Source organism: Methylobacterium sp. Leaf88 (genome assembly GCF_001422795.1).
Classification (GTDB): domain Bacteria; phylum Pseudomonadota; class Alphaproteobacteria; order Rhizobiales; family Beijerinckiaceae; genus Methylobacterium.
This window is the reverse complement of sequence record NZ_LMMK01000001.1, coordinates 117,545-175,215: the sequence shown is the minus strand read 5'-3', so window position 1 is coordinate 175,215 and position 57,671 is coordinate 117,545. Positions and strand designations below refer to the sequence as shown.

Annotated in this window: 43 protein-coding genes (1 of these 43 cut by a window edge); 16 read left to right on the top strand and 27 right to left on the bottom strand. The window is 72.1% G+C overall.

The genetic code is table 11. The features are described from left to right. Positions 1–164 carry the 3' end of a DUF2336 domain-containing protein gene (locus ASF20_RS00660; RefSeq protein WP_056269750.1) on the top strand. The gene continues 805 nt to the left of window position 1, outside the view, so 164 of the gene's 969 nt are visible here — the last part of the coding sequence; its start codon lies beyond the left edge, outside the window; the stop codon is at positions 162–164. 13 nt (positions 165–177) lie between these two features. After that, on the top strand, positions 178–915 hold the full coding sequence (locus ASF20_RS00655; protein ID WP_056269748.1) for a hypothetical protein: 738 nt from the start codon (positions 178–180) through the stop codon (positions 913–915). Positions 916–975: 60 nt separating this feature from the next. Here the strand turns inward: ASF20_RS00655 and ASF20_RS00650 are convergent, their stop codons facing one another. From ASF20_RS00650 to ASF20_RS00630, 5 genes are all read right to left on the bottom strand, one after another. Continuing rightward, positions 976–2,280 (bottom strand): DUF4167 domain-containing protein, encoded by a 1,305-nt coding sequence (locus ASF20_RS00650; RefSeq protein WP_056269745.1) that lies wholly within the window; start codon positions 2,278–2,280, stop codon positions 976–978. 473 nt (positions 2,281–2,753) lie between these two features. Further along, positions 2,754–3,620, bottom strand: a complete 867-nt coding sequence (gene prmC / locus ASF20_RS00645) for a peptide chain release factor N(5)-glutamine methyltransferase (RefSeq protein WP_056269742.1) — start codon at positions 3,618–3,620, stop codon at positions 2,754–2,756. A 23-nt stretch (positions 3,621–3,643) separates the two neighbouring features. Next, positions 3,644–4,729, bottom strand: a complete 1,086-nt coding sequence (prfA, locus tag ASF20_RS00640) for a peptide chain release factor 1 (RefSeq protein WP_056217096.1) — start codon at positions 4,727–4,729, stop codon at positions 3,644–3,646. Between the two features lie 99 nt (positions 4,730–4,828). Beyond that, a complete protein-coding gene (ptsP, locus tag ASF20_RS00635) occupies positions 4,829–7,093 on the bottom strand; it encodes a phosphoenolpyruvate--protein phosphotransferase (RefSeq protein WP_056269740.1) in 2,265 nt (754 codons plus the stop codon). 66 nt (positions 7,094–7,159) lie between these two features. Continuing rightward, positions 7,160–8,395 carry an aspartate kinase gene (locus ASF20_RS00630; RefSeq protein ID WP_056269738.1) on the bottom strand — a complete coding sequence of 412 codons (1,236 nt, stop codon included), beginning with the start codon at positions 8,393–8,395 and terminating at the stop codon, positions 7,160–7,162. A 221-nt stretch (positions 8,396–8,616) separates the two neighbouring features. On the opposite strand from ASF20_RS00630, the gene ubiG reads away from it, so the two are divergent. The 3 genes from ubiG (at position 8,617) to ASF20_RS00615 (ending at position 11,056) form a co-directional block, all read left to right on the top strand. After that, positions 8,617–9,399, top strand: a complete 783-nt coding sequence (ubiG, locus tag ASF20_RS00625) for a bifunctional 2-polyprenyl-6-hydroxyphenol methylase/3-demethylubiquinol 3-O-methyltransferase UbiG (RefSeq protein ID WP_056269735.1) — start codon at positions 8,617–8,619, stop codon at positions 9,397–9,399. A 50-nt stretch (positions 9,400–9,449) separates the two neighbouring features. After that, a complete protein-coding gene (locus ASF20_RS00620) occupies positions 9,450–10,010 on the top strand; it encodes a YbhB/YbcL family Raf kinase inhibitor-like protein (protein ID WP_056269733.1) in 561 nt (186 codons plus the stop codon). 71 nt (positions 10,011–10,081) lie between these two features. Further along, positions 10,082–11,056, top strand: coding sequence for an NADPH:quinone oxidoreductase family protein (locus tag ASF20_RS00615; RefSeq protein WP_056269728.1), 975 nt, complete (start codon positions 10,082–10,084; stop codon positions 11,054–11,056). A gap of 85 nt (positions 11,057–11,141) precedes the next feature. On the opposite strand, the gene ASF20_RS00610 is transcribed toward ASF20_RS00615, so the two are convergent. The 3 genes from ASF20_RS00610 to ASF20_RS00600 all read right to left on the bottom strand — a co-directional run bounded on the left by ASF20_RS00610 (position 11,142) and on the right by ASF20_RS00600 (position 13,775). Continuing rightward, the gene (locus ASF20_RS00610) at positions 11,142–12,155 is read right to left on the bottom strand and encodes an adenosine kinase (RefSeq protein WP_056269726.1); all 1,014 of its coding nucleotides are present in this window, start codon (positions 12,153–12,155) and stop codon (positions 11,142–11,144) included. 290 nt (positions 12,156–12,445) lie between these two features. Beyond that, positions 12,446–12,772 carry a hypothetical protein gene (locus tag ASF20_RS00605; RefSeq protein ID WP_056269723.1) on the bottom strand — a complete coding sequence of 109 codons (327 nt, stop codon included), beginning with the start codon at positions 12,770–12,772 and terminating at the stop codon, positions 12,446–12,448. Between the two features lie 76 nt (positions 12,773–12,848). Next, positions 12,849–13,775 carry a protein-methionine-sulfoxide reductase heme-binding subunit MsrQ gene (locus ASF20_RS00600; RefSeq protein WP_056269719.1) on the bottom strand — a complete coding sequence of 309 codons (927 nt, stop codon included), beginning with the start codon at positions 13,773–13,775 and terminating at the stop codon, positions 12,849–12,851. A gap of 247 nt (positions 13,776–14,022) precedes the next feature. Between ASF20_RS00600 and ligA the strand changes: the two genes are divergently transcribed. Together ligA and ASF20_RS00590 are read left to right on the top strand one after the other, a co-directional pair. Beyond that, the gene (gene ligA, locus ASF20_RS00595) at positions 14,023–16,482 is read left to right on the top strand and encodes an NAD-dependent DNA ligase LigA (protein ID WP_056269716.1); all 2,460 of its coding nucleotides are present in this window, start codon (positions 14,023–14,025) and stop codon (positions 16,480–16,482) included. Positions 16,483–16,572: 90 nt separating this feature from the next. Beyond that, complete coding sequence (locus ASF20_RS00590) at positions 16,573–17,448, top strand: 3'-5' exonuclease (protein WP_056269713.1); 876 nt, start codon at positions 16,573–16,575, stop codon at positions 17,446–17,448. Positions 17,449–17,510: 62 nt separating this feature from the next. Here ASF20_RS00590 and ASF20_RS00585 read toward each other — a convergent pair whose 3' ends face one another. Beyond that, the gene (locus ASF20_RS00585; protein WP_056269709.1) at positions 17,511–19,715 is read right to left on the bottom strand and encodes a 3-hydroxyacyl-CoA dehydrogenase NAD-binding domain-containing protein; all 2,205 of its coding nucleotides are present in this window, start codon (positions 19,713–19,715) and stop codon (positions 17,511–17,513) included. A gap of 119 nt (positions 19,716–19,834) precedes the next feature. On the opposite strand from ASF20_RS00585, the gene ASF20_RS00580 reads away from it, so the two are divergent. Beyond that, on the top strand, positions 19,835–20,635 hold the full coding sequence (locus ASF20_RS00580) for an EAL domain-containing protein (protein WP_056217457.1): 801 nt from the start codon (positions 19,835–19,837) through the stop codon (positions 20,633–20,635). A gap of 30 nt (positions 20,636–20,665) precedes the next feature. Here the strand turns inward: ASF20_RS00580 and ASF20_RS00575 are convergent, their stop codons facing one another. The 3 genes from ASF20_RS00575 to ASF20_RS00565 form a co-directional block, all read right to left on the bottom strand. Beyond that, a complete protein-coding gene (locus tag ASF20_RS00575; protein WP_056217132.1) occupies positions 20,666–21,166 on the bottom strand; it encodes a hypothetical protein in 501 nt (166 codons plus the stop codon). Between the two features lie 101 nt (positions 21,167–21,267). Beyond that, positions 21,268–22,476 carry an acetyl-CoA C-acetyltransferase gene (locus tag ASF20_RS00570; protein ID WP_056269705.1) on the bottom strand — a complete coding sequence of 403 codons (1,209 nt, stop codon included), beginning with the start codon at positions 22,474–22,476 and terminating at the stop codon, positions 21,268–21,270. Positions 22,477–22,681: 205 nt separating this feature from the next. Further along, positions 22,682–24,469, bottom strand: coding sequence for an acyl-CoA dehydrogenase C-terminal domain-containing protein (locus ASF20_RS00565; RefSeq protein WP_056269702.1), 1,788 nt, complete (start codon positions 24,467–24,469; stop codon positions 22,682–22,684). 284 nt (positions 24,470–24,753) lie between these two features. On the opposite strand from ASF20_RS00565, the gene ASF20_RS00560 reads away from it, so the two are divergent. Beyond that, the gene (locus ASF20_RS00560) at positions 24,754–28,104 is read left to right on the top strand and encodes a tetratricopeptide repeat protein (RefSeq protein WP_056269983.1); all 3,351 of its coding nucleotides are present in this window, start codon (positions 24,754–24,756) and stop codon (positions 28,102–28,104) included. Between the two features lie 162 nt (positions 28,105–28,266). Then, complete coding sequence (locus tag ASF20_RS00555; protein ID WP_056217143.1) at positions 28,267–28,704, top strand: DUF3429 domain-containing protein; 438 nt, start codon at positions 28,267–28,269, stop codon at positions 28,702–28,704. A gap of 130 nt (positions 28,705–28,834) precedes the next feature. Here the strand turns inward: ASF20_RS00555 and pdeM are convergent, their stop codons facing one another. Genes pdeM through ASF20_RS00540 form a run of 3 tightly spaced genes read right to left on the bottom strand, consistent with a single transcriptional unit; the run spans position 28,835 to position 33,082 of the window. Further along, on the bottom strand, positions 28,835–29,548 hold the full coding sequence (gene pdeM, locus ASF20_RS00550) for a ligase-associated DNA damage response endonuclease PdeM (protein WP_056217147.1): 714 nt from the start codon (positions 29,546–29,548) through the stop codon (positions 28,835–28,837). 43 nt (positions 29,549–29,591) lie between these two features. Continuing rightward, a complete protein-coding gene (locus tag ASF20_RS00545) occupies positions 29,592–32,123 on the bottom strand; it encodes a ligase-associated DNA damage response DEXH box helicase (protein WP_056269981.1) in 2,532 nt (843 codons plus the stop codon). Further along, complete coding sequence (locus tag ASF20_RS00540) at positions 32,120–33,082, bottom strand: alpha/beta hydrolase (protein ID WP_056269978.1); 963 nt, start codon at positions 33,080–33,082, stop codon at positions 32,120–32,122. The genes ASF20_RS00545 and ASF20_RS00540 overlap by 4 nt, the downstream gene beginning before the upstream one ends. Before the next feature lie 344 nt (positions 33,083–33,426). Between ASF20_RS00540 and ASF20_RS00530 the strand changes: the two genes are divergently transcribed. After that, positions 33,427–33,774, top strand: a complete 348-nt coding sequence (locus ASF20_RS00530) for a DUF6460 domain-containing protein (protein ID WP_056217156.1) — start codon at positions 33,427–33,429, stop codon at positions 33,772–33,774. Between the two features lie 71 nt (positions 33,775–33,845). Here the strand turns inward: ASF20_RS00530 and ASF20_RS00525 are convergent, their stop codons facing one another. The 6 genes from ASF20_RS00525 to ASF20_RS00500 all read right to left on the bottom strand — a co-directional run bounded on the left by ASF20_RS00525 (position 33,846) and on the right by ASF20_RS00500 (position 40,076). Then, positions 33,846–34,511, bottom strand: coding sequence for a L,D-transpeptidase (locus ASF20_RS00525; RefSeq protein WP_056217160.1), 666 nt, complete (start codon positions 34,509–34,511; stop codon positions 33,846–33,848). A 191-nt stretch (positions 34,512–34,702) separates the two neighbouring features. Next, positions 34,703–35,566, bottom strand: coding sequence for a carboxylating nicotinate-nucleotide diphosphorylase (gene nadC, locus ASF20_RS00520; RefSeq protein ID WP_056269696.1), 864 nt, complete (start codon positions 35,564–35,566; stop codon positions 34,703–34,705). Positions 35,567–35,634: 68 nt separating this feature from the next. Then, on the bottom strand, positions 35,635–37,179 hold the full coding sequence (locus tag ASF20_RS00515) for an L-aspartate oxidase (protein ID WP_056269693.1): 1,545 nt from the start codon (positions 37,177–37,179) through the stop codon (positions 35,635–35,637). Further along, on the bottom strand, positions 37,176–38,201 hold the full coding sequence (gene nadA / locus ASF20_RS00510) for a quinolinate synthase NadA (protein WP_056269690.1): 1,026 nt from the start codon (positions 38,199–38,201) through the stop codon (positions 37,176–37,178). The genes ASF20_RS00515 and nadA overlap by 4 nt, the downstream gene beginning before the upstream one ends. 154 nt (positions 38,202–38,355) lie before the next feature. Next, positions 38,356–39,354 carry a hypothetical protein gene (locus tag ASF20_RS00505; protein ID WP_056269687.1) on the bottom strand — a complete coding sequence of 333 codons (999 nt, stop codon included), beginning with the start codon at positions 39,352–39,354 and terminating at the stop codon, positions 38,356–38,358. Positions 39,355–39,512: 158 nt separating this feature from the next. Then, complete coding sequence (locus ASF20_RS00500) at positions 39,513–40,076, bottom strand: sugar O-acetyltransferase (RefSeq protein ID WP_056269684.1); 564 nt, start codon at positions 40,074–40,076, stop codon at positions 39,513–39,515. A 151-nt stretch (positions 40,077–40,227) separates the two neighbouring features. On the opposite strand from ASF20_RS00500, the gene thiE reads away from it, so the two are divergent. The 3 genes from thiE (at position 40,228) to ASF20_RS00485 (ending at position 42,490) form a co-directional block, all read left to right on the top strand. After that, positions 40,228–40,938 (top strand): thiamine phosphate synthase, encoded by a 711-nt coding sequence (thiE, locus tag ASF20_RS00495; RefSeq protein ID WP_056269680.1) that lies wholly within the window; start codon positions 40,228–40,230, stop codon positions 40,936–40,938. A gap of 29 nt (positions 40,939–40,967) precedes the next feature. Further along, on the top strand, positions 40,968–41,774 hold the full coding sequence (thiD, locus tag ASF20_RS00490; RefSeq protein WP_056217182.1) for a bifunctional hydroxymethylpyrimidine kinase/phosphomethylpyrimidine kinase: 807 nt from the start codon (positions 40,968–40,970) through the stop codon (positions 41,772–41,774). 86 nt (positions 41,775–41,860) lie between these two features. Next, the gene (locus tag ASF20_RS00485; protein WP_056217184.1) at positions 41,861–42,490 is read left to right on the top strand and encodes an XRE family transcriptional regulator; all 630 of its coding nucleotides are present in this window, start codon (positions 41,861–41,863) and stop codon (positions 42,488–42,490) included. Between the two features lie 28 nt (positions 42,491–42,518). Here the strand turns inward: ASF20_RS00485 and ASF20_RS00480 are convergent, their stop codons facing one another. The 5 genes from ASF20_RS00480 to ASF20_RS00460 form a co-directional block, all read right to left on the bottom strand. Then, positions 42,519–43,106, bottom strand: a complete 588-nt coding sequence (locus ASF20_RS00480) for an ABC-type transport auxiliary lipoprotein family protein (protein WP_244476276.1) — start codon at positions 43,104–43,106, stop codon at positions 42,519–42,521. 109 nt (positions 43,107–43,215) lie between these two features. Next, positions 43,216–44,298 (bottom strand): MlaD family protein, encoded by a 1,083-nt coding sequence (locus ASF20_RS00475; RefSeq protein WP_056217193.1) that lies wholly within the window; start codon positions 44,296–44,298, stop codon positions 43,216–43,218. A gap of 68 nt (positions 44,299–44,366) precedes the next feature. After that, complete coding sequence (locus tag ASF20_RS00470; protein ID WP_347379762.1) at positions 44,367–45,089, bottom strand: ABC transporter ATP-binding protein; 723 nt, start codon at positions 45,087–45,089, stop codon at positions 44,367–44,369. 125 nt (positions 45,090–45,214) lie between these two features. Then, positions 45,215–46,357, bottom strand: a complete 1,143-nt coding sequence (locus ASF20_RS00465; protein ID WP_056217196.1) for an MlaE family lipid ABC transporter permease subunit — start codon at positions 46,355–46,357, stop codon at positions 45,215–45,217. A 60-nt stretch (positions 46,358–46,417) separates the two neighbouring features. Then, positions 46,418–47,644 carry an MFS transporter gene (locus tag ASF20_RS00460; protein WP_082501104.1) on the bottom strand — a complete coding sequence of 409 codons (1,227 nt, stop codon included), beginning with the start codon at positions 47,642–47,644 and terminating at the stop codon, positions 46,418–46,420. Between the two features lie 148 nt (positions 47,645–47,792). On the opposite strand from ASF20_RS00460, the gene ASF20_RS00455 reads away from it, so the two are divergent. Together ASF20_RS00455 and ASF20_RS00450 are read left to right on the top strand one after the other, a co-directional pair. After that, the gene (locus ASF20_RS00455; RefSeq protein WP_056269672.1) at positions 47,793–48,917 is read left to right on the top strand and encodes a hypothetical protein; all 1,125 of its coding nucleotides are present in this window, start codon (positions 47,793–47,795) and stop codon (positions 48,915–48,917) included. Between the two features lie 82 nt (positions 48,918–48,999). Continuing rightward, positions 49,000–49,464 carry a DUF1489 domain-containing protein gene (locus ASF20_RS00450; protein ID WP_244472604.1) on the top strand — a complete coding sequence of 155 codons (465 nt, stop codon included), beginning with the start codon at positions 49,000–49,002 and terminating at the stop codon, positions 49,462–49,464. A gap of 84 nt (positions 49,465–49,548) precedes the next feature. On the opposite strand, the gene ASF20_RS00445 is transcribed toward ASF20_RS00450, so the two are convergent. Then, positions 49,549–57,609, bottom strand: coding sequence for a hypothetical protein (locus ASF20_RS00445; protein WP_056269670.1), 8,061 nt, complete (start codon positions 57,607–57,609; stop codon positions 49,549–49,551). Positions 57,610–57,671 lie beyond the last annotated feature (62 nt).

Genomic DNA, 57,671 nt, shown 5'->3' with positions numbered 1-57,671 from the left:
TCCTGCGGACGAAATCCGGCCCGGTGCGGCCGCCCGAGGCCTGGACCGGGATCCAGAGCGCGTTTCAGGCCCTGTCGGTGACCACGGCGCAGCGCGTGGTCCGCCTCTCGGCGCAGGCGGGCGGCGCGCCGGACGCGCGGGATCCGTCGGGCCCGGGCCGCTGATCCGGGGGCCCAAGTGCTCGTCGAACTCCTCCACCTCCTCGTCACGCCGGTGCCCTTCGCCCATCGCCGGAGGGGCCACCTGCGCGAGAGCGTCCTGCTGATGTCCCGAGGGCGCCGCTGCCGCAGCGCCTGGGCCCCCCATCTCGCCGCGGCGCGGGCCGCGATCCTGGATGCCTGCGACGGGCTTCCGCAGCGGCGCGTCGCCGTGGTGCTCGGCTCGGGCCTCCTCCAGGATGTCCCGCTCGCGGACCTCGCGGCGCGCTTCGCGCGCGTCGACCTCGTGGATGCCGTGCATCTCTGGCCGGCCCGCCTTCGGGCGCGGGCTCATCCCAACGTCCGGCTCGTCACCGCGGACCTCGCCCTCCGAATCGATCGGCCCGATCCTTTGGCCGCCCTGTGCGGCGGCGCGGACGTCGACTTCGTGGTCTCAGCCAATCTCCTGTCGCAGTTGCCGATCCTGCCCCTGGACCGGCCCGGCTTCGTGCCGCCGGATCTCGGAAATCGGATCGTCCGGGCCCATCTCGACGGCCTTGCGGGTTTGCGGGCCCGGGTCTGCCTGGTCACGGACGTGGAACAGATCGAGGAGGACCGGACCGGACGCGTGACCGAGCGGCTCGACCTGCTGCACGGGGTGCGCCTGGGGACGCCCGACCGGCGCTGGACCTGGGACCTCGCGCCCTTCGGCGAGGCGACGCGCCACCGCCGGCTGATCCATCGGGTCGAGGCCTTCCTCGACTGGCGCGGCCCCTAGAAACGCGAAGAAGCCGCCCGATGGGGCGGCTTCCAGTCGGTTCGCGCAGTGGGACCGCGCTTACTCGGTGACCGGTGTCGGATCGTCGGCGCCGACGACACCGTCCGAACCCTCGAACCGGGCGCGGCGGCGGCGGCGGGGCTTGGGGGCCGGTGCACCGTCATCCTGTACCGCCGAGGTCGAGTCCTCGGGAGCGTCGTGCTGTCCCGCCGGCTCGGCGACGGGAACCGGACGCGGCGGCGTCATCAGGAAGGCGGGCAGGGCGGCCACGTCCTCGGCCGGACCGGCGGCATCCCGCTCGTCGCGGCGTCGGCTGCGCCGGGGCGGCGCCTCGTTCGCGCGGGCGGCCCGGGGCGCGTCCTGGCGACCAGATTCCTGTCGTCCGGAATCCTGGCCACCGAACTCACCGCGCGGGGCCTCGTTCACCGGACTCTCCGTGCGCCCGTTCTCGTAACGGGGCGCGTCGGAGCGGGCCGGGGCGGGACGGAAATCCTGTCGCGGCTGATCCTGTCGCGGCTGATCCTGTCGCGGCTGATCCTGTCGCGGCTGATCCTGACGATTGTAGTCCTGGCGAGGGCTCTCCTGACGAGAACTCTCCTGGCGAGGGCTTTCCTGGCGATTCTGGTCCGCCCGGAAATCCTGGCGGTTGCCGTCTTGTCGGTTCGAGTCCTGCCGGTTCGAATCCTGTCGCGTGTAATCCTGCCGGTTGCTGTCTTGCCGGTTGCCGTCCGGGCGACTGAAGTCGTCGCGACGGTTGTTGTAGTCGGGCCGGTTGCCGTCGCGCTGATTGTCGAAGCGCTGCGGACGGTCGCCGCGATTGGCGAAGCGGTCACGGCGGTTCTGACGGTTGCCGTCCGAACCCGAATCCTGTCGGTTCGAATCCTGCCTGTTCGAATCTTGCCGATTCGAATCCTGCCGGTTGTAGTCCGAGCGGGCGTTCTCGGGGCGGGACTCCGGGCGTGCGTCCTGCCGGGGCTCGTACGCCGTTGGCTGAGGCTGCTGGCTCGGGTCGCCGTAATCCTCGTTGTAGGCATTCGCGCCGTAGCTCGAGGCCGCGTAGCCCTGCGGGGCGCCCTGGCCCTCGTCGTCCCCCTCGTCGCCCTCGTCGTCGAAGCCGCGGGCGTAACCGCCGATCTGCTGACGGGTCTGTTCCTGGGCGCCGGAGATGATCCGGAAATAATGCTCGCCGTGCTGGAAGTAGTTCTCTGCCGCCACCGGGTCGCCGCTGGCCTGCGCATCGCGCGCGAGCTGGGCATACTTGTCGGCGATGTGTTGGGCGGTGCCGCGAATCTTGACGTCCGGTCCGTTGGACTCGTAGGAACGCGTAAGCGGATTGGGACCTTTGGGGCGGTTGCGACCGCGCATCCGTCTATTCTGGTTTGGTCTCATCGGTCTCGATTGACCCTCGTTCGTCTCGGAGCGTCTGATGATGCGGCGGGTTCCAGGCGGCCATGACGCGGCCTGTCATCAGGCTCGTCGCTGGCGCCGCGTGATCCGGGTCCGGTGTGTCCGTGATCGATTTCGCCGTGCTTGCCGTCTCTGTCCGTTGACCAAGGCGCGCTCTGAGCGTCCAGGCGTCCTTCGGTTTTCAGGCACGAAGTTGACCAAGCTCCTGCGCCTCTGCCCGCGCGCGCCAGCCTGATCGTGGGGAGACCGTCTAAGAGCGTCGCGGACCAAAGCCGCCACCCGTCTTACCACGACCCATCTTAATGGATCGTTCGCGATCTGCCTGGGACATTAGCGGCTCGCCGAGGGGGCAACAAGCGTTTTCTGCCTCGATGCATCCAACGGGCGCAGTTTTTTCGCGTTTCCCGCAGGATTTTCGGGTCGACGTCCGCTCAGACCGGTCCGAAGCGGACGACGCGGGCGTGCCCGGCGAGATCGTGATGACGCACGGCGGGGCCGAGCCCGGCCTGCGTCCCGAGCATCCCGACGGCCTCGGCCTGATCGTAACCCACCTCGAAGGCGAGCGCGCCGCCGGGGGCGAGGCGGACCGGCCCGACGCTGAGGGCCTCCACGATGCTCCGATAGGCCCCGAGTCCATCCGGGCCGCCGTCGAGGGCCGCCATCGGGTCGTGACCCCTGACTTCGATGTCGAGCCCACGGATCGTGTCGCGGGCAATGTAGGGCGGGTTCGACACGATGAGGTCGAAGGCGCCGCCGAGACCCGCGGTCCAGTCCGCGCAGACGAAGGCCGCCCGGGTTCCGACGCCGTTCCGCACCGCGTTCGCGCGGGCCTGGACGAGGGCCGCGTGGGAGCGGTCGAGGCCGATGCCGGTGGCGTTCGGCAACTCGCTCAGCAGCGCCACGAGGATGCAGCCGGAGCCGGTGCCGAGGTCGAGCACCCGCAGCGGGCGCCCGCGGTCGGGATGCAGGGCGAGGGCGGCCTCCACCAGGGTCTCGGTGTCCGCCCGCGGGACGAGGGTCTCGGGTGCCAGCCCGAAGGGCAGGCCCCAGAATTCCCAGGCGCCGACGATCCGGGCCACAGGCTCGCCGGCGACGCGTCGCGCGACGGCCCCTTCGAGCGTCGCGGCCCCCTCCGGGCCGAGGGGCCGGTGGCCCCGCAGGATCAGGTCGGTCGCGCTGAGCCCGAGGAGGTCGAGCAGGAGGAAGCGGGCGTCGCGCGCCGGCAGGCCGTGGGCGGCGAGCGCCTCGCTCATGCGCCACAGGGCGTCGGTGCGGCTGAGCCCCGGGTCGAGGCGCATCGGCTCCGGCCCGTCCACGGGGCTCAGGCCATGCCCTCGGCGGCCAGCAGCTCCGCCTGGTGCTCGGTGACGAGGGCGTCCACGAGCTCGTCCAGCGCCACGCCGGCCAGGACCTCCTCGAGCTTGTACAGGGTCAGGTTGATGCGGTGGTCGGTGACGCGGGCCTGGGGGAAGTTGTAGGTGCGGATGCGCTCCGAGCGGTCGCCGGAGCCGACCTGCGACTTGCGGTCGGCGGCCCGGGCCGCGTCCTTGGCGGTGCGCTCGGCGTCGTAGAGCTTGGAGCGCAGCAGCGACATCGCCCGGGCGCGGTTCTTGTGCTGCGAGCGTTCCTCCTGGACGAAGATCACGATGCCGCTCGGCATGTGGGTGATGCGGATGGCCGATTCCGTCTTGTTGACGTGCTGTCCGCCGGCGCCCTGCGAGCGCATGGTGTCGATCTTCAGGTCCGCATCGTTGATGACGATGTCGACCTCCTCGGCCTCGGGCAGCACCGCCACGGTGGCGGCGGAGGTGTGGATGCGCCCCTGGGTCTCGGTATCCGGCACGCGCTGCACCCGGTGGGCGCCGCTCTCGAACTTGAGGCGCGCGAACACGCCCTTGCCCTTCACCTCGGCGATCACCTCGCGATAGCCCCCGACGGTGCCCTCGCTCTCGGAGATCACCTCGACCTTCCAGCCCTTGGCGTCGGCGTACCGGCCGTACATGCGGAAGAGGTCGCCCGCGAACAGGGCCGCCTCGTCGCCGCCGGTGCCGGCGCGGATTTCCAGGATGGCGCTCTTCTCGTCGGCGGAATCCTTCGGCAGCAGAATGAGCTGGAGTGCGCGGTGCGCCGCCTCCAGCCCGGCCTCGGCCTCCGGCTTCTCGTCGGCCGCGAGCGCCCGCATCTCGGAATCGCTGCCCGGCTCGTCGATCAGCGCCTCGATGTCGGCGAGGTTCTGCGCCGCCGCGCGATAGGCGTGGATGGCGGCGACGACGCCCTCCAGCTCCGACAGTTCGCGCGACAGCTGCACGAAGGTGTCGGAATCCGCCGAGCCGGCGCTCAGCGTGGCGGTGACGATGTCGTGGCGCGTCAGGATCGCGTCGAGACGCTCTGCAGGAATGGGGGTCATCGCCCGTGAAAAACTCTCATCTGAACAAGGGCTCGTCGGGCCGGAAGCCGGGTCGACGACGGGGCCGCGGCACGACCCATGGAGATAGGCACGCCGACGCTAGATGGGCACACCCTGCGCCTTCGCGAAGGCCGCGAGGGCGGGGCGGAGGGTGGCGCCGTCTCCGGCGCGGGTCAGTTCGGTGTCGAGCAGCGCCGCCACCGCCTTGACGTCGAGGCCCAGCACCATGGCCTTCACGGGGCCGATGGCGGCCGGCGACATCGAGAGGGCCCGGAATCCGAGGCCGATCAGCGCCATGGCCTCGAGGGGACGCCCGCCGATCTCGCCGCAGACGGTGACGGGGCAGCCGGCGGCGGCGGCGCGCTCGGCGATGACGCGGAAGGCGCGCAGGGCCGGGACGCTCAGGGTGTCGAAGCGGTCCGCGACCCGGCGGTTCTCGCGGTCGACGGCGAACAGGAACTGCATCAGGTCGTTGGAGCCCACCGACAGGAAGTCGGCGGCCCTGGCGATCTCGTCGATCTGGAACAGGAGGGAGGGGACCTCCACCATCACGCCGAGCTTGCAGTCGCTCGGCAGGGCATGGCCGTGCCGGCGCAGATGCGCCTTCTCGCGCTCGACGATGGCCTTGGCGCGGGTGAACTCGTCCACCGTCGCCACCATCGGGAACATGATCTTCAGGGGCCGGCCGCCGGAGGCCTTGAGAAGGGCGCGGAGCTGCACCCGCAGCAGGGCCGGCCGGTCGAGGCCGATCCGGATCGCCCGCCAGCCCAGGGCCGGGTTCTCCTCCTCGAGGGCCGGCATGTAGGGCAGGATCTTGTCGCCGCCGATGTCGAGGGTGCGGATCGTGACGGGCAGGTCGCCGGTGGCCGCGAAGACGGCCTCGTAGAGCGCCTGCTGCTCGGCGGCCGAGGGCATGCGCTGGGCCACCATGAACTGCAGCTCGGTGCGGAAGAGGCCGATGCCGTCCGCGCCCGTCTCGTGCAGGTGGGTCAGGTCGATGAGGAGGCCGGCGTTCAGCTGCAGGCCGATCGTCGTCCCGTCGAGGGTGACGGCCGGCACGTCGCGGAGCGCCCGGTACTGCTCCTGCCGGCGGGCGCGCAGGCGCACCATCTCGGCATAGGCCGCCTCGATCTCCGGACCGGGCCGGACCTGGATCTCGCCGGTGGCGCCGTCGACGATGATCGCGTCCCCGGCATCGCAGAGGGCGGTGGCGTTGGCGATCTCGCCCACCGCCGGGATGCCCAGCGCCCGGGCCACGATGGCGATGTGGCTCGTCGGCCCGCCTTCCTCCAGCACGACGCCACGGAGTGCCGTGCGGTCGTAGTCGAGGAGGGCGGCCGGACCCATCGAGCGCGCCACCAGGATCGCGTTCTCGGGCAGGATGCGCTGCGCGCCGTTGCCCTCGGCGCCGATCAGCGTGCGCAGCAGGCGGTTCGCCAGGTCGTCGAGGTCGTGCAGGCGGTCGCGCAGGTACGGGTCGCTCTGGCGCATCATCCGGGCGCGGTTGTCCGACTGGACGCGCTCGACGGCGGCCTCGGCGGTGAGGCCCGAATGCACGGCCTCGCGCATCCGGCGCAGCCAGCCCTTGTCGTGCGCGAACATGCGCACCGTCTCCAGTACCTCGCGGGATTCGCCGGTGCCGATGCTGTCGCCGCGCTCGACGAGGTCGTCGATGGCCGAGCGCACCTCGCCGATGGCCTGTTCCAGGCGCTCGACCTCGCGCTCGACGTTCTCGGCGATGAGCTGCTTGATGACGATACGCGGCTCGTGCAGCACCACGTGTCCGAGTCCGATGCCGTCGGCGAGGGCCACGCCGCGCTGGCTCACCGGGCGGCGCGCGGCCGAGCCGGCCCCCGGCGCCAGCGCCTGCAGCTCGCCGGAGGCGATCATCTCCGAGAGCACCATCGCGGTGGTCTGGAGCGCCTCGATCTCCTCCTCGGAATAGACCCGGTAGGTCTTGTTCTGGACGACGAGGACGCCGAGGGTGTTGCCGGCGCGCAGGAGCGGCACGCCCAGGAAGGCGTGATAGGCCTCCTCGCCCGTCTCCGGCCGATAGGAGAAGGCCGGGTGGGACTGGGCGTCGGAGAGCGACAGCGGCTCGGCGGTCTTGGCGATGAGGCCGACGAGGCCCTCGTCGGCCCGCAGCCGGGTCAGGTGGACCGCCTCGCGGTTCAGACCCTCGGTTGCAAACAGTTCGAGGATGTTGTCATCGCTGAGCACATAGACCGAGCACACCTCCGCGATCACGTTGGCGGCGATCAGCGTGACGATGCGGTCGAGACGAGCCTGTGGACTGACCGGCTCCGCCATCGCTTCGCGGAGGCGGCGCAGAAGCAGGCGCGGGCCTCCGGGCGCAGCGGGCATGGTCTCCTCGATCCGGCTTCGGCCTCGTGTCCGGTTGGCGCGCAGGCGTTCGCGCGCCCCGGGTCTTCAGGCCTGGTCGAGGCCGTATAGCGAGTGGAGCGTGCGAACGGCAAGCTCCGTGTAGGCGGCATCGATCAGCACGGAGAACTTGATCTCCGAGGTGGTGATGGCCCGGATGTTGATCCCCTTCTGCGCCAGGGCCCGGAACGCCTTGGCGGCGACGCCCGCGTGGCTGCGCATGCCGACGCCGATGGCCGAGACCTTCACCACGTCGGTGGCACCCTCGATCTGCGCGAATTCGATTGCGCCGCTCTGCGCGTCGAGGATCTTGCGCGCCCGGTCGTAATCGGCCGACGGGACCGTGAAGGTCATGTCGGTGGTCGATTGGTCGCCCGACACGGTCTGGATGATCATGTCGACGTTGATGTTGGCGTCGGCCAGCGGTCCGAAGATCGCGGCGGCGATGCCGGGGCTGTCCTTCACGCGACGAAGCGTGATCTGCGCCTCGTCCCGGGAGAAGGCGATCCCGGTGATGATCTGCTGTTCCACGATGTCGTCCTCGTCGCAGATGAGGGTGCCGGGCCGGGCGTTGTCCGGCGGATCGAAGCTGGAGCGCACCGTGGTGGGCACGCGATGGACCATGGCGAGCTCGACCGAGCGGACCTGCAGGACCTTGGCGCCCAGCGACGCCATCTCCAGCATTTCCTCGAAGGTCACGCGCTCCATGCGCTGGGCCTTCTGCACCACGCGCGGATCGGTGGTGTAGACGCCGTCGACGTCGGTGTAGATGTCGCAGCGCTCGGCGCCGATGGCGGCGGCGATGGCCACCGCGCTGGTGTCGGAGCCGCCGCGGCCCAGGGTGGTCACCCGGCCGCTGGCCTCGTGCATGCCCTGGAAGCCGGCGATGACCGCGACCTCCCCGCGCCGGAAGCCGGCATCGAGGCGGGCGCCGTCGATGCCCTCGATCCGGGCGGAGCCGTGGGCGTCCGAGGTCAGGATCGGGATCTGCCAGCCCTGCCAGGAACGGGCCTTGATGCCGTTCTTCTGCAGGGCGATGGCGAGCAGCCCGGCGGTGACGAGCTCGCCGGAGGCGACCACCGCGTCGTACTCGGCCTCGTCGTAGATCGGATTCGCGTCCTTGACCCAGGCGACGAGTTCGTTGGTCTTGCCGGACATGGCCGAGACCACGACGGCCACGTCGTAGCCGGCGGCGACCTCGCGCGCCACGTGGGCCGCCACGTTGCGGATGCGCTCGACATTGGCGACGGACGTACCGCCGAACTTCATCACCAGACGGGGCATGTTCTCACCAGACGGAGCCTGTCGCGCCCGCGACGCGTCGCTTGAGCCGGGGATCGAGCGTGACCTCGGGATTTGGCGGGCCGCGGGACGGACTTCCCGGAACCCGCACGGCCTGCCGCGTCGCTTGGCTGCTGTACCGGACAGGGCTTCGGCGGGTACAAGGGCCGCCCGGGCGTGTCAACAATGGGACGCGCCCACCTCGCACGAGACATGCCGAGACGATGACCGGACCCACAGGCGCCTCCATCGACCGCGACGAGGTCGCCCGCTTCGAAGCCATCGCGGCGACCTGGTGGGACGAGGCCGGACCGATGCGGGTGCTCCACCGCTTCAACCCCGTCCGCCTCGCCTATATCCGCGACACGGCCTGCCGGCATTTCGGACGGGACCGCAACGCGCCCTTCGCCCTGGAGGGGCTGACCCTGGTGGATATCGGCTGCGGCGGCGGCGTCCTGTCCGAGCCCCTGGCGCGCCTCGGCGCCCGGGTCACCGGACTCGATCCGGCGCCGACCAACGTCAAGGTGGCCCAGGCCCATGCCGACGCCGAGGGCGTGCCGGTGGATTACCGCGCCCGCACCATCGAGGATGTGGTGGCCGGGGGCGAGCGCTTCGACATCGTGCTCGCCATGGAGGTGGTGGAGCACGTGGTGGACATGCCGGCCTTCGTGGCGCAGGCGGCCCGGGCGGTGAAGCCCGGCGGCCTCCTGTTCGCCGCCACCCTCAACCGGACCCTGCGCTCCTTCGCGCTGGCGATCGTCGGGGCCGAGTACGTCCTCGGCTGGTTGCCCAGGGGCACCCATGACTGGGAGAAGTTCGTGCGGCCCGACGAGCTCGCCCGCGCCGTCGAGGCCGGCGGCCTCATCGTCACCGACACGACCGGGGTGGTGCTCAATCCCCTGGACGGCTCGTGGCGGGCGAGCCGCGACACGGCCGTCAACTACATGATCACGGCGCAGCGCCCCGGCGCATCCGGGCCCCCGGCCGCAGGCGGGCATTCGGCCTGAACCTTCGGGCGCGCACGCGGTTGGTCGGCGTACCCCGTGGGAGACCGACCTTGCTCGAAAAGATTCCGCACGCCGTGGGCGCCGCCCTGTCCGGCCTGAAGGCCGGGCTCGACAAGACCGCCTACCGGACCACCTTCGCCAGCGTGCCCGAAGGCCTCGGCCTCACCAGCCTCGCGTTCGCGGACGGGACGGCGATGCCGGCGCGCTTCACCGCCGACGGGGCCGGCGCGTCACCGCCCCTGGCCTGGACCGGCCTGCCCCCCGGCACGGCGCGAATCGTCCTCCTCTGCGAGGATGCCGGCAGCCCCACGCCGAACCCGTTGGTCCACCTGATCGCCTGGAATTGCGATCCCGGCGCACCCCTGGCGGAGGGCACGGCGAGCCAGGCCGAATCCGGCCTCGACCTGGGCAAGAACAGCTTCCTCAAGCCGGGCTGGCTGCCGCCCGACCCGCCCACCGGCCACGGTCCGCACGCCTACCTGTTCCAGGCCTACGCCCTCGACGGGGCGCTGGCGCTGCCCGAACATCCCGGTCGCGGCGCGCTGCTGGAGGCCATGGCGGGGCGCGTCCTCGCCAAGGGCTGCCTCGTCGGGACCTACGAACGCCCCTGACGGCGTCGACCGCTTGCGCGGGCGGCTCCGTCGGTGCAAGCGCCGATAGGACGACCAGGGGAGGTTTGAGCATGAAGGCGCTGCTGTGTACCCGTCTCGGGGTGCCGGAGGATCTTAACCTCGCCGACCTGCCGGACCCGGTGGCCGGTCCCGGCGAGGCCGTGGTGCGCATCACCCTGGCGGCGCTCAACTTCTTCGACACCCTGATCATCGCCGGGCGCTACCAGGTGAAGCCCGAGTTGCCGTTCTCGCCCGGCGGCGAAGCCTGCGGCGTCATCGAGGCCCTGGGCGAGGGCGCCGAGGGCTTCGCGGTGGGCGACCGCGTCATCGTTCACCAGAAATACGGCACCTGCCGCGGGCGGATCGCCGTCGCCACCCGGCACCTCACGCCGGTGCCGGACGGGGTCTCGGACGCGCAGGCCGCCGGGCTCACCATCACCTACGGCACCTCGCTGCATGCCCTGCGCGACCGGGCCCGCCTGCAGCCCGGCGAGACCCTGGCGGTGCTCGGCGCCTCCGGCGGCGTCGGGCTCGCGGCGGTGGAACTCGGGGCGATCATGGGCGCCCGTGTCATCGCCTGCGCGTCCTCGCCCGAGAAGCTGGCGACGGCGCAGGCCCATGGCGCCACGATGGCGGTGGATTACGCCGCCGAGAACCTGCGCGAGGCCCTGCGCACGCTGACCGCGGGGGCGGGCGTGGACGTGATCTACGACCCGATCGGCGGCGACTACGCCGAGCCGGCCCTGCGGTCGCTGGGCTGGAAGGGCCGCTACCTCGTCATCGGCTTCGCGGCCGGCGACATTCCGCGGATTCCGCTCAACTTGGCGCTCCTCAAGGGCATCGACATCCAGGGCGTACACTGGGGCGTCTTCGTCGAGCGCGAGCCGGAGGCGCACCGGGCCAACCAGGAGCAGCTTCTCGCCTGGGTGGCGGAGGGGCGCCTCACCGCGAAGGTCCACGGCGAATACCCCCTCGCCGATTACGAGGAGGCCCTCGGCATCCTCAAGCGGCGCGAGGCCGTCGGCAAGGTGCTGCTGCGGCTGTAAGGGGAGGTCGCCCGAGCGGTTCGGCGGCCCGCCTCCCTCGTCCCGCGAAGGCGGACGGTGGGACGGTCCCGCCGAAGGGGCCGCCTCAGAGCAGGTCCTGCGCCTTGGCGAGGGCCACGAGGTCGTGCTGAGGCCGGGCGCCGATGTGCTGGATCACCTCTGCGGCGGCGAGCGCTCCGAGGCGGGCGCTGTCGCGGTGGTCGAGGCCGCGGGCATGGCCGGCGAGGAAGCCCGCCGCGAACAGGTCGCCCGCGCCCGTGGTGTCGACGAGCTCGTGGACCGGCGACGCGGACACGGCCTGCACGGCGCCCCCCTGGATCACGAGCGCACCGTCCGCCGAGCGGGTGACGAGGCCGAGCAGATCCCGGCCGCGGGCCGCGCTCTCCTCGCGCAGGGCGCGGATCGCAGCCTCGGCGTCGTCGGTCTCGTAGAGGCTCTGCAGCTCGCCGATATTCGCGAACAGGATGTCGATGCTGCCGTCGCGGATCAGGCCCAGGAACTCCTCCCGGTAGCGCCCGACGCAGAACGCGTCAGACAGGGTGAGGGCGGCGGCGTTGCCGGCGTCGTGGGCGATGGTCACGGCCTTGCGGAACGCATCCTTGGCGGCCGGCGGGTCCCAGAGGTAGCCCTCGAGGTAGACCACGCGGGCGGCGGCCACGGTGGCCGCGTCGACATCGGCCGGCGACAGGCCCTGGCAGGCGCCGAGATAGGTGTTCATGGTGCGCTCGCCATCGGGCGTCACCAGGATGAAGCAGCGGGCGGTGGCCGGTCCGTCGGTGGCGGCGGCCACGGGGAAGCGGACGCCGGTCGCCTTGAGATCGTGGGCGAAGAGGCCGCCGAGCTCGTCGTCGCGGACCTTGCCGACGAAGCCGGTCTTCGCCCCGAGCATCGCCGCACCCACGGCCGTGTTGGCGCCCGAGCCACCCGACACGATGGTGGCCGGACCCATGGCGGCGAAGAGCGACTCGGCCCGCGCCTCGTCGATCAGCTGCATCGCGCCCTTCGGCACGCCCTGCGCCGCGAGGAAATCCTCCTCGGTGCGGGCGATGAGGTCGACGATGGCGTTGCCGAGAACGAGGAGGTCGAGGGATTCGGGCATCGGGCCGTCCAGTCTGGCGGTGAGCGGAAACTGCGCCGGGCTGTGGCACCGCCCCTGGCGGGGGTCAAGCGACGGCCGCCGCCAATGCGATCACCTGTTCGAAGCGTCACGGCGGAACTCCCCTCGCACCGCCCCGTCATCCCGGGGCCGCGCAGCGGAGGCCGGGATCCAGAACCATAGGTGGTGCAAAACCTTCCGCAGTCGGCGTTTCTGGATTCCGGGCTCGCCTGCGGCGCCCCGGAATGACCGCGCACCCTGCGATGTGACCGTGCCGAAGGCGCCGCCCGTTCCTACTGCAGCGTCTTCACCTCGCATTGCGCGTAGTCGCTGCTCGCCTTCACGTAGGCGTTCAGCGCCTTGACGTAGGCTTCCGCCAGGGGCCGGAACGCGGCGGCCTGCTCGTTGTAGGCCTTGATCGCGTCGTTGTAGCTGTAGGCTTCCCAGCCCGGGCAGCCGCCTTTGGCGTCGAGGCAGGCGGGCTTGACCGGCAGCGGGGGCTTGGTCGGACGGGACGTCGCCGGGGGCGGCTCCGGCAGGGTGCAGGCGGCGCGGGCCGCGTTCATCGACAGCAGGGTGCCGAGGCCGAGGGCCGCAGCCCGCAAGATCCGTGTCCGCATGCGGGCTTTCCCCTCCGTGACGACAGGCGCTACATGCGCGTGCGGTCGCCTCGGAGCAAGTCCGTGCCGGCGGCCGTCAGCGCGCGGCCACGGCCTCCCGTGCCGCTACCTGTGCCGATGCCGGGGCGGGGCGTGAAGCCGGTGTGCGCTTCGGCTTGCCGCGTCCGCTCTTGTCCATCCGCGCCCGGACGGCATTGAGCACCGGCACCGCGAGGCCGAGGGCCACCACCCACCAGGCCGGCCGGATGGTGTCCGGCACGTCGAGATTGGCCGAGAGGACCAGGCTCGCCGGGATGCCGCTCGCCACGCCGTACCAGGCCGCTTCGAGCAGTGCGGTCACGAGGGCGGCCCCCAGAGCGAGGCCCGCCAGGGTGAGCGGGTTGGTCGGCCAGCCGAAGCGCTGCATGGCGCGGTGACCCATCAGCAGCAGGAAGGCGCCGGTCCAGAAGACCGGATCGGACACGTCGATCTTGGCCTGCAGGTAGTAGTGGATCAGGCCCAGGATCGCGATGAGGTAGACGGACTTGTGCAGGCGCGGCCAGGCCTTGCCGAGGCGCCGGATCATCCCGTCCGTGGAGGTGACGCCGAGCACCACGAGGCCGAGAAGCGCCACGAATCCGATGGTGAGGTAGATCCGCGACGCGATCTCGGTGACGACCTTGGTCAGCACGAAGTTTTGGTCCACCACGTAGAGTAACAGGTGGATCAGCCCGTAGGCCAGCACCGTCAAGCCAAGCATGCGCCGGACCAGGATGAGCTTCGGCGCGTGGGCGATGCGGCGCAGGGGCGTCACCGCCAGCGACAGCATGAGGAAGCGCACCGCCCACTCGCCGGTACCATGAAGCAGCGCCGTGATGGGCTTCGCCCCGAGGGCATCGGCCGCGTAGGCGCCGGCGAGCCATAGGCCCGGGGCCAGGGCGAACAGGAAGGTGGCGAGCTTCAGGCCGGAGACGCGTCCGGCGCGGTCGCGCCAAGGCGCGGAGAAGGCGGGCAGGGCTGGCATGGCGATCCGGGATCGGGGAAGCGGTTGAATCGAAAGATAGGGTCCGGGGAGGATCCGTGAGGCGGCGCGGGGTCGCAGCCGGCCTCGACGAGCCACCGGGGCGTCGGGGTGTCGCGATGTATTCGCTCGGCGGCCGCGGGGGTTACAGGCCTGTGCAGAGCTTCGGGCAGCCCGGAACCTTGGCCGGTGCTGCGACGGTTGACGATTGCTATAAGCCGACGCCGCGCCAACGCTCACGAAGCCCCCCATGCCCGCAGACAGCCCCGCCGACAGCCTCGAGACCATGACCGCCGAGACGGCGCGGACCGAGCACGCGGACCTCTCCGAACGGATCGCCGAGGCCGATCGGCTCTATCACCAGGAGGATGCGCCTGAGATCACGGATGCGGCGTACGACGCCCTGCGCCGGCGCCTGGAGCAGATCGAGGCACGGTTTCCGGATCTCGCCGGAACGGGGGCCGCCAGCGCTTCGGTGGGCGCCAAGCCCTCCGAGAAATTCGCCAAGGTGCGCCACGCGGTGCCGATGCTCTCGCTGGGCAACGCCTTCGCGGACGAGGAGGTGGCGGAGTTCGTGGCCCGCGTCCGGCGCTTCCTGAACTGGCCGGAGGGCGATCCCCTGGCCTTCACCGCCGAGCCGAAGATCGACGGCCTCTCCCTGGCCCTGCGCTACGAGGACGGGCGCCTCGTCACGGCGGCAACCCGGGGCGACGGCGAGGTCGGCGAGGACGTCACGGCCAATGCCCGCACGGTGTCGGACATCCCGCAGCGGCTCGCCGGGACGGACGTGCCGCCGGTCTGCGAGGTGCGCGGCGAGGTCTATCTCAGCCACGCGGATTTCGCCGCCATCAACGCGCGCCAGGAAGCCGCCGGGAAGGCCCTGTTCGCCAACCCCCGCAACGCGGCGGCCGGGTCGCTGCGCCAGCTCGACCCCGAGATCACCCGTTCGCGCCCCCTCAAGTTCTTCGCCTATGCCTGGGGCGAGGTGGTGCCGGCCTTCGACGGCACGCAGCACGGGGTGCTGGCGCGGTTTTCGGACTGGGGCCTGCCGGTCAACGACCGGACGAAGCTCTGTGCCGATTCGGACGCGATGATCGCGCATTACCGGAGCATCGAGGCCGAGCGCGCCGACCTCGGCTACGACATCGACGGCGTCGTCTACAAGGTCGACGACCTCGCCCTGCAGCGCCGCCTCGGCTTCGTCTCCCGCTCGCCCCGCTGGGCGCTCGCCCACAAGTTCGCGGCCCAGAAGGCGCTCACGGTGGTCGAGGACATCGAGATCAATGTCGGGCGCACCGGCTCCCTGAATCCGCTGGCCAAGCTGCGTCCGGTCACGGTGGGCGGCGTCGTGGTGTCGAACGCCACCCTGCACAACGAGGGTTACGTCCAGGGCGTCGGGGCCGACGGCGAGCCGATCCGCGACGGGCGCGACATCCGGGTCGGCGACACCGTCGTGGTGCAGCGGGCCGGAGACGTGATCCCGAAGGTGATGGACGTGGTGTTGGAGAAGCGCCCGGCCGGGTCGAAACCCTACGCCTTCCCGACCCACTGCCCCGCCTGCGGCAGCCGGGCGGTGCGCGAGATCAACCCGCGCACGGGCAAGCCCGACGCCGTGCGCCGCTGCACCGGGGGCTTGATCTGCCCGGCGCAGGGAGTCGAGCGCCTGAAGCACTTCGTCTCCCGCAACGGTTTCGACCTCGAGGGCTTCGGCCAGACCTATATCGAGGTCTTGTTCGAGGCCGGGCTGGTGCGCCAGCCCGCCGACCTGTTCCGCCTCGATTTCGAGCCCCTCAAGGCCGCCATCGTGGCGCGGCGCGAGGCGCTCTCCGCCGAGCGTCGGGCGGAGGGCACCCCCGCCCCCAAGAAGCCGACCAAGAAGAAGGGCGAGGAGGAGGACAAGGCGATCAAGAACCTCCTCGCCTCGGTGGAGGATCGCCGCAGCCTGCCCCTGAACCGCTTCCTCTTCGCCCTCGGCATTCCGGAGATCGGCGAATCCACCGCCAAGGCCCTGGCCAAGCGATTTCCCGACATGCCCGCCCTGATGGCGGGCGTCGCCGCCGCGGCCGGCGACCAGGCCGGAGCGGACTGGATCGAACTCTCCGCCCTGTCCCGCATCGGACCGACCACCCGCGACCGCCTGCTGGAGCTGGGCTATCCCCGCGCGGGTGGCGAGCCGGAGGCCGGAGAGGACGAGGAGGCGGAGACCCAGCCGCAGGGGCGGGTGCGCCTGTCGGCCCCCCAGCGCGCCAGCCTCCTGAGCCATTACGGCGACGCGGACGCCATCGTGGCGGCCCTCGCGCGGGCGGCCGAGCAGCGCCCGGGGGATGCCTATCGCCATTTCGCCGACGACGGCGAGATCGGCCCGGTGGCGACCGATTCGCTCATCGCCTTCTTCGCCGAACCGCACAACGACGCGGCGGTCCGGGCCCTGCTCGCCGAAGTGAAGACCGAGCCGATGGCCGCCCCGGCCACCGCCACGGCCTTCGCGGGCAAGACGGTGGTGTTCACCGGCACCCTGGAGCGGATGACGCGCTCCGAGGCCAAGGCCACCGCCGAGCGCCTGGGCGCCAAGGTCTCGGGTTCGGTCTCGGCCAAGACCGACCTCGTCGTGGCCGGGCCGGGCGCGGGCTCCAAGCTGACGGACGCCCAGAAGCACGGCGTCGAGGTCGTCAGCGAGGAGGCATGGCTGGCGCTCGTCGCCGGTGCTTGAGCCGGGATTCGTGGGCGCCTAGACTCGGGGGTGCCCGCATCCGCGGGCGCTTGGCCGCGTCCGGCCGGGACAGGGCCCCGCGATTCCCGCATGACCGTCATCGCCCTCGACTTCGAGACCGCCAACGAGCGGCGCGACAGCGCCTGTGCCGTCGGGCTCGCCTGGATCGCCGGCGGCCGGCTGGTCCGGCGGGAATCCCGGCTGATCCGCCCGCCGGAGCTGCGCTTCTCGCCGGGCAACATCCGGGTCCACGGCATCCTCCCGGCGGACGTGCGCGGCCAGCCCGACTTCCCCACCGTGATGGCGGAGTTCCTGCCCGACCTCGCCTCCGGGCTGATCCTCGCGCACAATGCCGGCTTCGACCTCGGGGTGCTGCGGGCCTCCCTGGCCGCGCACGGGCACCGGCCGCCGGCCTTCGCCTATCTCTGCACCCTGCAGATCGCCCGGCGGGTGTTTCCGGCGGAGGAGGGCTGCGGCCTCGGCAAGGTGGCGGCGCGCCTCGGCATCCGCTTCGCGCACCACGATGCGGGCGAGGATGCCTATGCCTGCGCGGAGATCGCCCTGGCAGCCGTGCGGGAGACCGGCGCGCCGGACGTGCCCGGGCTGTCGCAGGCCCTCCGCCTGCCGATCACCACGATCCCGGCGGGTCCCGATCTCGCCCTGCCTCCGCGCGGCCGGCCTGGCTCCCTGACCGAGCGGGCCCGCCTCGCCGCGGGCGCCCGTCCGGCCTCGGCGCCGGGCCTGCACTTCGCGGTGCGCGGCAGCAGCGGCAACCGCTACGCCGTGACCCTGGAGGATCGCACCGGCGGGCCTCACCTGCGCTGCACCTGCATGGCGGGCCGCTACGGCACCCGGTGCCGCCACGTGAAGGCGCTGCTCGCCGGCGACATCACCGACCTGCTCTCGAGCAACCACGACGACGTCGCGGTGCTGCGGGTCCGGATGACGGCCGCGTCGGTGGGGTGAGGCGGTCGCCGCCGCACCCGTCGTGAGGTCCGCCCGGAGTCGCGCCGGGCGGCGCCCCCGCCTTACGCCGCCTTCTTCGCCGCCGCGTCGCCGTAGAACGTGCCGCCGCGGGCAGCCATGTCGAGGAGGTTCTGCGGCACGGCGAAGCGCGGCCCGTGCTTGGCTTCCAGCCCCTGCGCCAGCGTCACGAAGGCCTGGACGCCCATGAAGTCGATGTAGGACAGGGCGCCGCCCGTGAAGGGGGCGAACCCGAAGCCCAGGATCGAGCCCACATCCGCCTCGCGCGGATCGGTGACCACGCCCTCGCCGACGGTGCGGGCGGCTTCCAGGGCCTGCACCACGAGAAGGCGCTGCTTCAGTTCCGAGAAGTCGACCGCGTCCGGATCGATTCGGGTCGCCTGCAGGGCGGCGAGGCCCGGCCACAGGCGCTTGGGCGCACCCTCGGGGTAATCGTAGAACCCCTTCCGGTTCTTGCGGCCGAGCCGACCCTCGCCCTCGACGAGGGTGGTGAGCAGCGCCTTCTGCGCCGGGTCGATGCCGTCGGCCCCGAGCTGCGCCTCCGTCGCCTTGACGATCTTCAGGGCGAGGTCGACCGCGACCTCGTCGGTCAGGGAGAGCGGGCCGACCGGCATGCCCGCCTGGCGGCCGGCATTCTCGATCATCGCCGCCGGGATGCCCTCGTTGAGCATCTTGTGGCCTTCCAGCAGGTAGGCGCCGACGCAGCGGTTGGCGAAGAACCCGCGCGCATCGTTGACGACGATCGGGGTCTTCTTGATCGCACGGACGTAGTCCAGGGCGGTGGCCAGCGCCGCGTCGCCGGTCTGGTCGCCCCTGATGATCTCGACCAGCATCATCTTCTCCACCGGCGAGAAGAAGTGGATGCCGACGAACTGTTCCGGCCGGGCCGAGGTCTTGGCGAGCCCGGTGATCGGCAGCGTGGAGGTGTTGGAGGCGAAGATCGTCTCCGGCCGGATCACGGCCTCGACCTTGGCGATGACCTCGGCCTTCACCGCCGGGTCCTCGAACACCGCCTCGATCACGAGGTCGCAGGCGGAGAGGTCGGCGTAGTCGGCGCTGGTGCGGATGCGGGCGAGGAGGGCATCGCGGTCGGCGGTCTTGGCCCGGCCCTTGTTGATCTGGTCGGTGACGAGCTTGTGGGCGTAGGCCTTGCCCTTCTCGGCCGCCTCCACCGACTGGTCGACGAGGACGACCTCCATGCCCGCCTGGGCGGTGACGTAGGCGACGCCCGCGCCCATGAAGCCCGCGCCGACGACGCCGACGCGGCCGACCTGGGTGGCCGGCACGCCCTTCGGGCGGCGCGCGCCCTTGTTCAATTCGCCCATGGAGAGGAACAGCGTCCGGATCATCGCGGCCGCCTCCTTGGTCCGCAGGATGTGGGCGAAGTACCGGCTCTCGACGCGCAGGGCCTGGTCCATCGGCAGCTGCAGACCCTCGTAGACGGAGGCCAGGATCGCCTTGGCGGCAGGGTAGTTGTCGTGCGTCTCGCGCCGGTAGATGGCGTTGGCCGGCGGCCAGATCATCATCCCGGCGGGCGAGTAGACCTTGCCGGAGGGCGCCTTGAACTTCGGCTGGTCCCAGGGCGCGACGGCCGAGCCGCCGGCGGCGATCCAGGCCTTGGCCTTGGCGACGATCTCGTCCTTGGCCGCGACCTCCTGGGCGAGGCCCATGTTGCGGGCCATCAGCGGACGGATCTGCTCGCCCTTGAACAGCATCTGCAGGGCGTCGCCGGTCTGCATCAGGCGCGCGACGCGCTGGGTGCCACCGCCGCCCGGGAACAGGCCGACCTTGATCTCGGGCAGGCCGACGCGGGTCTTCGGATCATCGGACAGCACCCGGTAGTGGCAGGCGAGGGCGAGCTCGAAGGCCCCGCCGAGGCAGATGCCGTTCACCGCCGCCGCGAAGGGCTTGCCGCAGGTCTCGAGCTTGCGGAAGACGAGGCTGAGCTTGCGCGACTCCGCGAAGAAGTGGCGCATCGCCTCTTCCTCGCCGCGCTCGGCCTTCAGGGCCTCGTAGGCGCGGCCGAGGCCCTGGAGCATCGTCAGGTCGGCGCCGCCCGAGAAGTTGTCCTTGCCCGAGACGATGACGCAGCCTTTGATGGCGGGATCCGCCACAACGGCGTCTACCACCTGGCTCAGCTCGTCCATCACCGCGTCGGTGAAGACGTTCATGGAGCGGCCGGGCATGTCCCAGGTCGCCAATGCGATCCCGTCGGCGTCGGTTTCCAGTCGGAAGTTGGTGAGATTCATCGCTGATCCTCGAATGTGCGGCGGGTGAGCGGCTTCGGTGGGCAAGCTTAAGCTCTTGTCAAAACTTGCAGTGGCATCTCGAATTGCCGGGGGGCATGTTGCTGCGACAGGACAAGACCATGACTGCTCGGATCGGCTGCCAGGGCTGCCGCGAGGGAGCCGAACTCGACTTCACGTTCACGATGGCGTTCCAGCCGATTCTCGACCTCGCCGCCCAGCGCGTCTGGGGGTACGAGGCCCTCGTGCGTGGCCCGGGGGGTGAATCCGCCGCCTCGATCCTCGGCCGCGTGACGCCCGAGACCGTCTACCGGTTCGACCAGGCGGCGCGGGTCAAGGCGATCGAGCTCGCCGGCCGGCTGTTTCCCACCGACGACGCGACCCGTCTGTCGATCAACTTCATGCCGAACGCCGTCTACGAACCGGCGGCCTGCATCCGCTCGTCCCTGGAAGCGGCCCGCAAGGCGGGGTTCGCCCACGACCGGATCATGTTCGAGTTCACCGAGAACGAGAAGTTCCGCGACACCGCCCACGTCTCGCGCATCGTCGCCGAGTATCGCCGCCAGGGCTTCCTGACCGCCCTGGACGATTTCGGCGCGGGCTTCGCCGGCCTCAGCCTGCTGGCGAACTTCCAGCCCGACCTCATCAAGATCGACATGGATCTGCTGCGCGGCATCGACACCGACCAGCGTCGTCAGATCATCGTGGCGGGCATCATCGGCATCGCCCGCTCCCTGGACATTGCGGTGATCGCCGAGGGCGTCGAGACGGCGTCCGAGCTGGACACCCTGCGCGACCTCGGTGCGAACCTGTTCCAGGGCTACCACTTCGCCAAGCCCCACCTGGAGGCGCTGCCCCCGGTCCGCGGCTTCCCGGTGGCCGGCTCTCCGGCGGGCGGGTTCCCCCGCGCGCATGTGGCGTGAGCCGGCCATCGGGATCCCCGCCGGTCCGCCTCAGCGCGCCGGCATCGGCATCGGCGCACCGGGGGCACCCGCCGCACCGTTGGCCGCGGAATCGCCGGCCGAGGCGATCGCCAGCATGTTCAGGAGCTTGGTCACCGAGGCCTGCGAGATCGTGGTCACGGTGGAGGCTGGATCGGCATTGACCGCCTGGAACTTCTGGTAGGTCTTGTCGCCGTAGATTTCGGTGAGGTGCTTCAGTTCGTCGAGGCTGAACTTCTCGGCATAGGCCTTCGACAGGCCGTCGAGCATCGTCTCGCGCTGCTTGTCGAACTCGGCGCGGATCTCCTTGCGCACGGCCTCGGCCTTGTCCTCCTTCATCGGCGCCACGGTCTTCTCGAGGGCGCCCGTGAAGCCGACCTCCAGGTTCTTGATCGTGGTCTTCTGCACCAGGTCCTTGGCGACGGCGATGCGCTCGGCGGCATCGTCGGCGCGGGCGGCCATCGGCAGGCAGAGGGCCGTGGTCAGGCAGAGGGTGGCGAGCAGGCGCGTCATCTTGGCGTGTCCTCAGAGATTCTTGTCGTGAGCCCGGCGCCGGGTGGCGGCGGGCGCCGCCCTCTACCCCACTTGGCCCGCGTTTGGGAGGCGGCGCAGGCTCACACCCGTTCGATGATGGTGGCGGTGCCCATGCCGGCACCGATGCACAGGGTCACCAGGGCGCGCTCCTTGCCGGTGCGCTCCAACTCGTCGAGCACGGTGCCGAGGATCATCGCGCCGGTGGCGCCCAGCGGATGGCCCATGGCGATGGCGCCGCCGCAGACGTTGATCCGGGCCGGGTCCACGTCGAAGGCCTGCTGGAAGCGCAGCACCACCGCGGCGAAGGCCTCGTTGACCTCGAACAGGTCGATGTCGGACAGGCTCATGCCGGCCCGCGCCAGGACCTTCCGCGTGACGTCCACCGGGCCGGTGAGCATGAGGGCCGGGTCCGAGCCGATATTGGCGAAGGCGCGGATGCGGGCGCGGGGCTTCAGGCCCGCGGCGCTGCCGGCCTCGCGCGATCCGATCAGCACGGCGGCGGCGCCGTCGACGATGCCCGACGAGTTGCCGGCGTGGTGGACGTGGTTGACGGTCTCGACGTCCGGATGGGCGTCGATCGCCACGGCGTCGAAGCCGCCCATCTGGCCCATCTGGACGAAGGAGGCCTTGAGCTGGCCGAGCGACTGCATGTCGGTGGCGGGCCGCATGTGTTCGTCGCTGGCCAGGAGCGTGATGCCGTTGATGTCGCGCACCGGCACGACCGCGTCGGCGAAGCGGCCCTCGGCCCAGGCGGCGGCCGAGCGCTTCTGCGATTCGACCGCGTAGGCGTCGCAATCGTCGCGGCTGAAGCCGTATTTCGAGGCGATGAGGTCGGCCGACACGCCCTGGGGCATGAAGTACGACTTGATCGCGATGGCGGGATCCACGGGCCAGGCGCCGCCGGAGGCGCCGAGGCCGACGCGGCTCATGGACTCGACGCCGCCGCCCACCGTCAGGTCGTGCTGCCCGGCCATCACCTGCGCGGCGGCGAAGTTCACCGCGTCGAGGCCCGAGGCGCAAAAGCGGTTGATCTGCACGCCCGGCACGTGCGTGCCGTAATCGGCCACCAGGGCCGCCGCCCGGGCGATGTCGCCGCCGGCCTCGCCCACCGGATCGACGCAGCCGAGCACCACGTCGTCGACGCGGCGCGTGTCGAGGTCGTTGCGCTCCTTGAGGGCGCGGAGCGCCACCTCGGCGAGGCGCAGGGCCGTCACCTCGTGCAGCGACCCATCGGGCTTGCCGCGGCCCCGCGGGGTGCGGACGTGGTCGTAGATGAAGGCCTCGGGCATGCGCGTTTCCCTGTTGTCCGCCCGTTCGGGGCGACGGCGTTCAAAAATCCGGTCCGGATCCGTCAGTCCGGGGCCGCGACGCGGAGCCCGGAAGCCAGAACCGCAGGTCGTGGCGAGGTCGCCCGCGCCGGCGGTTCCGGATTCCGGGTTCGCCCTATGGGCGCCCCGGACCGACGCGGCGTCTTCGGATCGCGGTCGTCCCGGTCTAAAACGCCTCGGCGCCGAGCGCCATCGTCGTCTCGGCGCCGGCCTTGATCCGCACCAGCCGGGTCGCGGTCTCGGGCAGCATCCGCTCCATGTAGAAGCGGCCCACCACCAGCTTGGCGGCCATGGCGTCCGAGGCGGCTTCGGCCTGGCGGGCCAGGGCGGCCTTAGCGATGCGCGCCCACATGTAGCCCATGGCCACGAGGCCGAGGAGGTGCATGTAGTCGGTGGCGCCGGCCCCCGCATTGTCGGGTTTCGTGAAGGCGTTTTGCATGAACCACATGGTGGCGCCCTGCAGGTCGTTGAGCCCGGCCTGGAGGGGGACGACGTAGGGCGTCATGCCCTCGTCCTCGCCGTGGTCCTTGAGGAAGGTCTGCACCTCGCCGAGGAAGCTCATCATGGCCCGGCCGCCGTCCTTGGGCAGCTTGCGCCCGATGAGGTCCATGGCCTGGATGCCGTTGGCGCCCTCGTAGATCATCGCGATGCGGGCATCGCGCACGAACTGCGACATGCCCCATTCCTCGATGTAGCCGTGGCCGCCGAACATCTGCTGGGCCTCGACCGCGTTGGCGAAGCCCCGGTCGGTCAGCACGCCCTTCACCACCGGGGTCATCAGGCCCATGTGGTCCTCGGCGGCCTGCCGTTCGGTCGCGTCGTCGGACCGGTGGCCGATATCGGCCTGGAGCGCGGTCCAGAGCACGAGGGCGCGGGCGGCCTCGTTGAAGGCGCGGATGCCCATCAGGGTCCGGCGCACGTCGGGATGGACGATGATCGGGTCGGCTGCCTTCTCGGGCGCCTTGGCGCCGGTGAGGGCGCGGCCCTGGAGCCGGTCCTTCGCGTAGGCGACGGCGTTCTGGTAGGCGACCTCGGATTGTCCGAGACCCTGGACGCCCACCGCGAGGCGGGCCTCGTTCATCATCACGAACATCGCGTTCAGGCCGCGATTCTCCTGCCCGACGAGCCAGCCCTTCGCCCCGTCGTAGTTCATCACGCAGGTGGAATTGCCGTGGATGCCCATCTTGTGCTCGAGGGAGCCGCAGGAGACGGGATTGCGCGCGCCCAGCGAGCCGTCGGCGTTCACCAGGACCTTCGGCACCACGAAGAGCGAGATGCCCTTGGTGCCGGCCGGCGCGCCCTCGATGCGGGCGATGACGAGGTGGATGATGTTCTCGGAGAGGTCGTGCTCGCCGGCCGAGATGAAGATCTTGGTGCCGGTCAGGCTGTAGGAGCCGTCGCCGTTGGGCACCGCCTTGGTCTTGAGGAGGCCGAGATCCGTGCCGCAATGGGGCTCGGTCAGGTTCATGGTGCCGGTCCAGGCCCCTTCCACCATCTTCGGCAGGTAGAGCGCCTTCTGCTCTTCCGACCCGTGCACCAGGAGGGCCGCCATCGCGCCCTGGGTCAGGCCGGGATACATGCCGAGGGCGAGGTTGGCCCCGGAGGCGAATTCCTGGATCGCGGTGTTCAGGGTGTGCGGCAGGGCCTGCCCGCCATAGGCCTCGGGCATCGACAGGCCCATCCAGCCGCCGCCCGCATAGGCGTTGTAGGCGGCCTTGAAGCCCTGCGGGGTCGTGACGCTCCCGTCCGGATGCCGGGTGCAGCCTTCCCGATCGCCGACGGCGTTCAGGGGGGCCAGGACGGTCTCGGCGAGCTTGGCGCCCTCGTTGAGCACCGCCTCCATCACGTCGGGAGAGGCGTCCGAGAAGCCGCGCAGGTTGTCGTAGCGGTGGAACCCGAGCACGTCGTTCAGCAGGAACAGGACGTCCTCGACCGGTGCCTTGTAGCTGGGCATCGCGCATCATCTCCCGGAAACGGTTGCGTTCCTGGTCGGACTTCCGGCCGCCGGCGCACCTGATGGTTCACATATAAACTAATCTGCGGCGGACGAAAGGGGGGCGCGCGGGGTGCCAACGGGAATCGGTCATCCGCCACCAATCGGTCAGGTCTTAACCGCCTGTTTACCAAGACTACCAAATGTCGGGGCGGACGGATCTGCCGTTAACCCCTCCCTCGCTTTTCGTGTGGCGGGGGGCGCTCGCGGATCGAACCATGGACTTCGCCGGGTCAGGTTGGACGATGACACGCAACGCGACGCTCGACCTCGAAGGCTTCGATCCGGACGTTCTCGAAGCGGCACGGGATGTCGCCCGCCGCGCCGGCATTCCGGTCGAGACGTGGATCGCCTCCATCGTCGATCCCCGAGCGCTCGCGGACAAGGCTGAGCCCGAATCACGGAGCGCGCAACCACAGCCGGCTCCGGTCGCACCGGCCGAGCCGACCCCCGTCGCCGCCGCACCGGCGCCGGTCGAGGTCCGGTCTTCGAGCGCCGCGCCCACCGGGCCGACCGGCAAGAACGCGGCCCTCACCGAGATGATGCGTCGCCTGGACGGCATCGATCAGCGCATCGGCGCCGAGGCGCCCGTGCCGCCGGCGCCCGTCGCCCAGAAGGTCGAGCCGGCCAGCCCGCCGCCCTCCGAGATGGCCCAGCGCCTCGCGGAGATCGAGCGCCGGATGACGGAGATCGGCGCGCAACTGGCCGCGCCCCGTCCCCTCGGACGCCGCGGCCGCCCGGTCGTGACCGAGATCCGCGACGCGGTCACGGAGATTCGCCAGCGCCAGCGCGAACTGGACGGTACGCCCGCCGCGCCCGCCCAGGCCGCCGCCCCGGCCCCGGTCTCGAACGCCGCCCCGACCCTGGCCACCCCCGTCATCGCCGAGCTCCAGAGCGAGACGGTGCGGCTGCGCGAATCGATCGGCAGCCTCGCCAGCAGCCGCGACGTCGGCGCGCTGGAGACGGCGATGCAGACCCTGGCGGCCGGTGTCGAGAAGGCGCAGGCCCCCGGCGACCTCGCCGCCATCGCGGCCCCCATCGAGGCGATCCGTGTGCAGGTCGAGCGCCTGGCCGAGGACGTCGCCGACAACGTTCACGCTCGCGTCGCCGCCGATGTCGAGCGCCTGGCCGCCAAGATGAACGGCACGTTCCAGGGCGCGCCCTCCGGCATCGCCGAGCAGGACGTGGTCGCGGGGCTGTTCCGGGAACTCGACGAGATCCGCCGCCTGATCGGCGCCCTCGCCGGACCCGAGCGGATCCAGAGCCTCGCCAACGGCCTCCAGGCCATCAGCACCCAGATCTCGCAGCTCCAGGCCGGCATGCCCGGCGAGACCGCCAGCATGGCGGAGCTCCGCCCCCTGCTGGAGGAGATCCGGATCGGCCTGCGTTCGAACGCCGAGGCCGGCATCGGCGAGCAGATCCAGGAGATGGGCGCCAAGCTCGACGCCCTGCGCGGCGCGGGCCCCATGGCCGCCCACCAGGATTCGGACGTCATCCTGCACCGGATCGATGCCCTGTCGGAGAAGGTCGACCGGGTCAGCATCAATCCCGTGGGCGACCTGATCGGACGCCTCGAAGACATTGGCGCGACCCTGCGCCGGCCGGCACTGCCCGACGAGAACCTCGCCTCGATCCACGGCATGCTGCACGAGCTGACGGTCAAGCTCGATCGCATCGGCACGGGCGAGGGTCCCCGCGACGAGGGCCTCGACGCCCTGGAGCAGCAGGTCCTGGCGTTGGCCGAGCGCATCGACACCCGGGACGCCGATCCGGCCCTGGCCGGGCTCGAGCGCACCATGACCGACCTCCTCGACCAGGTCTCGGCCCTGCGGGCCGAGGCGCCGATGGAGGCCGCCGTCGAGCGCGCCGCCCGCAACGCGGTCGCCGAGACCATGGGCGCGGCCGCCGAGACCGGCGAAGTGGCCCTCCTGCGGGCCAGCCTCGCGGATCTGCGCGCGCATCAGGTCGCCTCCGAGCAGCGGATGCAATCGACGCTGACCGGGGTCTACTCCGCCCTGGAGCGCCTGGTCGGCCGGATCGGCACCGGCGACACGGATGCCGCCCTCCTGACCGGCGCCCGGACCCCGCGGGACGCGTCCGCGAAGGACATCCTGGCCCGGGAGATGCTGGCGCGGGATCTGGCGTCGCGGGACGCGGCCAAGGAGTCCCTCCGGGAGCCGGGCGCCGAGCATCTCGCCGGGGGGGCACCGTCGCGCCGGCCGGATGCGGCCCGGACCGAACGCCCCCTGGTCTCGGGTCCCGATCTTCCGCTGGAGCCGGGCGCCGGACGCCCCGGCCGTGAGCGCCCGGGCAGCCGGGTCGAGGCGAGCGAGGCCGCGGGCGCGGCCGACAGCGACATCAAGACCAGCTTCATCGCCGCTGCCCGACGGGCCGCGCAGGCGGCGCAGGCAGAGGCCGCCGGGCAGGCCGAGGCGCAGGAGGGCGACGGTGTCCGCGCCGGTCCCGACGCCGCGCGCCGCGACGGTCGCCTCGCGCGCTTCCGCGAGGGCATCGACCGCCGCCGCAAACCGCTCCTCCTCGGCCTCGCCGCAGTGGTGCTCCTGCTCGGCGCTCTCCAGGCCGTGACCGCCCGCCGGACCGCGGACACCGCGTCATCGGGGACCGAGCCGGTCGCGACGCGCTCGGCGCCCGCCGACATCGCGGCGGTGGCACCCGATGCCGGCCCCGCAGCCGAGGCGGCCGCCAAACAGCCGGACGCCAAGACCCAGGACGCCAAAGCGCCGGAGGCGAAGGGCGCGCCGCCCGCCCCGGCCGATCCGCAGACGACGCAGAGTCTCTCCGAAAGCCCGCCCGCCAAGGGCACGGTGCCGGCCGTGGCCGCTCGGTCCGCGGTGCCGCGCGTGACGACGATGGCCGGACTGACCGCGGACCTCGCGGCGGTGCCGCCGAACCTGGTGAAGCTGCGCCAGGCCGCCCTCGGCGGCGACGGCGCCGCCGCCTACGACCTCGGCATGCGGGCGGCCGAAGGGCGCGGCATGACGCGCGACCCGGCGCTCGCCGTGAAGGTGTTCGAGCAGATCGCCGCCAGCGGCTTCGCGCCGGCGCAGTACAAGCTCGGGAGCCTGTACGAGAAGGGCGTCGGCGTGACCCGCGACCTGGCTCAGGCGAAACTCTGGTACGGCCGTGCCGCCGAACTCGGCAATGCCCGCGCCATGCACAACCTCGCGGTGATCTACGCCGAGAACCCGGCGGCCGGCGGCAAGCCCGACTTCGCCACCGCCTCCCTCTGGTTCAAGCGTGCGGCCGAGCTCGGCGTCCGCGACAGCCAGTACAACCTCGCGGTTCTCTACGCCCGGGGGATGGGCGTGCAGCAGGATCTCGGACAGTCCTTCCTGTGGTTCTCGGCCGCCGCCGCGCAGGGCGACGAGGACGCCGCGAAGAAGCGCGACGACGTCGCCTCGAAGCTCGACGCGAAAGCCCTGGGTGCCGCGCGGGCGCAGGTCACGGCCTTCAAGCCTAAGGTGCCGGAGCCCGCGGCCAACGAGATCCCGGCCCCGCTGCCCACCGAGAACACGATGAGCCTGCTCGGTGCGGCGCCGCCCTCCGGCAACGTTCCGCCGGCCCGCCGGATCTGAGCGGCCGCGCGGGGGATGCGAGCTTCTGACGCCCTCCCGCTTTTGCGCCGAACCCCCGGTTCCCGGCGTTGTCGCAGCGGTGATCGCCGGACCATCGTGGTCGGGTGACCCATTTCGAAGCGCAGGTCGCCTCCATCGGGCGGCCCGACAAGCGGAGAGCCGATGGCGCGCGTGACGACGGTTCCACCGGCCGCCCTGATCCTGGGGATCGCCGGGCTGATTCCGTTCCTGGGCTTCGCCCTCCTCGCCTATAGCGGCTCCGATGGCGGCCTCGGCACCATCGGCCTCAGCCCCCGCCTCATGCTCTCCACCTACGGCGCCGTCATCGCATCGTTCCTCGGCGGCATCCGCTGGGGCGCGGCGGCCGCGCGCAATTCGGGCGGCGCGGACTACGCCATCGCGATCCTGCCCTCGCTGATCGCCTGGGCGGCCCTCGCCGCCCCGATGCCCTGGGATCTGCGCATCCTCGGCATCCTCGTGCTGGCCTGGGGCCTCATCGACCAGGACCTGCCGCGCCGCGGCCTCGTCCCGGTCTGGCTCGGCCGCCTGCGCCTGGCCCTGTCGGGAGTCGCCGGGGTCTCGCTGCTCATCGCGGCCTGAATCCCGCTCGGCTCCTCGCACCGTGTCCGGTCGATCGCTTCGGTTGGCTCGCTCGGGAACGGGCCCCGTCTCCCGAAAGGAGAGGGGACTGGCGCACTGAAAACGCCGGAGGTCTCGGCCGGAGAGAGGCTCAGTCCTTGCTCAGCATCGCCTTGCCGATGGCGAAGACGCGGCCGTCGCCGAGGAGGTGCGCCGTGAAGCCGGCCGGAAACAGCGGCTCGAAGGCGGCGTTGCGCACGTTGAGCCCCCCCGCATAGGCGCCGAAGGCCGGCATGATCAGCCGGCGCCCGTCGGTGACGAAGCAGCGTCGGCGCACGGCCCGCCCGCGCATCGCGACCTTTCCGCAGGGATGCAGGTGGCCGGAGACTTCGCCCTCCGGGGCATCGACGGTCGGTTCGTGCCGCAGGGTCAGGGCGCCCACCCTCAGCGTCTCGGCGTAGCGGCCGCCGACGCCCTCGCTGACCGCATGGTCGTGGTTGCCGGCGATCCAGACCCAGTCGCGCCCCTCCTGCAGGGCCGCGACCATGGCGCGGTCGCCCGGCTCCATGCGCTCCGGTCCGCGGGAATCGTGGAAGGAATCGCCCAGCGCGACGACGCAAGCGGGGTCGAGCCGCGCGATCACCTCGTGCAGGCAGGCCAGGGTCTCGCGGGTGTCGTAGGGCGGCAGGAACTGCCCGGAGCGGGCCGCATAGGCCGAGCCCTTCTCCAGGTGGAGGTCGGACACCACCAGGGTGCGGTGCGGGGCGAGCCAGAGGCCGCCGCAGAGGTCGAGGGCGAGGGTTTCGCCGGCGAGGGTCAGGCCGGGGGCCCTGATGGTCTTCTCAAGTCTCTGGCCGAGCGCCAAAACCGCGTCCTCTGCGTTCGGGGCAGGGCGTTTCACCACGCGCTCAGGCCAGCGCTTCTTCGAGCAACTGCGCCTCGGCTTCGGCCAGAATCTCGTCGGCGCCCTCGCCGTAGACCCGTTCGCGCCCGATCTCGAGCATCACGGAGACGGAGAGCGGCGAGACGCGATCGAGCGCCTTGTGGATGATTCGCCCCTGGATGCGCCTCAACATCATACCGAGGCGCTTCACGTCGAGGAGTCCGGTTGCCGCATCCTGCCGCGCCGCCTTGAGCAGGAGGTGGTCCGGCTGGTGCTTGCGCAGCACGTCGTAGACCAGATCGGTGGAGATCGTGACCTGCCGGCCGGTCTTGGCCTGGCCGGGATAGCGCCGCTCGATCAGCCCGGCGATCACGGCGCATTGCCGGAAGGTGCGCTTCATCATGGCGGATTCGTCGAGCCAGGCCTCGAGGTCGTCGCCCAGCATGTCCTCGGCGAACAGGGTCTCGAGGAAGTCCGGTTCCCGGCCGATGCGTTCGCCGACATCGCGGTTGAGCCAGATGGCGATGCCGTAATCGTTGGCGGCAAAGCCCAGGGGCCGCATCCGCGCCCGTTCCAGGCGGCGGGTGAGCAGCATGCCGAGGGTCTGGTGCGCGAGCCGCCCCTCGAAGGGAAAGGCCGTCAGGTAGTAGCGCCCGGCGCGGGGAAAGGTCTCCACCAGCAGTCCCGTGGGACCGGGCAGGACCGAGCGGGTCCGCTGCTGCAGGAGGTAGTCCGAAACCTGGCGCGGCAGCCGGTCCCATTCGAACGGATCGGCGATCAGGGCACGCACCCGCGCCGCCAGGAAGGTCGAGATCGGGAACTTCGCGCCCGCATAGGACGGGATCGCCGGGTCGGTGCCCGGCCCCGCGCGGGTCGCCAGGGCCTCGTCCTCGGACAGGCCCTCGAAGCGCAGCACCTCGCCGGCGAACAGGAACGTGTCGCCCGGCGTCAGGGTGTCGGCGAAGTCTTCCTCGATCTCGCCCAGCACCCGGCCACCGCGGGGCAGGATCGCGCCCGGCTTGCCGCGCACGCCGCGGGCGAGCCGGACCTTCACCTTGGCGGATTCGACGATGGTGCCGACGTTCATCCGGTATTGCTGGGCGATGCGGGCATCGCGCACCCGCCACAGGCCGTCCGGCCCGCGCAGGATCTTGGCGAAGCGCTCGTAGGCCCGAAGGGCGTAGCCGCCGGTGGCGACGTAATCGACCACCGCCTCGAAATCCTCCCAGGACAAGGTGGCGTAGGGGGCGGCCGAGACGATCTCGGCGTAGAGCTGCACCGCGTCGAAGGCATCGGCACAGGCCATGCCGAGGACGTGCTGGGCCAGCACGTCGGGGGCGCCGAGGCGGGCGTCGGGCGTATCCTGGGCGGCGGCCTCCACGGCGTCGAGGGCGGCCTGGCACTCGAGCATCTCGAACCGGTTGGCCGGCACGAGATAGGCCTTCGACGGCTCGTCCATGCGGTGGTTGGCGCGGCCGATGCGCTGCATGATCCGGCTCGCCCCCTTGGGGGCGCCGATATTCACCACGAGGTCGACGTCGCCCCAGTCGATGCCGAGGTCGAGGGTGGCGGTGCAGACGATCGCCCGCAGCTGGCCCGCCGCCATGGCGGCCTCGACCCGCCGGCGCTGGGTGGCATCGAGCGAGCCGTGATGCAGGGCGATGGGATAGTTGGCGTCGTTGATGCGCCAGAGTTCCTGGAAGGTGTACTCGGCCTGGAGCCGGGTGTTGACGAAGACCAGCACGGTGCGGTGCCGCCCGATCAGGTCGTAGATCGCCGGCATCGCCTGCCAGGCGGTATGGCCGGCCAGGGGCAGGGTGAGGCCGGTCTCCAGCATGTGGAGGTCGGGGGCGGCGCCGCCCTTCACCACCACGAGCTCGGCCATGGCCGGGCCGCCCTCTTCCGCTTCGGTGGAGGAGGGGGGGTGTTGAGGAACGAGATACCGGCGCAGCTCGTCCGGCTCGCGCACGGTGGCGGAGAGGCCGATGGCCGTGAGCCCGGGGCTGAGGCGGTGCAGGCGCGCGAGCGCCAGGGACAGGAGGTCGCCGCGCTTCGAGGTGACGAGGGCGTGCAGCTCGTCGAGGACGACGCAGGACAGGCTGGCGAAGAGGTCCGCCGCCTCGCGATGGGCGATGAGCAGGGCGAGCTGCTCCGGCGTGGTCAGCAGGATGTCGGGCGGTCGCGCGATCTGGCGGGTGCGCTTGTGCGAGAGCGTGTCGCCGGTGCGGGTCTCGACGCGGACGGGAAGGCCCATCTCGGCGATGGGCGCATCGAGGTTGCGGGCGATGTCGACGGCCAGCGCCTTCAGGGGCGAGACGTAGAGCGTGTGCAGGCCCCGCGGCTTCGCCGAGGCCGGCCGCGCCGCCAGGGCCGTGAGGCTCGGCAGGAAGCCCGCCAGCGTCTTGCCCGCGCCCGTCGGCGCCACGAGGAGCGCCGAGCGGCCGCCCCCGACGATGTCGAGGAGTTCGAGCTGGTGGGGCCGGGGCGTCCAGCCGCGCGCGGCGAACCACGCGGCGAAGCGTTCCGGCAGGGGGGATGCGACCGCGCGCTTGCTCAGGCCAGGGCCATCAGGAAGCGGTCGATCAGCTCCAGCGCCCGCTCGGTCATCGCCCCGGGATAGCGCACGAAGATGTGGCAGCCGCCCGGATAGATCGCCGTGTGTCCGCCGTTGCCGGCGGCCGCCCAGCGGGCCGACATGTACAGCGTGTCGTCGAGGAGCGGATCGTGGGTGCCCACGGTGAACAGGGCCGGCGGCAGGCCCTTCAGGTCGGCATAGACCGGGGAGACGTCGGGCCGGCGCCGGTCGATGCCCTCGCGGACGTAGTCGTTGGCGAAGTTGGTGAGGTCCCGGGTGTTCACCACCAGGCGCTCGTCGCCCCAGTTGCGCACGCTCGGGGTGAGGCCGAGGTCGAAGAAGCCGGCATTGAGGTTCGCTCCCCGGAAGGCGCGGGGCAGGCCGTGCCTGTCGCGCAGCCGCAGGAGCACCATCACGGCGAGCTGCGCGCCGGCCGATTCGCCTCCGATGGTCAGGGCGGAGATGCCGAACTCCGCCCGGCCGGGACCCGCGAGCCAGAGGGCGGCGGCCTCGCAATCCTCGAGGGCCGCCGGGTAGGGGTGCTCGGGCGCGAGGCGATACTCCACCGACAGGCAGACGAAGCCGCAGACGTCCGCGATGCGCTCCAGCCACGGGTCCTGCTCGTCGGCCGAGCCCCAGACCCAGCCCCCGCGATGGATGTGCAGGTAGGCGCCGCGCAGCTTCGACCATTTCCGCGCATCGGGGCGGATGACGCGCAGCTGCAGGGGGCCGGCGGGCCCGTCGATGGTCAGGATTTCGGCCCGGGCGCTGCGCGGCATGGCCGGCGAGGCCTGCGTGCCCTGGCGGCGGCGCGCCCGGACCTCGGTGATGGGGATCGACCAGGGATCCGCCTGCGCGGCATGCGCGGCCACGATCTCGGCGTTCAGGCGCTTAGTCTCGGGGTCGATCATCGCCGGATCGAACAGGGCGTGGTCGATCATGGAGCGGTTCGTTTCATGGACGGGTCAGTCTGCGGGGCGAGGGTCGGTCGGGGACGACGCAGATCGCATCGTTAAGATGGGACCCTGCACGCGACGGTGCCATCCGTCCCCCGTGCGAAAACGCCGAACGCTCTCGCATGTGTCGTGTTTCGTGCAAACTGTGTCGCCCGCGTCACGGTTCCGCCGGGTTCGCCGGGTTGAGAGGCGGTACCGCCCGGCCCGAGGGCACGGCCCGAAGACCCGGCCGAGAGCACGGTCAAGAACACCGCCAAGAACACCGCCAAGAACACCACCAAGAACCCGGCCAAGGACACGGCGAAGAACATGGCCAAGGATAGGACCCGATGACGCTCGACCACGATCCGCGCCGCCCGCCCCCCTACGGGGGGCAGCCCTATGCCGGCGCACCGATCCCGGAGCCGGGCCGGCGCTCGGCCCTGCGGCGCTTCCTCGGCGGCTCGCCCGCCGCCGTCTTCATGAAGCTCCTGTTCCTGTCGGTGCTGGTCGGCGCCGTGATGGCGACCCTCGGCGTCACCCCCGGCCTGCTGTTCTGGCACGCCTACGACGCGGTGCGGACCCTGATCGACCTCGGCCTCGCCACCTTCCACGATTTCGGCCGCTGGATCCTGGCCGGCGCGGTCGTGGTGGTGCCCCTCTGGCTCCTGTCGCGCTTCTTCGCGGTGTCGAAGTAGCGCGTCGCCCACGAGAAAGGGGCCGGTGTGTCCACCGGCCCCTCGGGAAAGTCAGGATGCGTACGGCGCGTTCAGCGCTGGACGATGACCTTCGCGCCGACCTTGGCGCGGGTGTAGAGGTCGGCCACGTCGTCGTTGGTCATGCGGATGCAGCCCGAGGACACGGCGGTGCCGATCGTCTCCGGCTCGTTCGAGCCGTGGATGCGGTAGATCGAGTTGCCGAGATACATGGCGCGGGCGCCGAGCGGGTTCTCGATGCCGCCCTTCATGAAGCGCGGCAGATCGGGGCGGCGGCGCAGCATCTCGGCCGGGGGACGCCAATCGGGCCACTCGCGCTTCATGGTGATGGTCTGCACGCCACCCCAGGTGAAGCCCGGGCGGCCGACGCCGACGCCGTAACGCAGGGCCTTGCCGTCGCCGAGCACGTAGTAGAGGCGCCGCTCGCCGGTGGAGACCACGATGGTGCCCGGGGCGTAGCCGCCGGCATAGGCGACTTCCTCGCGCTGGATCGCCGACATCTGCGGCACGGCCGAGGACGGAGCCATCGGGTCGGCGACAGGCAGGGAGGCGTTGGCGGTGGGGAGCGCGACGGGCTCGTTCTGCGGCCGCACCCGGATGACCAGGGCGTTATCCAACGGCTGACGGGTGAGCGGGTCGATCTCGTAGGCGGCAGCGGGCGACGCCCACGCGCCCAGCGCGCAGACGAGCCCGGTCAGGGCGGGGGCGAAACGGCGCATCGGAGCCTCTCAAAGGCGAACGTAGTCTGTGGAAACGACTTGGAAAACTTGACGCACGTTACGGTGCGAAGTGTGCCCAAGACGTAAACGCTCACGCTTCAAAGCCAAGCCGAATTCGCACTGCAACGACGCTTGCCGCCGCGTCGTGATTTCATGGCAACACCGTGGCACCTTGGCCGTGCGGGCGTCCCTCAGACGGCGTCGAGGCCGAGGTCGATGATCGGCGCGCTGTGGGTGATCCAGCCGCACGAGATCAGGTCGACGCCGGAAGCCGCCACCGCGCCCACGGTGTCGCGGTTGATCCGGCCCGAGGCCTCCGCGATGGCCCGCCCGTCGATCATCGCCACCGCCTCCGTGAGCTGCTGCGGGGACATGTTGTCGAGGAGCACCGCGTCGGCCTTCACCGAGAGCGCCTGCGCGAGCTGCTCCAGGGTGTCGACCTCCACCTCGATCTTCACGAGGTGGCCGGCATAGGCCCGGGCGCGCGTGATCGCCGGCACGATGCCGCCGGCGACGGCGACGTGGTTGTCCTTGATCAGCACGGCATCGTCGAGGCCGTAGCGATGGTTCGAGCCGCCCCCGGCGCGCACCGCGTGCTTCTCCAGGGCGCGCAGGCCCGGGGTCGTCTTGCGCGTGCAGACGATGCGGGCCTTGCCGTGGGGCCGGGCCGCCTCGACGAGGGAGGCGGTCGCGGTGGCGACGCCGGATAGGCGGCACAGCAGGTTGAGGGCGACGCGCTCGGCCGTGAGGATGGCCCGAGCCGGGCCGGCCAGGCGGATCACCACGTCGCCCGGCTTCACCCGGGTGCCGTCGCCCCGCTCCACCGTGACGGCGACGCTCGGATCGATCAGCCCGAAGGCAATCATCGCGGTGTCGACCCCGGAGATCACCCCGTCCTGGCGGGCGGCGATGACGCCCTCCAGGCGGGCGCTGGCCGGCACGATGGCGTCGGTGGTGATGTCGCCGGCCCGTCCGAGGTCTTCCAGCAACGCCGCGCGGACGATGGGCTCCACCATCAGGCGGGGCAGGGGAGGCAGCTCTGAGGGATCGGACATGGTCCAGCTTCCGGTATGGAGGACGAGGGCCGGCCCCGCCCCTGGGGACCGGACCGGGTTCGCGGGGCTCAGGCGGCGACGACGGCCCGGCCGGGCGCGACCGCCTCGGCCATCGCCCAGAGGTCGGACAGCGCCAGCTCGGTATGCACCGGCGCCTCCTGGGCGGGATGATCGCTGCGCCAGTGCGCGCCGCGGCTCTCCCGCCGCGACAGGGCCGAGGCCGCGATGGCGAGGCCGGTCAGGGCGACGTCGCAGCCGCCCCGCGCCGCCGGGGCGAGGTGGCGCACGGCCTCGGCGAGACCGTCCGCCGCGCGCACAACGCCCACCTGCCGCTCCATCACGGTGCGCAGGGCGTCGGGGTCGCCCTCGCTCCGGGGCGTCGCGGCCTCGGCGCGGGCCTGGCCCGGGGCCGGGACCGCGGAGGCGGCCTCGGCGATCGACGGCGCGAAGGCCATCGCTTCGAGCAGCGAGTTGCTGGCGAGCCGGTTGGCGCCATGCAGCCCGGTCGAGGCGACCTCGCCGCAGGCGAACAGGCCCGGCACGGTGCTGGCGCCGGTCGCGTCCACCTTCACGCCGCCCATGTGGTAGTGCGCGGCCGGCCGAACCGGGATCGCCTGGATTCGCGGATCGATGCCGGCCGCGGCGCAGAGGCCGGCAACCGTGGGAAACCGCGTGGCCATGCGGGCGCCGAGATCGCCGCGACAATCGAGGAAGACCCGCGCGCCGCGGGCCTGCGCCTGGAAGATGCCCCGCGCCACCACGTCCCGCGGGGCGAGATCGCCCCCGGCGATGCCCGCCATGACGGGCGCGCCGGTCTCGTCGATCAGCCGCGCCCCCTCGCCGCGCAGGGCTTCGGTGGCCAGGGGCATCGGATCGGCGCCGGTGGCGATGGCGGTGGGGTGGAACTGCACGAACTCCATGTCGCGCAGCACGGCGCCGGCCCGGACCGCCAGGGCGAGGCCGCGCCCGGTGGCCCCCCGCGGGTTGGTGGTCGAGGCATAGAGCGCCCCGACCCCGCCCGTGGCCAGAACGACGGCGCGGCCCGGCAGGGAGAAGCGCACGCCGTCGCGCTCGCAGACCACGCCGGCCACGGCGCCGCGGGCATCCCGCATCAGGTCGCGGGCCGAGGCCACGAGGATGGTGACGGAGGGCGTGCGCGCGACAACCCGGACCAGGGTTTCGAGCACCATCCGGCCGGTGGAATCCCCGCCGGCCCGGACGATGCGGCGGCGGGAATGTGCCGCCTCGAGGCCGAGGGCGAGGGCGCCAGTGGCGTCCCGGTCGAAGGGGGCCGCGAGGCCGACGAGCCAGTCGATCAGGCCGGGGCCGGCCTCGGCGACGCGCAGGGCCACGTCGGCCTCGGTCAGCCCGGCCCCCGCCGCCACCGTGTCGGCGGCGTGCAGGGCCGGCGCGTCGTCGCTTCCCATGGCGGCGGCGATGCCGCCCTGCGCCCAGCCGGTGGCGGTGCCGAACCCGAGGGGCGCGGCGGTGACCAGGGTGACGGGGCGCGGCGCGAGGCGCAGGGCCGTGGCGAGGCCGGCGATGCCGGCGCCGACCACGATGATCCGGTCCGAGCCCGGAAGCGCGAAGGAGACCGGGGCGTGCGCGTTCATCGCGTCCGCACCGCGAGCATGCGCTCCACCGCCATCCGGGCGCGCTCGGCGAGGGCGGGCTCCACCGTGACCTCCTCCGTCATGGTCTCCAGGGCGTGACGGATGTTCTTCAGGCTCATGCGCTTCATGTGCGGGCACAGGTTGCAGGGCTTGATGAACTCGATGTCCGGATTGGCCGCCGCGATGTTGTCGCCCATGGAGCACTCGGTCACGAGCACCACCTGCTTGGGCCGCTTCTCCAGGACGAAGTTCATCATCATCGCGGTCGAGCCCGAGAAGTCGGCCTCGGCGACCACCTCCGGCGGGCATTCCGGGTGCGTGATGACGGTGACGCCCGGATAGCTCTCGCGCACCTCGCGGATGTCGGCGGGGGTGAACTGCTCGTGCACCTCGCAATGGCCGGCCCAGGTCAGGATCTCGACCTCGGGCACCATCGCCTGGACGTTCTGCGCCAGGAACTCGTCCGGGATCATCAGCACGCGCGGCGCGTTCAGCGAGCGCACCACCTCGACGGCGTTGCCGGAGGTGCAGCACAGGTCGGATTCGGCCTTCACCGCCGCCGAGGTGTTGACGTAGGTGACGATCGGAACGCCGGGGTACTTCGCCCGCAGGCCGCGTACGTCCGCCGCCGTGATCGAGTCGGCCAGGGAGCAGCCGGCCCGGCTATCGGGGATCAGCACCGTCTTGCCCGGGTTCAGGAGCTTGGCCGTCTCCGCCATGAAGTGGACGCCGGCGAGCACGATGACGTCGGCATCCACGGTCACAGCCTCGCGGGCCAGCGCCAGGCTGTCGCCGACGATGTCCGCCACCGTGTGGAAGATCTCCGGCGCCTGGTAGTTGTGGGCCAGGATGACGGCGTTGCGGGTCTTCTTCAGTTCGAGGATCGCGGCGACGTCCTCGGCCAGGGCGGGCCACTCGATCGCCGGCACGTGACGGCTCACGCGGGCGTAGATGTCCGGCAGGGGAAAGCCCGCGGGAAGGCCTCGGGAAGCCGGGCCGATCGGGAGACTGGTCGCCGCCATTGACGCGTCCTCACTTATGCTCAAACTGAGCATTGTGCCGACTAACGTAGGCGGCCCCGATCGCGTTGTCCAGATATACAGGGTTTGAGCATAACGTTTTTGCGATGCGAAAATGACGCTGCACCGCGAATGTCATTCGGGTCCGGCAGGGGAGTCAGGCGGGGCGGCGGACCGGGCGCAGGCGGAAGCCCGGGGCCGGGCGCTCCAGCAGAACCTCGCGGCGGAAGCGCACCAGGCGGGCCGGGCGGCCGGTCGCGCCGCTGGTGACGTCGTCGGTTTCCTCCACCAGACCCTGCTGCGCCACGAGGCGGCGGAAGTTCTGCTTGTGCAGGTTGGTGCCGGACAGGGCCTCCACCGTGCGCTGCAGCTGGAAGAGCGTGAAGGTCGGGGGCATCAGCTCGAACACCACCGGGCGGTACTTGATCTTGCCCCGCAGGCGGCCGATCGCGGTGGCGAGCACCCGGCGATGGTCGAGGGCCATGGGCTGGCCGGTGATCGCGAGGTCGTCTTCGCGGGCCTCGCCGGACTGGCCCTGCGCCTCCGGGATCAACCCGGCCTCGAACAGCAGTTCGTAGCGCTCCAGCACCCGCTCCTCGTTCCAGGCGCCGCCGCAGAGGCCGAAGGTCAGGCCGAGGCGGTCCTCCCGCCGGCGGCGCAGCTTCGGGTCGGGGGCCTGCTCGGCCCAGGCCAGGAGCTGGGTCTCGATCTCGCCGAGGGATTCGGGCCGGCCCTCCCGCCAATCCTCCCAGGGCAGGTAGCGGTACCAGTTGCGCCAGGAGGCCTCCGCCAGTCCGCCGGGACGTACCTCGCGCACCAGGGCGAGATAGGCCACCGACAGGGAGTGCAAGCCGCCGGCATCGTCGCCCTGCCTGTCGCGGTCGCCGAAGGTGTAGAGCTGCTCGACGTAGCCGAGGCGCTGGTGGGTCTGGCGCTCGACCCATGCGCGCAGGCCGCGCTCCAGCGTCGGGTGCTCGGGCACCAGTGGCCCCGCCGGGAGGCCGTCCGAGCGGCCCGTGGCCTGGCCTCCGACCTGGACCGTGAGGGCGCGCGGCTCGCCGTCGGTGGCGGCGACGATGACGGCCACGAGCCCGACGGCGGAGGGATTGGAGAGCGCCCCCTCCGAATCCCGCTGGGTCTCCTCCGCCGTGGTCACGCGCCCCGATCCCCGCCGCTATCCGTCTGGTCCGCCTTGCCTACCCCTGCTCATGGCACATCGCGGCGGCGTGATGAATGTGGAAAAACCGCCGCGGCGCATTCGTCCCAAGGGGGGTATCGGTGCATGCGCCCCGAGTCGGGATCGGGGCGGACGCCTCAGGGCTGGCTGCGGGGTAGGGCGCGGGCGGGGTTGCCCACCACCGTGGCGCCCTCGGGAACGTCGCGGGTGACGACGCTGCCGGCGCCGATGATGGCGTGGTCGCCCACGGTGATGCCGGGGAGCAGGATCGCGCCGCCGCCGATCCAGACGTTGCGGCCGATCCGGATCGGGCGGGCGAATTCGAGGCCGGCCTCCCGCGGGCCGGGCTCGCGCGGATGGTCCGGCGTGAGGATCTGGACGCCGGGCCCGATCTGGGTGCGGTCGCCGATGCTGACCGGGGCGCAATCGAGGATGACGCAGCCGAAGTTCAGGAAGACGTGGGCGCCCAGGCTGATGTGCAGCCCGTAATCGCAGTGGAACGGCGGCCGGATCACCGCGCCGTCGCCCACCGCGGCGAGGCGTTCGCGCAGGAGGTCGCGGCGGATCGCGGGGGTCTCCGCCAGGGCCGCGTTGTAGCGCTGCATCCAGACCTTGCAGGCATGGCTGTCGGCGTGAAGCTCCGGGTCGTCGGGATCGTAGATCTCGCCGGCGAGCATCTTCTGCTTCTGCGTGCGGTCCATGCGCGGAGCGTGTCCCTGTCTGGCTGACGATCGGGTTCGGGGGTGGCAACGCGACACCGCGCCGGAAAGCTCCGCCCGTGCCGGAGCTTCCGATCGCGGCGGCGCAGCCCTACAGTGCGGCACACCAGCGACGGAACCGGGGAAACGCAGCGTGATCGGACGGGACGAAGCCATCGGACGGGGCCGGCCGGTCGACCTGCGGCTCTACGGCCTCCTCGATACCGGCGTCTCCGGCGCCGACGGCGCGCGCCTCGCCGCGATGGCGGCGGAGGCCGTGCAGGGCGGGTGCACGCTCCTGCAGTACCGGGAGAAGGCGATCGCGGATGCCCGGGCGGCCCTGGCCCGCATCCGGGCGATCCACGCGGCGCTGGCGGGCACGGGGGTGCCGCTCCTGATCAACGACCGGGTCGACCTCGCCCTCGCCGCCGGCGTGGAGGGCGTGCATCTCGGGCAGAGCGACCTGCACCCGGCCGAGGCCCGCCGCCTGCTCGGCCGCGAGGCGATCATCGGCCTCACCCTGAAGACCGGCACCCAGGCCGACGAGCTCTACCGCCTGCCGGTGGACTACGCCTGCATCGGCGGGGTGTTCGCGACGACGAGCAAGGACAATCCCGACCCGCCGGTGGGGCTCGACGGCCTCGCCCGCATCGTCTTCCGGGGGCGCCTCGCCCGCGGCGCCGCCTTCCCCCTCGGGGCGATCGCCGGCATCGATTCCAGCAACGCGGCGGCCGTCATCGAGGCCGGGGCCGACGGGATCGCGGTGATCTCCTCGCTCTTTTCCGGCGAGTCGGTGGCCGGGCGCGCCCGCGACCTGCGCTTCCGGGTCGATTCGGCCCTCGCCGCGCGGGGCGTCGCGGCCTAAGCTGCGGAAAACGCCAGGATCTCCAAGCCATGACCTTCATCGCCGTCACCATCGCGGGATCCGATTCGAGCGGCGGGGCCGGCATCCAGGCCGACCTGAAGACCTTCGCGGCCCTGCGGGTCTACGGGGCGAGCGTCGTCACCGCCCTGACCGCGCAGAACACCCGCGGCGTCCAGGCCATCCACGACGTGCCGGCCGATTTCGTGACGGCGCAGATCGACAGCGTGTTCTCCGACCTCGCCGTCGGGGCGGTGAAGATCGGGATGCTGTCGCAGGTGGCCACAATCGAGGCGGTGGCGGCCGGCCTCGCCCGCCACGCGGGCCGGATCCCGATCGTGCTCGATCCCGTGATGGTGGCGACCTCGGGCGACCGGCTGATCTCGGAGGCCGCGGTGGAGGCCCTGCGCCGCCACCTCCTGCCGCTGGCCGACCTCGTCACCCCCAATCTGCCGGAGACCGCGACCCTGATCGGCGAACCCACCGCCGAGACCGAGAACGCCGCCGTGGCCCAGGGGCGCCGCCTCCTCGCCATCGGGGCCAGGGCCGTCCTGGTGAAGGGCGGCCACGGCGAGGGCGACGAGAGCGTCGACCACCTGATGCGCGGCGACGGCACGCTCCGGCGCTTCGCCGCCCCGCGCATCCGCACCCGCAACACCCACGGAACCGGCTGCACCCTGTCGTCGGCCGTGGCGGCGGGCCTCGCCCGGGGCCTGCCGATGGTCGAGGCGGTCGCGCAGGCCAAGCGCTACGTCTCCGCCGCCATCGCGGGGGCGGACGGTGTTCCCGTCGGGCACGGCCACGGCCCGGTGCACCATTTCCATGCCCTCTGGGTCTGACCGCGCCTTGCGTCGCCCCGCCGTTTGCGTTTGAAGTACCGCACAAGCGTCCGGTTAACGGAACGGACGCGCGGATCTCGGAACAGATGGACGACCAGGTGACGACGCCCGAGCGCGGGCGGCAGCGGGACATACTTACCGGGGCGCAGGTGCTCTCCGGGCAGCTCGGCAAGACGATCCAGCGCCTGCGCAAGGCCTACAACCTGTCGCTGTCGGAGCTGGCCGAGCAGTCCGGGGTGGCCAAGTCGATCATCAGCCAGATCGAGCGCAACGAGACCAACCCGACCCTGGCCACCATCTGGCGCCTGAGCCAGGCCCTCGACGTCTCGATCGAGCGGGTGCTCGCGACGAGCGACGAGGAGCCCTTCATCGAGAAGACCTCCCGCGCCGATACGCCGATCCTGGTCTCGGACGACGGCAGGGTCCGCCTCGCCATCATCGGCTGGATCAAGACCGTCGAGTGGCTGCAATGGTACGACCTCACCGCCGATCCGGGCGGCGTGCTCGATTCCGACCCGCACCAGCGCGGCTCGGTGGAATCGCTGACGGTGACGTCGGGGCTGCTCGAGGTCGAGGTCGCGGGCACCGTCCAGCGCGCCCGGGCCGGCGAGACCCTGCGCTACCGCTGCGACCGGCCGCACACCGTGCGCTGCATCGGGCCGGAGCCGGCCAAGGCCATCATGGTCGTCATCATGAAGGCGGCCGTGATGGAATGAGGCCGGGAGGGCGTCGGCCCCGCGAGCCTCAGCGGCCGGAATTCACCCAGGCCACCATCTCGCCCAGCACCCGCGCCAGCGCGGCATCGAGGCCCACGGCGGCGGTGCCGGCATCGACCTTCTGCACCGGCACGCGGGCGGTGAAGATCCGCGCCGCGATCACCTTGCCCGTGCCCTCCGCGATGATCTTGGCGGAGATGTCGACCACCGCCTCGCCGGAACCGGCGGCGATGTCGAAGGCCCGGATCTCGCTGATGAGCTGGTAGTCGGACACGATCTTGTCGCCCGGGCGGCTCACCGACTTCAGGCGGCCAGAATTCTCCAGGCTCTGGATCAGCCGCGTCTGGATCAGGCGCGGCAGGCGGTCGGCCCATTGGCCGCCGCCGAGGAAGGACAGGGCTCCGCCCGGCTCGCGCACGATGATGCGGTCCGCCTCGAAGGGCTGGATGCCCACGGGCTCGGCCACGCTGAACGACCGAGCCGCGCCGACGGCCCGCCCGCTGGGGGGCAGCGCGGCGAGATCGAAGGTGAGCGGCACCGCGCCGCCGCCGCAGCCGCCGAGGCCGGTGGCGAGAAGCATCGCGACGAGCGCGGGGGCCGTCTGGTGAAGTGTCATACGCATTCCGGAAACCCGTCGCCGCACTGACGCACAGCGTGGCGGTAAACTAACTCAAGTCCGGAATGTTGCCGTGCGCCGCAGCACGCATGGCCGGGGAGCGGTTGCTTCAACGACCACCGTTGTATTCCGGCAACGATGGCTTGCCGCCGAAGATGACCTGCGACGGATCCCGCTCGAGGCTCTTCACCGTGCGGTTCAGGGTGTTGAGCGTGCGCTGGCCGTCGGTCGAGAGCGCCTCCACCTCGCGCCGTCCGGTGCCGCTCAGGCGGTTGAAGCTGGTGGCGATGTTCGAGGTCCGCTTGTCGAGGTTCTCGGAGAGGGTCCGGAAGGCCCGCCCGGCGTCGCGGACGGAGATCGCCGCCTCGCGCACCTCGGTGAAGGTGCTGGTGCCGGCCGAGCCGGAGGCCGAGCCGAGGAAGCCCTCGGCCCCCTTCAGGACGGCATCGACGCGGTCGGCGGAGGCGTTGAGCTTGGCCGCCAGGGACCGGGCGTCCTTGAGGGCGCCCTCGATGTCCGGGCTCCCGGCGGCGAGGGCGCTCGAAAACCGCTCGGCATTGTCGATCACGCGATTCAGCTTCTGGCCGTCGATCGCCTTCACGAGGCCGCTCACCGCCGGCCCGGCCTCCGCGAGGGTCTTCGAGAAGGTTTCCACGTTGGCCAGGGTCCGGGTGATCGCGCCCTCGTTGCCGGCCACCACCTTGTCGAGGCGCTGGAGCACGTCGTCGGCGCGCTGGGCGATCTGCTTGGCCGCCGCCATCATGTCCTGGATGTCGGAGCTGTCGGCGAAGATCGTCGGCATCTGGTCGCCCGAGCCCGGCGTCAGGGCCGGGGCGTCGGCGTTGCCGCCCGACAGGGAGATCGTCGAGACGCCGGTGAGCATCGCCGAATCGAGGCGGGCGCGGGTGTCGGCGCGCAGGGGCGTGGTGCGCTCGACCTCCACGATGGCGACGACGCGGCGCGGGTCCTGCGGCAGCAGGCGCACGTCCATGACCTCGCCGACCTTGATGCCGTTGAAGGCCACGGTCGAGCCCTTGGCGAGCCCGCCGACGCTGCCGGAGAACACGATGCGCACGGCCTGCCGGACCTGGCTCCGGGACCCGCCCTGCAGCCAGAACACGAAGCCGAAGGCCGCCACCAGGACCGCGAGGGTGAAGGCGCCGATCAGCGCGTAATTCGCACGAGTCTCCATCGGATCAGCAATACCTTGACGGGGTGGGGCGCGGGCGGTGCGCGGCGGCACGCCATGGGCGGCGGGCGTCAGGCCGGCGCATGAGACGTGCCGGGCGAGACGACCGCGCGCCCGCGCTTGCCGTGGAAGTAGGCGCGCAGCCAGGGATGGTCGCTCGCGAGCATCTCCGCGATCGTGCCCTGCGCGATGATCTGGCCATCGCCCAGGGCCGCGATGCGGTCGCAGGCGGTGTAGAGGCTGTCGAGGTCGTGGGTGACCATGAAGACGGTGAGGCCCAGCGTCTGCTTCAGGGTCGCCACGAGCTCGTCGAACTCCCCGGCGCCGATCGGGTCGAGGCCCGAGGTCGGCTCGTCGAGGAACAGGATCTCGGGGTCGAGGGCGAGGGAGCGGGCGAGGGCCGCGCGCTTGATCATGCCGCCGGAGAGTTCGGAGGGCAGCTTGTCGGCGGCATCCGGTTTCAGCCCGACCATCTCGATCTTCAGGCGGGCGAACTCGTCGAGGAGGCGGTCGGACAGGTTCAGATGCTCGCGCATCGGCATCTGGATGTTCTGCTTGACGGTGAGCGCCGAGAACAGCGCGCCCTGCTGGAAGAGCACGCCCCAGCGCTGCTCGATCTGGCGCCGCCGGGTCACGGTGAGGCCGTCCACGTCCTCGCCGAACACCTCGATGGTGCCGGCCCGCTTCGGCACGAGGCCGAGGATCGTCCGGGTCAGGACCGACTTGCCCTGGCCGGAGGGGCCGACGAAGCCCAGGATCTCGCCGCGCCGGATGTCGAGGTTCAGCCCCTTCATCACGATCTTGCTGCCGAAGCCGACCACGAGATCGCGCACGCGGATGATCGGCTCCGGCGCGACCGCGGGCGCCGGATGGCTGAGGCTCGTCTGCGGGTGCGGGGCGGACACGTTCGGGCCGAGCCTCAGAAATCGATCGCAGCGAAGAAGACGGCGAACAATCCGTCGAGGACGATCACCATGAAGATAGACTTGACGACTGAGGCCGTGACGTGGCGGCCCAGGGACTCGGCCGAGCCCTCCACGGCGAAGCCTTCGATGGTCGCGATGATGCCGATGATGAGCGCCATGAACGGCGCCTTGATCAGCCCCACCGCCACGTGGTGCAGCGAGACCGCGGCCTGCAGGCGCGCCAGGAAGGCGTCGACGGTCATGCCGCCGTAGAGCGAGGCGGTGAGGCCGCCGCCGGCCAGGGCCGCCAGGGAGGCGAGGAAGGTCAGGATCGGCAGGCCGATCACCAGGGCGAGGATCCGCGGGACGATCAGGATCTCGATGGGATCGAGTCCCATGACCCGCAGGGCGTCGACCTCCTCGCGCATCCGCATCGAGCCGATCTCGGCCGTGAAGGCCGAGCCGGAGCGCCCCGCCACCATGATCGAGGTGAGCAGCACGCCGAGTTCGCGCAGGATCAGGAGCCCGATCAGGTTCACGACGAAGCTCTGGGCGCCGAAGCGCTGGAGCTGGAAGATGCCCTGCTGGGCGACGATGCCGCCCACGAGGAACGAGATCAGCACGATGATCGGCACGCCCCGGAAGGCGACCTGCTCGATCTGGTTGACGAGGGCGGTTCCCCGGAAGGTGCCGGGGCGGGCCGCGACCCGGATGCAGGCGGTGACGACCTCGCCGAAGAAGGCGAGCCCCGTGACGAAATCCGACTTCGCGCCGACCACGCGCCGCCCGAGATCGTCGAGGAAGCCGAAGAGGCGGCCGCGCCGGGGCGGCGGCGGTTCGGCGGGGCGCAGCTTCACCTCGCTCAGAAGGATGCGGTGCTCGGGCGTCGCGCCCGCATAGGCCAGGCGCCCGCCGGCGGCCTCGATCTCCGCGCGGGTCCGCTCCAGCACCCAGGCGCCGAGGGTGTCCAGGCGGGCGACCCCGCTGAGATCGACGAGGAGGGCCGTGCCGGCGGCGCTGCCGGCGATGCGCGCGGCGGCGACCTCCACGGCCGCGCCCTGGTCGGCGGTCCAGCGTCCGGACAGGCCGACGCGACCGCCCGCGAGGATCGCGGCGTCGGCAGCTTCCGGAAGGGTCCTGATCTCGGCTCTAGCCAATGACGCCGCACTCCATGCCGCGGTCACGGTACACCGATCCGGGTTACCGGACGGTCAAGGTTAATCGGGTTGTCCTGCCCCCTGACCCACAATCGTGGTGCTGTGAAGGCTGAACGCGCGGGCGGCCTGCGCGGCGCGTGCCGCGAGGCACAAGCCGAGGCCGGCCAGGGGCGCCATCAACACGAAGGCGATAGGCCCGCCCCCGGCCTGATAGGCGGCGCCGGTCATCAGGGTGGCGCTGGCCGAGGCGAGGGCGCCCGCGGAGCTGACCGTGCCCTGGGCCCGACCGCGGGCGCCGTCCGGGGCGAAGCGCGACACCGCCGCCATGGCGCCGAGCTGCGTCGCCCCGAAGGTGAGGCCGTGCAGGACCTGGAGGACGATCACCGCCCCGAGGCGATCCCCGAACGCGGCCATGCCGAACGCCCGCAGGAGGGCGGCACCGCCGCCGAGGCCGAGCAGGACGAAGGGGTTGCGCCAGCGCGCGGGCAGGCGGCCGACCACGGCGAAGAGCAGGATCTCGGAGGCGACGCCGATGGCCCAGAGGGTGCCGATCCACGCAGGGGCGATGCCGTGGGTGCTCCAGTGGATGCTCCCGAAGGCGTAGATCGCCGCGTGGCTCGACTGGATCAGGGCCGCCGCCCCGATCGAGAACCACAGGACGCGGGGCAGGGCGGGCCGGCCGGCCTCGGGGTGGCGGGGCGGGACCGGGGGCGCGTCGATGCGGGCCGCCGCCACGACCCCGGCGGCGATCAGCGCCAGCACGGTGAGGAGGAGGGGCACGGCGAGGCGCTCGCCCATCGCCCCGAGGGCGGCGCCGCCGGCGAAGTTGGCGAGGAGGAAGCCGATGGAACCGGCCATCCGGATCCGCGCGTAGTCGAGGCGGCGGCTCCGGCGCACGGCCCCCAGGGTGAGGTAGTCGATGCTGGGCACTAGGGGCGCGGCCGCGACGGCATTCAGCGCGATGAGGAGGGCGAGCACGGGCCAGCCGAGGGCGGCGCCCGTGGGCATCAGCCCGTAGGTTCCGGCTAGGACCAGGCTGCCGGCGAGCAGGATCCGCGGCGCGGCGATCCCCCGGTCGATCAGCCCGACCAGGGGGGCGGTGGCGACGATGCGGATCGCGATCGGCAGGGCCAGCAGGGCGCCGATGACGGCCGCGTCGAGCCCGAGGGCGTTGAGCCAGACCGGCATGAACGGCATGGCGATGCCGATCTCGACGAAGACGACGGCGTAGAGCACCGACAGCCGAAAGGCGTTCGGCTCCGGGGGAGCAGGAGAAGGGTCAGACACAGCGACCGGACTGGGACGAGGGGGGCCTGTGGGAACGTCGCGTCAGGCGGACGCTGCGTAAAGCCGGCGTTAAAACGATCCTGTCAACCTGAGACGGCTTGGACCCGGCCATCGCGTGCCGGCCCCCGCGGCCAAGGACACGTACTTGATGTCGAGTTCCCATTCGCTGACGTCCCTCGACATCTCGGAATACGATCGCATCGAAGCGGCGATGACCGAGAGCGAGCGCGGTCGCTGGTTCCTCGACGCCTATCTCCGCCGCAACCGCACCAGCGACACCGGGATCCTCCTCGACGCGATCGCCCGCCTGGAGAGCGTGGTCACCCGCGATCGCGAGAGCAGCCAGATGGGGCGCGTGCGCGGCGATCTCATGGACATGGCCCACGCCATCGCCCGCACGAAGGCCGAGATCGCCGCCATCAACGCACCCGAGCAGGATCAGAGCCGGCTCGGCGGCGCCTCCGCGGCCCTCGACGCCATCGTGCGCTCCACCGAGAACGCGACCTCCGATATCCTCAGCGCCGCCGAGCACGTGCAGGAGGCCGCCTGGACCCTGCGGGAATCCGGCTCCGACGCCGCGATCTGCGACGAGCTCGACCGGCGCGCCACCGCCATCTACACCGCCTGCTCGTTCCAGGACCTCACCGCCCAGCGCACGGCGCGCATCATCCACACCCTGCGCTACCTCGAGGAGCGCCTCGCCGCCATGATGGCGATCTGGGGCGATGCCCTCGATCCGGTCCCGGCGGGCCCCGGGGGGTCGAGCGCGCCGGAGGTTCAGGCCGACCTCTGCCAGAGCGACGTCGACCGCTACATCGACATGGACGGATCGTCCGCGGAGCCGGTGCCGCCCGTGGCCTTCGCCCGGGCGCCGCTGTCGGACGACCCGTCCGCCGAGGACGACATCGTCTTCCTGGAGGCGACCAACGCCCTGGCGGACAGCGCCTCCGCGACGGCGCCCCCGGAGGCGTCCGCGCGTGCGGACGACCCGCACGCCGAGGACGCACCCTCGCCCGGCGAGGCCGCCTTCGCTGTCTCCGAAGCGGCCGAGCCCGCGGCCCCGGATGCGGCCGAGGCGATGGTCGCGCCGGAGGAGCCCGAGGCCGAGCCGAGCCCGACGGGTGAAGACGAGGCCGATCCGGCCGGGGATCTGCCCGAGACGCTGCCGACGGCGACGATCCGGGTCTCGGAGCAGGCGCAGACCGACATCGCGACGGCCTTCGCCGAGATCGATGCGCTGTCCGAGGACGAGAAGCGCGCGCTCTTCTCCTGAGGACCGAACCCGTGAGCGGCGCGGGGTCGCGCCGTCCACGGAAGGAGGCGCGCGGCTGCGGCGCGGCTGCTACAACGCCGCCATGCCCGCCGTCATGCCCGCCGCCCAAACCCTGCACCTGCTGAAGCTCTGCGTCGGTCCCGCCAGCATCGGCGATCTCGAGGCGCGCATCGCCCACACCCGCGCGGCGGCCCTGCGCGAGGGGCGCGATCCCGCCCCGGTACACACCACCCGCATGGTGCCGACCCGCGCCGCCGAGATCGTCGGGCGCGGCTCGATCTACTGGGTCATCAAGGGCACGCTGCTGTGCCGCCAGTCCATCACCGCCATCACGCCGTTCACGGATGCGGACGGGATCGGCCGCTGCCGGCTGATCCTGCAGCCCGACGTCACCGCCGTGTCGCCGCGTCCCTGCCGGCCGTTCCAGGGCTGGCGCTACCTGAAGGCGGAGGATGCGCCGGCCGACCTCGACGCCCGCACGGCGGGCGGGCTCGCCGAGATGCCGGAATCCCTGCGCCGCGAACTCGCCGGCCTCGGCCTGATCTGACGCGCGCCAATCCGCGACGGAAAAACCCCCGCCCTCCGGGGGGAGGGCGGGGGTCCGTTCGTCCGGTCCGGGGCGTGCGGGGCCCTACGCCCCGTCGAAGCGGCCGCTGGCATGGGCCAGCATGGTGTAGACCTTGCCGGTCTCCGAGGTGAGGTAGGCATCCGCCCGCGAGGAGTCGCGGTCGTTCTTCGAGACGTCGCCGAGCAGGCGCTCGAACTCGCCCACGTAGCGGTCGACCGTGCGCTGGAAATCGGCGTCCGCGGCGTAGCGGCGGCGCACCTCCTCGAAGGTCTGCCGGCCCTGGGCCGTGTAGATCCGCCGGTCGAACAGGTTCGGCTCGCCCCGGCGATAGCGCTCCCACAGCTCCACCGCGGTCTGGTGGTCGATCATCTTGGCGATGTCGCTGGAGATCGTCTCGAGGGCGGTGCGCCCGCGCTCGGCGGCGTTCTTCTGGGCTTCCGCCTGCTGCGTCGTGGCCGCAGCCGGCGCGTCCGGCGCCGGGTCCGCATCCTCGTCGAGGGAGGCCCGCGTCAGCAGGTCGGAGAGCCAGCCGCGGCCTTCGCCCGGTCGGGCCTCGGCGCGGGACGCCGGGCCGGTCCGTCCCGCCGCGGGGGCGGAGACGAGGTTCATCGACGTGCCGGGGCGGCCCGCCGGAGCCGCGGCCTTCGCCGCCGTTGCCGCAGCCGGCTTGGCCGTTGCCGCGACCGGCTTGGCCGGGGCGGCCTTCGCCGGAGCGGTCGCGGCGGGAGCGGGGGCCGGCGCCGGGGCGGCGGGGCGCTTCGGCTCCGACACCTGCGGAACCGCCGCGTCCACCGCGCGGCCCGCGCTCTGGACCAGGCCGGAAAGCTCGGTCAGGGCCTTGAGCTGCTCGGAGACCACCCGGCGCATCTCGCCGGTGGCGTCCTGCGTCTCGCGCGGGATCTCCAGCACCCCGCGCTGGAGGTCGGCCCGGGTGGCATCGAGCTCGCGCCGGATCTCGGCCGCCATCTCGCGCAGGCCGGAGACGGAGTCCCCGAAGCGGCCGGAGGCGGTTTCGAGGACGCCCATCATCTGCTGCGACGCCGCCTCGATGGCGGTGCGCACGGCCTCGGCGGTGCGTCCGCTCTCGCTGTCGGCGCTGGCGCGCAGGGCCTCGAACGCCGCGGCGACCGCGGTCCCGGCGCCCGCGGCGGTCTCGGACAGGCTGGTGCCCAGGGCCCGCGCCCGCTCCTCGGCGGCGCGCAGGGTCTCGCCGATCATCGCGTCGAAGCGCGCGGTCTGCGCGTCGAGGGTGCCGGAGCGCTCCTCGATCCGCGACAGCACGCTGGCGATGGCGGCCTCGCGCTCGCCCAGACGGTCCGCGAGGCGGCTCTCGGCGCCCTGGATCTGGCCGGCCGCGCCCTGCAGCTGCCCGGCGGCGCCTTCGAGGTGGCCGACGGCCTGCCGCAGGGTCCCCGCATGGGTGCGGCCGATCTCGTCGAGGGCACGGCCGCGCTCGTCGAGGGAGGCCGCCAGCTCGGCGGCGTCCCGCAGGGCGCCCTCGGCCACGTTCCGGAGAAGGTGGACCTGCTCGGACACGCCCGCGCTGGCCCGATCCGTCTCGCTGGCCACGGCCGCCAGGCCGTCGCGGATGTCGGCGATCCGGTGCGAGAGGCCCGCCTCGATATGGCCGAGGTTCTGGCCGGTCCCCGCCAGGAGCTCGCGCAGGGCGTCGTTGGCCCCGTCGATCCGCTCGAGGATGGCTGCGAGTTCGCCGCGCATCTGGGCGTTGGCGTCGTTCAGGGAGGCGATGGCCCGGGTCGCACCGCCGTCGATGGCCGAGAGCAGCGTCTCGGCGGAGGCGCGGGACTGGGCGGCCAGGGCTTCGGTGCGCTCGCGGATGGCGGCGACCAGCGGCGCGCCGCTCTCCTGCAGGGCGCGCTCGATGGCGTCGCCGCGCAGCGCCAGGGCTTCCACGAGCTGGGCCGCCGGTCCGTCCACGATCTCGCGCAGGCGCTCGGACTGGTCCGTCAGCTGGGCGACCACCGCGTTCCCGCGTCCGTCGAGGGTCTCGACCAGGGCACCGCCCCCCGTCTCGATGGCGCGGGTGATGGTCTCGGCGCTCTCCGCCAGCCGGCGGGCGAGGGCCTGGCCACGGGCCTCCATGAGTCCGGCCAGGGCCGTCGAGCGACGGTCGAACGCCTCGGTCATGGCGCCGGTGCCGGTGTCGAGCAGGGCCGCCACGGCCTCGTTGCGCTGGTCGAGGGCCGCGGCCAGGGCCTGGCTGTGCGCCTCGGCGAGGGCCGCGTGGCGGTCGACCCGCGCGTCGAAGGCCGCCAGCATCGCCGCGGTGCGCTGGTCGACCAGGGACGCGTAGGCGTCCTGGCGGTCATCGAAGGCCGTGGCCAGGGCGTCGCCGCGCGAGGCGACGAGGGTGGCGAACACCTTCATCCGGGTGTCGATGCGGCTCGTGAAGGCCTCCGACCGGCTGTCCACCGCCTCCGTCAGGGCCTGGCCCTGCGTGTCGATGGTGCGGGCGAACTCCGCCGCGCTGGCTTCCACGAGGCCGCCGAGGGCCGTGAGCCGCTCGTCGAACATCGCCGCGAGGGCGCTGCCGCGGTCCTCGGCCTGCTGGGCCAGGACGTTGGCGCGGTGATCCACGGTCTCGTCGAGGGTCCGGAGCTGGCTGTCGAAGACCGAGGCGAGGGTGTGGGTCCGCTCCGCGACGCGGTCGGCCAGGGCGCCGGCGCGTCCATCCACCAGGCTCTCGAGGGCGCGCAGGCGCTCGTCGAAGATCGCCGCGAGCGCGAGGCCGCGCTCCTCGGTCTGGCGGGAGAGGCTGTCGGCCCGGTGCTCGACCGTCTCGTCGAGGGTCCGGAGCTGGGTGTCGAACACCGAGGCGAGGGTGCGGGTCCGCTCCTCGACGCGGTCGGCCAGGGTGCCGGCGCGCCCGTCCACCAGGCCCTCCAGGGCCCCCAGGCGCTCGTCGAAGATCGCCACGAGGGCGCGGGTCCGGTCGTCCGCCTGTGCGGCGAGGCCGGTGGCGCGCTCCTCGAAGAGGGAGACCAGGGTCTGCGCCATGGCTTCGGCCTGCTGGCGCAGGGCGCCCGCCCGTTCATCCACCACCTGGTCGAGGGCACCGACCCGCGTGTCGATGAGCGAGACCAGTGCCTGGGCGCGGGCATCGACTTCGTCGGACAGGGTGCCGGTGCGGTGGTCGACGAGGCGGTCGAGGGCGCCGAGCCGCTCGTCGAACAGGGTGGTGAGGCCGCGCGTCTGGGTCTCGACCCGGTCGGTCAGGGCCTCGGCGCGGCCGTCGATCAGGCCGTCGAGGGCACTCAGGACTTCGTCGAACAGTCCGCGCAGGCCCTGGGCCCGCGCGTCGAGCGACTGGGTCAGGTGGTTGCCGCGGCCGTCGACGATCGCGTCGAGGGCGCCGATGCGCTGGTCGAGGAGGGCCGTCAGGGCCTCGGTCCGGCCCTCGAGGGTCTCGGTCAGCTGCGCGCCGCGATGGTCGACGAGCTGGCCGAGGATGTTGATGCGATGGTCGAACAGGTTGGCGAGCGCGCGGGTGCGCTCGTCCACGGCCTGGGCCATCTCGCCGCTCCGGCGCTCGACCACGTCGTCCAGGCTTCCGAGGCGCTGGTCGAACTGCTCGACCAGGCTCTGGGCCTGGGCCCCCAGCGTCTCGGTGAGGCGCCTGCCGCGGGTGTCCACGAGCTCGTCGAGCACACCGATGCGCTGGTCGAAGGTCTCCGCGAGGGCGCGGGTCCTGGCCTCGACCGAGTCCGCGAGGCTGCCGCCGCGACGGTCGACCACCTCGTCGAGGTGCTCGATGCGCTCCTCGAAGAGGGTGGCCAGGGCCTGCGTCCGCGCCTCGACCGCCTCGGCGGCACTGCCGAGGCTGGCCGCGATGGTGTCCACGAACGCCCGGCCGCGCTGGTCGAGTGTTTCGTGCAGCGGCGCGATGCGGTCGCTGAAGTTGGAGCCCAGGGAGCTGGCGTGGTTGTCGAGCAGCGCGCGGATCTCCCCCGTGCGGTCGTCGAGCAGCTGGTGGACCGTGCGCACGCCCTCGTCGAGGAGCGAGCTGATGTCGGAGGTCCGGCGGTCGAGGGTGGTGCCGAGGCGGCCCTCGCCCTCGCTGAGCTGGCGATCGGCCTCCGTGACCATGTCGCGCAGGCGAGCGAGGATCGTCTCGCCGCGCTGCTCCAGCACCGCGCCGAGGGAATTGCTGCCGAGGTCGAACAGCCGGGCGAGCTCGGTGATGCGGCCGCCGAGGGCGCCGAACACGGCGCGCCCCTTCTCGTCGAGCTCGGTGCCCATCGCGGCGGTGCGGGCATCGATGAGGCGGACGAGCTCGTCGGCGCGCTGCGAGAACGCCTCGCGGATGGCCACGGCCTGGGTGTCGAGGGCCTGGTTGGCGCTCCCGGTGCGCTCGACGATCATGTCGACGAGCTCGCGGGTGCGGGTCGCCAGATCCTCGTCCACCGCGCGGGTGCGGCTCTCGATCAGGCGGATCGCCTCGAAGGCCTGGGCTCCGAACGACTCCTCGATGAGGCGGCTGCGCTCCTCGAGGGCGGTGCCGATCGCTTCCAGGCGACCGAGCACGCCGGCATCGAAGCGGCCGGCGCCCTCGTCGAGGCGGCGGGACAGCTCCAGGGTCTGCTCGTCGAGGCGGCGGGCGATGTCCGCCGAGCGCTCGCCGAGGACGTCGCCGAGGCTGGCGCCGCGCTGGGCGATGTCGAGTGCCATGGTGTCCGCCCGCGTGTCGAGGGCCTGGACCAGGTCGCGGCCGCCCTCGGCCATGACGCGGGCCATCTCGGCGGTCCGCACGATCAGGGCTTCGTTCAGGGCGGTGGCGCGGCCGCCGAGATGGCCGTCGATCTGGGCGACCAGGTTGGCGAAGGTCTCGCCGATCTCGGTCGAACGACGGGCGGAGCGCTCCTCGAGGGCGCCGAGCTGGCTCTCGACGGTCTCCTGGGCCTCCCGGGTGCGGGCGGCGATGCTGTCGGCCACCACCTTGCCCTGCACCGTGATGACGCGGTCCATCTCCTCGAGGCGACCGGACACGGATTCCGTGAGGGCGGCGGTGTCGCGGGCGATGCGCTCGGCCAGGATGTCGCCGCGGGCGATGGTTTCCTGGAGGGTCGCGAGGCGGTCGTTGAGCACGCGGTCGATCGCCTGGACGCGGGTCTCGGTGGTGTCGGCGAAGCTGGCGCCGGTCTGGTTGAGGGCGTCGTTCACCCGCGCGCCCTGCGCGGTGACGGCCAGCACGATGTCGCGCCCGGTATTGGCGAGCTGGGTCTGGGCGTCCTGCGCCTGGGAGGCGATGAGGTTGCCCAGGGTCCGGCCGTGGTTGTCGAAGACCGTCTCGACGTCGCGGATGCGGGCGATGAGATCGCCGCCGAGGCCGTCGGCCGCGCGGGCGATGGTGCCGGCGGCCTCCTCGGCGCGCCGGGCCAGCTCGTCGTTGACGGCATCCAGGGTGCTGCGCAGGGCCTCGATGGAGGCGCTGGCCCTGCTGCCCACCGTGCCGCCGAGGCCGTCGGCGGCGTTGCGCAGGAGCTCGGCCGCCTCGGCGGTCCGGGCCGCGAGATCGGCCGACGTGGCGGCCAGCCGGGTCTCGAAGATCTGCACCGCCTCGACGGTGCGGGCCTCCAGCTCGCCGGTGGCGCTGGCGGAGGCGCGGCGCAGGGACTGCGCGGCCTCGGTGGTGCTGGCGCCGAGGGCCACGGTGGTCTCCTCCGCGCTGCGGCGGAAGGTGTCGGCGGCCTCGGACGTCCGGTTGCCGATCTCGGATTCGAGGGTCGCGGCCGTGGCGCGCAGACTGTCCACCGCCTCCAGGGCCCGTGTCTCGAAGGTGTAGCCGAGGGCCGACAGGGCGCCCTCGAGCGTCTGCGTGGCTTCCTGCGTCCGCAGGCGCACGAGTTCGCCGACGCGATCGCCGGTCGCCCCGAGGGTGGATTCCAGGGTCGCGCCCTCGACCGTGACGGTCTGATGCAGCTGGTTCGCTACCGTCTCGATGCGCTCGGCCAGGGCCGCGCCGTGCTGGTCCAGACCGTTGGCGAGGCCTTCCACCGAGCGGAGGAGGTCGTCGCGCACGCCGCCGGCCCGGTTGCCGAAGGTCTCCACGATGGCGCTGGCGGCAAGGGCCAGGGCGGCCTGGGCCTCGCGGCCCGACGCGTCGATGCGCTCGGAGACCGAACCGCCATGCACGTCGATCGTCTCCCGCAGGCGGGTGGCTGCGGCCTCGATGCGCTCGGCTAGGGTGCCGCCGCGCTCGTCGAGGCGGGTCGTCGCGTCCTCCACCGAGCCGATCAGGGTCTCCCGGAGGGCGTCCGCGCGGGCGCCGAAGCTCTCGATGATCGCGCTGGCGGCCAGCGCCAGGCCGGCCTGGGTGTCGCGGCCGCGGGTCTCGAACAGGTTCGAGACCTCCGAGCCGTGGACCGTGATGGTCTCGTGCAGACGGGCCGCGGCGGTCTCGATGCGATCGGCCAGGGCACCGCCCTGGGTGTCGAGGCCGGAGGCGATGCCGTCGACGGAGCGGACGAGGTCCTCCCGCACGCCGTCGGCCCGGGCCGTGAAGGTCTCGATGATGCTGCCGGCGGCGGCGGCCAGACCCGTCTGGGCCTCGCGGGCCCGGGCCTCGATGAGGGCGGACACGCCGGTGCCGGCGGTCTCGATCTCGCTGCGCAGGGCATCGCCGCGCACGGAGATGTCGTGGGTGAGGGCGGCGCCGGTCTCGGCGAAGTGGGCGCGCAGGGCATCGCCCGTCTCGGCGAAGCGCGCGGTGATCTCGCCGCCCGTGGAGGAGAACTGGGCCGTCAGCTCGGAGCCGCGGGCCAGGAAGGCCTCTTCGAGGCCGCGCGCGGACAGTTCGAAGGTCTGGCGGACTTCGCCGCCCTGGCGGTTCAGGGCCTCGATGACCTCGGAACCGGTCTGGGCCAGGGTCCGCGCCACCTGCCCGGCATTCTCCGCCAGGGTGGTGGTGAGGATGCCGCCGGTGCGCTCGAAGGCCCGGGTGACCTCGTCGGCCCGGGTCTCCAGGGACAGGGTGAGGGCGCTGCCGACCTCCGCGAGGCTGCCGCGCACCCCCTCGCTGGTGGAGGCGAGGCGCTGCACGAGGTCGTCGCCGCGGCCGGAGACCAGCTCGACCACCCGGTCGCCGGCCTCGCCGAGGGCGGCGGTGATGGCGTCGCCGCGGTCGCCGAGGGCCGAGGTGATGGCCTCGCCGCGGGCGTCGAGGGCGCTGGTGACCCGGTCGCCGGCGCCGTTCACCGCGGAGACGATGCGCTCGGCGGCGCCGTCGAGCTCCGCCGTCAGGCTCTGGTGGGTGCCCGTGATGGCCCCGCGCACGCGCTCGGCATTGGCGATGATCGACTCGCGCTGGGCGACGAGCTCCTCGACGAGGGAGCGGATGCGGATCTCGTTGTCGGAATAGGCCCGCTCCAGGGTCGCGATCTCGCCGCGCACCAGGGTCTCGAGCTCGCCCGCCCGGGCCAGGGCCCGCTCGACGCCGTCGCCGACCGCCGCGACCTCGCGCCGGACGGTCTGCGACATGGTGAGCACCGCGTCGGTGGAGAAGTTCTCGGGCTCGGCCAGACGGATCGCCACCTCGCCCACGGCGCGGGCGACGAGGCGCATCTCCTGGGCGCGCACGGCGAGCATCCCCATGATGGCGAACAGCACCACGGGGCCCACGAGGGCGGTCGCCGCCACGGCGCCCTGGAGCGCGGTCAGGCCCTGGAAGAAGCCGCGCAGGTCGCCGGAGGACTGCACCCAGGCCAGGGCGAGGAGGCCGGCGATCCAGAGGGCGCCCGCCGCGGCGGCGATGAGGTAGGGGGTGCGCGAGGGGCGCACGCGCAGGGTCTGCTGCAGGATGCCGATGTTCTGGCGATCGTCGTTGGCCACCATGGAACGGTCGGGCGGCAGGAGGCCGCCTTCGCGGCGCGGCCGGTTGCGGTCCGGCGGCGGCAGGTCCGAGGCGAGGGGCTGGTCGAGGTCGAGGCGGGGCGGCGCGAGGCGACCGCTGGGATCGCGCAAGGGATCGCCGTCGCCGACATCCGGCAGGCGGGGTTCCACCCGGGATGCCTCGTCGCCCTGAGCGAAAGCGTCGAGGTTGAGAGCCTGCTCGATCGCCGACAGAGCCGCCTCGGCCGGGTCCTTGAGCTTCTTTTCCGTGGCCATTCAACGCCTCGTTACGCGTATCCCGATCGGCGGCCGCGCCCGTCGATCAAGGTTACTTTTAC

Excerpts from the sequence above, each read along its gene's own strand:
- nadC (WP_056269696.1), bottom strand. The coding sequence starts at position 35,566 with ATGTCCGATCCCTCAGAGCTGCCTCCCCTGCCCCGCCTGATGGTGGAG.
- ptsP (WP_056269740.1), bottom strand. The coding sequence starts at position 7,093 with ATGCCCGCTGCGCCCGGAGGCCCGCGCCTGCTTCTGCGCCGCCTCCGC.
- ASF20_RS00515 (WP_056269693.1), bottom strand. The coding sequence starts at position 37,179 with ATGAACGCGCACGCCCCGGTCTCCTTCGCGCTTCCGGGCTCGGACCGG.
- ASF20_RS00470 (WP_347379762.1), bottom strand. The coding sequence starts at position 45,089 with ATGAAGGGGCTGAACCTCGACATCCGGCGCGGCGAGATCCTGGGCTTC.
- prmC (WP_056269742.1), bottom strand. The coding sequence starts at position 3,620 with ATGCGCCTCGACCCGGGGCTCAGCCGCACCGACGCCCTGTGGCGCATG.
- thiD (WP_056217182.1), top strand. The coding sequence starts at position 40,968 with ATGACCTTCATCGCCGTCACCATCGCGGGATCCGATTCGAGCGGCGGG.
- ASF20_RS00525 (WP_056217160.1), bottom strand. The coding sequence starts at position 34,511 with ATGCGCCGTTTCGCCCCCGCCCTGACCGGGCTCGTCTGCGCGCTGGGC.
- ASF20_RS00565 (WP_056269702.1), bottom strand. The coding sequence starts at position 24,469 with ATGCCCAGCTACAAGGCACCGGTCGAGGACGTCCTGTTCCTGCTGAAC.
- ASF20_RS00610 (WP_056269726.1), bottom strand. The coding sequence starts at position 12,155 with ATGCCCGAATCCCTCGACCTCCTCGTTCTCGGCAACGCCATCGTCGAC.
- ASF20_RS00480 (WP_244476276.1), bottom strand. The coding sequence starts at position 43,106 with ATGACACTTCACCAGACGGCCCCCGCGCTCGTCGCGATGCTTCTCGCC.
- ligA (WP_056269716.1), top strand. The coding sequence starts at position 14,023 with ATGCCCGCAGACAGCCCCGCCGACAGCCTCGAGACCATGACCGCCGAG.
- ASF20_RS00560 (WP_056269983.1), top strand. The coding sequence starts at position 24,754 with ATGACACGCAACGCGACGCTCGACCTCGAAGGCTTCGATCCGGACGTT.
- nadA (WP_056269690.1), bottom strand. The coding sequence starts at position 38,201 with ATGGCGGCGACCAGTCTCCCGATCGGCCCGGCTTCCCGAGGCCTTCCC.
- ASF20_RS00590 (WP_056269713.1), top strand. The coding sequence starts at position 16,573 with ATGACCGTCATCGCCCTCGACTTCGAGACCGCCAACGAGCGGCGCGAC.
- ASF20_RS00600 (WP_056269719.1), bottom strand. The coding sequence starts at position 13,775 with ATGCCAGCCCTGCCCGCCTTCTCCGCGCCTTGGCGCGACCGCGCCGGA.
- ASF20_RS00450 (WP_244472604.1), top strand. The coding sequence starts at position 49,000 with ATGCCCGCCGTCATGCCCGCCGCCCAAACCCTGCACCTGCTGAAGCTC.
- ASF20_RS00605 (WP_056269723.1), bottom strand. The coding sequence starts at position 12,772 with ATGCGGACACGGATCTTGCGGGCTGCGGCCCTCGGCCTCGGCACCCTG.
- ASF20_RS00500 (WP_056269684.1), bottom strand. The coding sequence starts at position 40,076 with ATGGACCGCACGCAGAAGCAGAAGATGCTCGCCGGCGAGATCTACGAT.
- ASF20_RS00585 (WP_056269709.1), bottom strand. The coding sequence starts at position 19,715 with ATGAATCTCACCAACTTCCGACTGGAAACCGACGCCGACGGGATCGCA.
- ASF20_RS00580 (WP_056217457.1), top strand. The coding sequence starts at position 19,835 with ATGACTGCTCGGATCGGCTGCCAGGGCTGCCGCGAGGGAGCCGAACTC.
- ASF20_RS00530 (WP_056217156.1), top strand. The coding sequence starts at position 33,427 with ATGACGCTCGACCACGATCCGCGCCGCCCGCCCCCCTACGGGGGGCAG.
- ASF20_RS00615 (WP_056269728.1), top strand. The coding sequence starts at position 10,082 with ATGAAGGCGCTGCTGTGTACCCGTCTCGGGGTGCCGGAGGATCTTAAC.
- ASF20_RS00485 (WP_056217184.1), top strand. The coding sequence starts at position 41,861 with ATGGACGACCAGGTGACGACGCCCGAGCGCGGGCGGCAGCGGGACATA.
- ASF20_RS00630 (WP_056269738.1), bottom strand. The coding sequence starts at position 8,395 with ATGCCCCGTCTGGTGATGAAGTTCGGCGGTACGTCCGTCGCCAATGTC.
- ubiG (WP_056269735.1), top strand. The coding sequence starts at position 8,617 with ATGACCGGACCCACAGGCGCCTCCATCGACCGCGACGAGGTCGCCCGC.
- prfA (WP_056217096.1), bottom strand. The coding sequence starts at position 4,729 with ATGACCCCCATTCCTGCAGAGCGTCTCGACGCGATCCTGACGCGCCAC.
- ASF20_RS00540 (WP_056269978.1), bottom strand. The coding sequence starts at position 33,082 with ATGATCGACCACGCCCTGTTCGATCCGGCGATGATCGACCCCGAGACT.
- ASF20_RS00475 (WP_056217193.1), bottom strand. The coding sequence starts at position 44,298 with ATGGAGACTCGTGCGAATTACGCGCTGATCGGCGCCTTCACCCTCGCG.
- ASF20_RS00575 (WP_056217132.1), bottom strand. The coding sequence starts at position 21,166 with ATGACGCGCCTGCTCGCCACCCTCTGCCTGACCACGGCCCTCTGCCTG.
- ASF20_RS00455 (WP_056269672.1), top strand. The coding sequence starts at position 47,793 with ATGTCGAGTTCCCATTCGCTGACGTCCCTCGACATCTCGGAATACGAT.
- ASF20_RS00650 (WP_056269745.1), bottom strand. The coding sequence starts at position 2,280 with ATGCGCGGTCGCAACCGCCCCAAAGGTCCCAATCCGCTTACGCGTTCC.
- ASF20_RS00555 (WP_056217143.1), top strand. The coding sequence starts at position 28,267 with ATGGCGCGCGTGACGACGGTTCCACCGGCCGCCCTGATCCTGGGGATC.
- ASF20_RS00570 (WP_056269705.1), bottom strand. The coding sequence starts at position 22,476 with ATGCCCGAGGCCTTCATCTACGACCACGTCCGCACCCCGCGGGGCCGC.
- ASF20_RS00445 (WP_056269670.1), bottom strand. The coding sequence starts at position 57,609 with ATGGCCACGGAAAAGAAGCTCAAGGACCCGGCCGAGGCGGCTCTGTCG.